Annotated in this window: 44 protein-coding genes, 1 tRNA gene and 1 pseudogene (1 of these 46 running past the window's edge); 24 read left to right on the forward strand and 22 right to left on the reverse strand. The window is 68.9% G+C overall.

What is annotated here, in order from left to right:
• Nucleotides 1-235 precede the first annotated feature (235 nt).
• The 4 genes and pseudogenes from O9255_RS12155 to O9255_RS12170 all read right to left on the reverse strand — a co-directional run bounded on the left by O9255_RS12155 (nucleotide 236) and on the right by O9255_RS12170 (nucleotide 5968).
• Nucleotides 236-376 carry a hypothetical protein gene (locus O9255_RS12155; protein WP_297867133.1) on the reverse strand — a complete coding sequence of 47 codons (141 nt, stop codon included), beginning with the start codon at nucleotides 374-376 and terminating at the stop codon, nucleotides 236-238.
• 11 nt (nucleotides 377-387) lie between these two features.
• Entirely contained in the window at nucleotides 388-1275 is an 888-nt protein-coding gene (locus O9255_RS12160; RefSeq protein ID WP_297867134.1) for a ribonuclease H-like domain-containing protein, read from the reverse strand.
• Nucleotides 1272-3524, reverse strand: a pseudogene (locus O9255_RS12165) (DEAD/DEAH box helicase); the annotation flags it as partial. The gene O9255_RS12160 and the pseudogene O9255_RS12165, both read right to left, overlap by 4 nt.
• Before the next feature lie 359 nt (nucleotides 3525-3883).
• Complete coding sequence (locus O9255_RS12170; protein WP_297867135.1) at nucleotides 3884-5968, reverse strand: M3 family metallopeptidase; 2085 nt, start codon at nucleotides 5966-5968, stop codon at nucleotides 3884-3886.
• Nucleotides 5969-6219: 251 nt separating this feature from the next.
• On the opposite strand from O9255_RS12170, the gene O9255_RS12175 reads away from it, so the two are divergent.
• Complete coding sequence (locus O9255_RS12175; protein WP_297867136.1) at nucleotides 6220-8496, forward strand: PAS domain-containing methyl-accepting chemotaxis protein; 2277 nt, start codon at nucleotides 6220-6222, stop codon at nucleotides 8494-8496.
• A gap of 15 nt (nucleotides 8497-8511) precedes the next feature.
• On the opposite strand, the gene metH is transcribed toward O9255_RS12175, so the two are convergent.
• Both metH and O9255_RS12185 read right to left on the reverse strand, forming a co-directional pair.
• Nucleotides 8512-12324 carry a methionine synthase gene (gene metH / locus O9255_RS12180; RefSeq protein WP_297867137.1) on the reverse strand — a complete coding sequence of 1271 codons (3813 nt, stop codon included), beginning with the start codon at nucleotides 12322-12324 and terminating at the stop codon, nucleotides 8512-8514.
• A complete protein-coding gene (locus O9255_RS12185) occupies nucleotides 12321-13274 on the reverse strand; it encodes a metalloregulator ArsR/SmtB family transcription factor (protein WP_297867138.1) in 954 nt (317 codons plus the stop codon). Before O9255_RS12185 ends, metH begins: the two co-directional genes overlap by 4 nt.
• Nucleotides 13275-13370: 96 nt before the next feature.
• On the opposite strand from O9255_RS12185, the gene O9255_RS12190 reads away from it, so the two are divergent.
• Nucleotides 13371-14582, forward strand: coding sequence for an acyl-CoA dehydrogenase family protein (locus O9255_RS12190; protein ID WP_343228678.1), 1212 nt, complete (start codon nucleotides 13371-13373; stop codon nucleotides 14580-14582).
• A 26-nt stretch (nucleotides 14583-14608) separates the two neighbouring features.
• Complete coding sequence (locus O9255_RS12195) at nucleotides 14609-15580, forward strand: NAD(P)-binding protein (RefSeq protein ID WP_297867140.1); 972 nt, start codon at nucleotides 14609-14611, stop codon at nucleotides 15578-15580.
• On the opposite strand, the gene O9255_RS12200 is transcribed toward O9255_RS12195, so the two are convergent.
• Together O9255_RS12200 and epmB are read right to left on the reverse strand one after the other, a co-directional pair.
• Nucleotides 15565-17643, reverse strand: a complete 2079-nt coding sequence (locus O9255_RS12200) for an EAL domain-containing protein (protein ID WP_297867141.1) — start codon at nucleotides 17641-17643, stop codon at nucleotides 15565-15567. The two genes, O9255_RS12195 and O9255_RS12200, sit on opposite strands and share 16 nt — an antisense overlap.
• A gap of 76 nt (nucleotides 17644-17719) precedes the next feature.
• Complete coding sequence (epmB, locus tag O9255_RS12205) at nucleotides 17720-18736, reverse strand: EF-P beta-lysylation protein EpmB (protein ID WP_297867142.1); 1017 nt, start codon at nucleotides 18734-18736, stop codon at nucleotides 17720-17722.
• Nucleotides 18737-18759: 23 nt separating this feature from the next.
• Between epmB and efp the strand changes: the two genes are divergently transcribed.
• The 6 genes from efp to folE2 all read left to right on the forward strand — a co-directional run bounded on the left by efp (nucleotide 18760) and on the right by folE2 (nucleotide 23980).
• Complete coding sequence (gene efp, locus O9255_RS12210; protein ID WP_297867143.1) at nucleotides 18760-19326, forward strand: elongation factor P; 567 nt, start codon at nucleotides 18760-18762, stop codon at nucleotides 19324-19326.
• Between the two features lie 96 nt (nucleotides 19327-19422).
• Entirely contained in the window at nucleotides 19423-20769 is a 1347-nt protein-coding gene (locus O9255_RS12215) for a TRZ/ATZ family hydrolase (RefSeq protein WP_297867144.1), read from the forward strand.
• Entirely contained in the window at nucleotides 20766-21497 is a 732-nt protein-coding gene (gene ubiG / locus O9255_RS12220) for a bifunctional 2-polyprenyl-6-hydroxyphenol methylase/3-demethylubiquinol 3-O-methyltransferase UbiG (RefSeq protein WP_297867145.1), read from the forward strand. The genes O9255_RS12215 and ubiG overlap by 4 nt, the downstream gene beginning before the upstream one ends.
• Entirely contained in the window at nucleotides 21494-22156 is a 663-nt protein-coding gene (gene gph / locus O9255_RS12225) for a phosphoglycolate phosphatase (protein ID WP_297867146.1), read from the forward strand. Before ubiG ends, gph begins: the two co-directional genes overlap by 4 nt.
• Nucleotides 22153-22971, forward strand: coding sequence for a hypothetical protein (locus tag O9255_RS12230; protein ID WP_297867147.1), 819 nt, complete (start codon nucleotides 22153-22155; stop codon nucleotides 22969-22971). Before gph ends, O9255_RS12230 begins: the two co-directional genes overlap by 4 nt.
• A gap of 88 nt (nucleotides 22972-23059) precedes the next feature.
• Complete coding sequence (gene folE2, locus O9255_RS12235) at nucleotides 23060-23980, forward strand: GTP cyclohydrolase FolE2 (RefSeq protein WP_297867220.1); 921 nt, start codon at nucleotides 23060-23062, stop codon at nucleotides 23978-23980.
• A gap of 30 nt (nucleotides 23981-24010) precedes the next feature.
• Here folE2 and yidD read toward each other — a convergent pair whose 3' ends face one another.
• Nucleotides 24011-24223 carry a membrane protein insertion efficiency factor YidD gene (gene yidD, locus O9255_RS12240; RefSeq protein ID WP_297867221.1) on the reverse strand — a complete coding sequence of 71 codons (213 nt, stop codon included), beginning with the start codon at nucleotides 24221-24223 and terminating at the stop codon, nucleotides 24011-24013.
• Nucleotides 24224-24311: 88 nt separating this feature from the next.
• On the opposite strand from yidD, the gene dksA reads away from it, so the two are divergent.
• A complete protein-coding gene (gene dksA / locus O9255_RS12245; RefSeq protein WP_297867148.1) occupies nucleotides 24312-25358 on the forward strand; it encodes an RNA polymerase-binding protein DksA in 1047 nt (348 codons plus the stop codon).
• Nucleotides 25359-25507: 149 nt separating this feature from the next.
• Here the strand turns inward: dksA and O9255_RS12250 are convergent, their stop codons facing one another.
• From O9255_RS12250 to cysS, 3 genes are read right to left on the reverse strand one after another with little or no spacing between them, the layout of a single operon-like run.
• A complete protein-coding gene (locus O9255_RS12250) occupies nucleotides 25508-27352 on the reverse strand; it encodes a DUF885 family protein (protein WP_297867149.1) in 1845 nt (614 codons plus the stop codon).
• Complete coding sequence (locus O9255_RS12255) at nucleotides 27349-27774, reverse strand: SufE family protein (RefSeq protein ID WP_297867222.1); 426 nt, start codon at nucleotides 27772-27774, stop codon at nucleotides 27349-27351. The genes O9255_RS12250 and O9255_RS12255 overlap by 4 nt, the downstream gene beginning before the upstream one ends.
• A 38-nt stretch (nucleotides 27775-27812) precedes the next feature.
• Nucleotides 27813-29225, reverse strand: coding sequence for a cysteine--tRNA ligase (cysS, locus tag O9255_RS12260; RefSeq protein WP_297867150.1), 1413 nt, complete (start codon nucleotides 29223-29225; stop codon nucleotides 27813-27815).
• A 131-nt stretch (nucleotides 29226-29356) separates the two neighbouring features.
• Here cysS and O9255_RS12265 point away from each other — a divergent pair, with 131 nt between their 5' ends.
• The 8 genes from O9255_RS12265 to argH all read left to right on the forward strand — a co-directional run bounded on the left by O9255_RS12265 (nucleotide 29357) and on the right by argH (nucleotide 37717).
• Nucleotides 29357-29917, forward strand: a complete 561-nt coding sequence (locus tag O9255_RS12265; protein WP_297867151.1) for a glycine zipper 2TM domain-containing protein — start codon at nucleotides 29357-29359, stop codon at nucleotides 29915-29917.
• Nucleotides 29918-30220: 303 nt separating this feature from the next.
• Nucleotides 30221-31231 carry an N-acetylornithine carbamoyltransferase gene (locus O9255_RS12270; protein ID WP_297867152.1) on the forward strand — a complete coding sequence of 337 codons (1011 nt, stop codon included), beginning with the start codon at nucleotides 30221-30223 and terminating at the stop codon, nucleotides 31229-31231.
• A 47-nt stretch (nucleotides 31232-31278) separates the two neighbouring features.
• On the forward strand, nucleotides 31279-32469 hold the full coding sequence (locus tag O9255_RS12275; protein ID WP_297867153.1) for an argininosuccinate synthase: 1191 nt from the start codon (nucleotides 31279-31281) through the stop codon (nucleotides 32467-32469).
• Entirely contained in the window at nucleotides 32466-33563 is a 1098-nt protein-coding gene (locus tag O9255_RS12280; protein ID WP_297867154.1) for an acetylornithine deacetylase, read from the forward strand. Before O9255_RS12275 ends, O9255_RS12280 begins: the two co-directional genes overlap by 4 nt.
• Entirely contained in the window at nucleotides 33560-34879 is a 1320-nt protein-coding gene (locus O9255_RS12285; protein ID WP_297867155.1) for an acetylglutamate kinase, read from the forward strand. The genes O9255_RS12280 and O9255_RS12285 overlap by 4 nt, the downstream gene beginning before the upstream one ends.
• Nucleotides 34876-35478 carry a GNAT family N-acetyltransferase gene (locus O9255_RS12290; RefSeq protein WP_297867156.1) on the forward strand — a complete coding sequence of 201 codons (603 nt, stop codon included), beginning with the start codon at nucleotides 34876-34878 and terminating at the stop codon, nucleotides 35476-35478. Before O9255_RS12285 ends, O9255_RS12290 begins: the two co-directional genes overlap by 4 nt.
• Entirely contained in the window at nucleotides 35475-36428 is a 954-nt protein-coding gene (argC, locus tag O9255_RS12295; RefSeq protein WP_297867157.1) for an N-acetyl-gamma-glutamyl-phosphate reductase, read from the forward strand. Before O9255_RS12290 ends, argC begins: the two co-directional genes overlap by 4 nt.
• Entirely contained in the window at nucleotides 36425-37717 is a 1293-nt protein-coding gene (gene argH, locus O9255_RS12300; RefSeq protein ID WP_297867158.1) for an argininosuccinate lyase, read from the forward strand. The genes argC and argH overlap by 4 nt, the downstream gene beginning before the upstream one ends.
• 22 nt (nucleotides 37718-37739) lie before the next feature.
• Here argH and O9255_RS12305 read toward each other — a convergent pair whose 3' ends face one another.
• From O9255_RS12305 to O9255_RS12320, 4 genes are all read right to left on the reverse strand, one after another.
• Nucleotides 37740-38165: a hypothetical protein gene (locus O9255_RS12305; RefSeq protein ID WP_297867159.1), complete on the reverse strand. Its 426-nt coding sequence runs from the start codon at nucleotides 38163-38165 to the stop codon at nucleotides 37740-37742.
• Between the two features lie 82 nt (nucleotides 38166-38247).
• Nucleotides 38248-39609: a DUF3999 family protein gene (locus O9255_RS12310; protein ID WP_297867160.1), complete on the reverse strand. Its 1362-nt coding sequence runs from the start codon at nucleotides 39607-39609 to the stop codon at nucleotides 38248-38250.
• Nucleotides 39606-42362, reverse strand: coding sequence for a DUF2339 domain-containing protein (locus O9255_RS12315; RefSeq protein WP_297867161.1), 2757 nt, complete (start codon nucleotides 42360-42362; stop codon nucleotides 39606-39608). Before O9255_RS12315 ends, O9255_RS12310 begins: the two co-directional genes overlap by 4 nt.
• Nucleotides 42363-42580: 218 nt before the next feature.
• A tRNA-Pro gene (locus O9255_RS12320) sits at nucleotides 42581-42657 on the reverse strand.
• Nucleotides 42658-42833: 176 nt separating this feature from the next.
• On the opposite strand from O9255_RS12320, the gene hisS reads away from it, so the two are divergent.
• The gene (gene hisS / locus O9255_RS12325; RefSeq protein ID WP_297867162.1) at nucleotides 42834-44213 is read left to right on the forward strand and encodes a histidine--tRNA ligase; all 1380 of its coding nucleotides are present in this window, start codon (nucleotides 42834-42836) and stop codon (nucleotides 44211-44213) included.
• Nucleotide 44214: 1 nt separating this feature from the next.
• Nucleotides 44215-46089, forward strand: coding sequence for an aromatic amino acid ammonia-lyase (locus O9255_RS12330; RefSeq protein ID WP_297867163.1), 1875 nt, complete (start codon nucleotides 44215-44217; stop codon nucleotides 46087-46089).
• A gap of 1 nt (nucleotide 46090) precedes the next feature.
• Here the strand turns inward: O9255_RS12330 and O9255_RS12335 are convergent, their stop codons facing one another.
• Genes O9255_RS12335 through O9255_RS12355 form a run of 5 tightly spaced genes read right to left on the reverse strand, consistent with a single transcriptional unit; the run spans nucleotide 46091 to nucleotide 51147 of the window.
• A complete protein-coding gene (locus tag O9255_RS12335) occupies nucleotides 46091-47227 on the reverse strand; it encodes a PQQ-dependent sugar dehydrogenase (RefSeq protein WP_297867164.1) in 1137 nt (378 codons plus the stop codon).
• A 56-nt stretch (nucleotides 47228-47283) separates the two neighbouring features.
• A complete protein-coding gene (locus O9255_RS12340) occupies nucleotides 47284-48534 on the reverse strand; it encodes a PQQ-dependent sugar dehydrogenase (RefSeq protein WP_297867165.1) in 1251 nt (416 codons plus the stop codon).
• Between the two features lie 57 nt (nucleotides 48535-48591).
• Nucleotides 48592-49857: a TIGR03862 family flavoprotein gene (locus O9255_RS12345; protein ID WP_297867166.1), complete on the reverse strand. Its 1266-nt coding sequence runs from the start codon at nucleotides 49855-49857 to the stop codon at nucleotides 48592-48594.
• Between the two features lie 10 nt (nucleotides 49858-49867).
• Nucleotides 49868-50317: an FKBP-type peptidyl-prolyl cis-trans isomerase gene (locus O9255_RS12350; protein WP_297867167.1), complete on the reverse strand. Its 450-nt coding sequence runs from the start codon at nucleotides 50315-50317 to the stop codon at nucleotides 49868-49870.
• Complete coding sequence (locus tag O9255_RS12355; RefSeq protein WP_297867168.1) at nucleotides 50314-51147, reverse strand: hypothetical protein; 834 nt, start codon at nucleotides 51145-51147, stop codon at nucleotides 50314-50316. Before O9255_RS12355 ends, O9255_RS12350 begins: the two co-directional genes overlap by 4 nt.
• 130 nt (nucleotides 51148-51277) lie before the next feature.
• On the opposite strand from O9255_RS12355, the gene O9255_RS12360 reads away from it, so the two are divergent.
• From O9255_RS12360 to O9255_RS12370, 3 genes are all read left to right on the forward strand, one after another.
• Nucleotides 51278-52030: a sulfurtransferase gene (locus O9255_RS12360; RefSeq protein ID WP_297867169.1), complete on the forward strand. Its 753-nt coding sequence runs from the start codon at nucleotides 51278-51280 to the stop codon at nucleotides 52028-52030.
• An 83-nt stretch (nucleotides 52031-52113) separates the two neighbouring features.
• The gene (gene putP / locus O9255_RS12365) at nucleotides 52114-53619 is read left to right on the forward strand and encodes a sodium/proline symporter PutP (protein ID WP_297867170.1); all 1506 of its coding nucleotides are present in this window, start codon (nucleotides 52114-52116) and stop codon (nucleotides 53617-53619) included.
• A gap of 11 nt (nucleotides 53620-53630) precedes the next feature.
• On the forward strand, nucleotides 53631-54047 hold the full coding sequence (locus tag O9255_RS12370; protein WP_297867171.1) for a DUF1801 domain-containing protein: 417 nt from the start codon (nucleotides 53631-53633) through the stop codon (nucleotides 54045-54047).
• Nucleotides 54048-54086: 39 nt separating this feature from the next.
• Here O9255_RS12370 and O9255_RS12375 read toward each other — a convergent pair whose 3' ends face one another.
• The gene (locus O9255_RS12375; RefSeq protein WP_297867172.1) at nucleotides 54087-55991 is read right to left on the reverse strand and encodes a DEAD/DEAH box helicase; all 1905 of its coding nucleotides are present in this window, start codon (nucleotides 55989-55991) and stop codon (nucleotides 54087-54089) included.
• 143 nt (nucleotides 55992-56134) lie between these two features.
• Between O9255_RS12375 and O9255_RS12380 the strand changes: the two genes are divergently transcribed.
• Nucleotides 56135-57671: the 5' portion of an ATP-binding cassette domain-containing protein gene (locus O9255_RS12380; RefSeq protein ID WP_297867173.1), read on the forward strand. It continues 365 nt past the right edge of the window; the window shows 1537 of its 1902 coding nt (coding positions 1-1537); it begins with the start codon at nucleotides 56135-56137; its stop codon lies off the right edge, out of view.

The following is a 57671-nucleotide window of genomic DNA, read 5'->3' on the forward strand; positions in this document are numbered from 1 at the left end:
TCGAGGTTGAAGGCGTAGAAGAGAGGCGCTTGTCCGGCGTCCTGACGTCCCATCATCGCTGCGGATTCCGCTGGATCGATGGGAGGTCAGTGAAGCAGCTTCAACAGTCCGCTTCAACCGAGTTTTTCAACGGAATAGGCCGATCTGAGCCAGTCGGTTGGCTAGCGAGGCTGGTCAATCAAGGTGGCGGGCTGGTCTGGTTCGCTGGCGGGCATGGGCAAGTGGCTGGCGGTTTTCACTGGGCGCGGCGGATCGCCATGGTCACGGCATCGGAGCCGCCGCACAGCCCGATTCGTCCCGGGGCGGCGTAGCGGGAAAGGAATTCGGCATTGCCGAGGCCGTCTAGACGGATGACGTGGGGGGCGCTGTCGTGCATGGGGCGCCAGCTTAGCCGCGGGGGGCATCGACCGCAGCCGCGTCCTCGAGGTGGTGGAGCAACAGGGCGGCGAGGCTCGCGAGGTCCTGTGCGTTGTGCTCGCCGACACGCCGCAGCAGGGCGGCGCTGCCGCCGCGCAAGTACGCCAGCCAGGCCGCAGGCGCTTCGCTGCCGGGCAGGTCGTCTTCGCGGAGCACGCCCAGCCAGTGCCGTTCCACCGTGGCGAGGCGGCAGTCGGGCAGGGCGTGCCGTAGCCGGCGGCGCGTGGGGTGCAGCAAGTCGAGGTGAGGAAAGCGCGAGAGCGGGTCGGGGATGCGCGACAGACGCAATCGCGTGCCCAACAGCGGGCGGTCGTAACTCTTGCCGTTGTAGCTGACGAGCACAGCGTCGTCGCCAAGCGCATCGATCACGGCCCGAAGCATCGCAGCCTCGGCGGCCATCGTGGCCGTGGTGAACTGCGTGATCGCGAGTCCCGCAGGGGTGAAGCGTGCGATGCCGACCATGAAGGCGCGCGTGCCGGTGCCTCCAGCGAGGCCGGTGGTTTCGGTATCGAAGAACGCCAAGCGCGATGCTTCCACAGATTCGGGCAACGGTACGGTGCCCCGCCGACGCGTTGCTGGCGACGCCACGGCGAGATCGCCGAGTTCGATCACCGTCGGTGCCAGCGGCCGCGCGCGCAGCGTGACGTGCCGCCACAGGCCGGGCGCGATCTCGTCGCCCGGGAGCGTGCGATCGACGGGCAGGGCGGTGAGCGGCGTGGCCGCTGCGAGCTTGCGCGGCCCGCGTTCTCGCAGGCGGCGCAGCGCGTCGAAGACGTCCTGCCATTCGTCGGTGCGTGGTGATGTGGGCGCAGCGGGAACTTGCCGCTGCTGCCTCAACCAATCGAGCGCCGCGCTCATGCGGCCTCGAATAGCGTCAACAAGCGCTGGGCCGCGCGTTTGGGTGTTTCCGCCTCGTCCTTCACCGGGGCGGCGACGGGCCCGACGCAGGCCGGGCAACCGCGCGTACACGGGCAGGCCGCCACGAGGCCGCGGGCGCGCTTCACCAATTCCGTGCGGCGTTCGTAAAGCGGCTGCGACAGGCCGATGCCACCCGGATAGGCGTCGTAGAGGTAGAGCGCTGGATGGAAGCGGCCGTCGGGATGCGCATCATCAACGCACTTCTGCAGGTCGCGCCCCTCGGCCATGACGGCCAGTTGCGCCACGCAGTGCAGGGCGCTGCCCGCACCGTGGAAGGCGGCGAGGGCCTGCTCGCGCGTGGGCCATGCGGCTTCGAGGACGCCCGGCGGCAACTGCCACCAGGTCGCGGTGGTCTGCAGTTCCTGGTCCGGCAACTGCACCGGGCCATAGCCGATGTTCTCGTGCGTGTGGAAGCGGATCTTCTTGTAGCCGGACACGCGGCGCACCACGTGGACCTCGCCCGTCTCGCACTGGCCGGCGCCCAGCGGGGAGGCGTCGAAGCGGTCCAGCACCTTGAGCTTGGTGTGGTCGATGGCGTCGGTGTAGTAGTCGACGAAGGTGCGCCGCACATAGGCCTTGCGACCGGGCCAGTCGAGGCGCTCCACCTGGTAGGGCACCGACTGCACCATGTGGATTGCGCCTTCGTACAAGGTGAGCGCCGCGGCGGTGTAGTCGACCTCGGCGATGATCGTCTGGCGGCCGTCCGTGCGGTCAACGACGACGAAGTTGCCGTCGGCGACCGCGCGCAGGTTCACCGCATTGGCCGGGTAGCTGTCGGCGATCCACTCCCAGCGTTCGCCCTCACGGTGCACCACGGCGTCCTCGGCAAGCAGGTCGAGGAAGCCATCGACCTCCACGGGCCCGAAACGCTCGCCAGCGCTGAAGGGCAATTCGAAGGCCGCGCAGCGCACGTGGTCGAGTAGCACCAAGGGCTGGTCGGCGTGAAGGCGCGCGTGCTCGGGGTTGGCGCCGAAGAAGTACTCCGGATGCTGCACGACGTACTGGTCGATCGCCTCGCTGCTGGCCACCAGCACGCCGACCGAGGCCTGCTGGCGGCGCCCGGCGCGACCGAAACGCTGCCACGTCGCCGCCACCGAGCCGGGCCAGCCGTTCAACACCACCACGTCGAGCGCGCCGATGTCGACGCCGAGCTCCAGCGCCGAGGTGCTGACGATGCCGTCGACCTTCCCGGCGCGCATCGCCACTTCGGTCTCGCGACGCTCGTTCGGCAGGTAGCCGCCTCGGTAGGCGCGGATGCGGGCCGGGCCGCGTGGCTCGCGGTCGAAGACCTCCTTGAGGTACTTGGTGATGACTTCGACCTGGGTGCGCGAGCCGCAAAAGACCAGCGTCTTCAGCGCGGCGCGGATGGCGATGCGGGCGATGCGCACCGACTGCGAGCGCGCGGAGGCGCGCAGGCCGAGGTCCGGGTTCACGACGGGCGGGTTCCAGAGCAGCAGGAACTTCTCGCCGCTGGGTGCGCCGCTGCGGGTGATGGCGTGCACTGGGGCTTCGATGAGGGCCTCGGCGTGCTCCACGGCGTTGCCGATCGTCGCCGAGCACAGGATGAACTGCGGATCGCTGCCGTAGAACGCGCACAACCGCTTCAGCCGGCGGATCACGTTGGCGACATTGCTGCCGAAGACGCCGCGGTAGCCATGGATCTCGTCGATGACGACGTAGCGCAGGTTCTCGAACAGCGCGGCCCACTTGGTGTGGTGCGGCAGGATGCCCTGGTGGAGCATGTCGGGGTTGGTCACCACCACGTCGCCGCCGGCGCGGATGGCCTGCCGCGCATCGCCGGGGGTGTCGCCGTCGAAGGTGGCGGCGCGGACACCGAGCTGCCCGGCCGTCGAGAGTTCGATCAGCTCCGCCACCTGGTCCTGCGCCAAGGCTTTCGTGGGGAACAGGAACAGCGACTTGCCGCCGTGGCGCGCCGCGGCTAGGGCGGGCAGCAGGTAGCACAGCGATTTTCCCGAGGCGGTCGGTGTCGCGAGCAAAAGATTCTCCCCGTCCTGTGCGGCCCGCCAGGCCTCGGCCTGATGGCGGTAAAGGCGGGTGACGCCCCGAGCGCGCAGCGCGTCGGCCAGTCCGGTGGGCAAGTCCGACGGAAACTCGACGTAGTCGCCTTCTCGGGCGGGCAAGCGGCGCAGCGCGGTGATGCGGTCGGCGTACTTGCGGCCGAGGCGTTGCACCCACTGGCCGCCGTCCACGCGCGCTGCAGGCAGGGCAGGGGATCGGGGCTCCAGCGAACGCGCGCCTTCGTCAGCGTGGCCGGTCGGGGGTTCGGGGCGGACGACAGCGTTCATGCGGGCACCGGAAGGAAGGGCCCTGTTGTCGCCCGGGACCGTCTCACGGTTTGCGACGCCTCGAAATGCGACGGGGCCCGAAGGCCCCGTCGTGTGTGGCATGCGCCGGTGACTGGCGACCAACGGCTCGATCAGCCTTCGTTATCGCCTTCGGCTGCAGTGCCGCGCTTGTCACCATCGGCGAGGAACCCGCGGTTGCGCAGCAACGGCTCGACCACCGGCTCGCGGCCGCGGAACGCCACCTAGGCCGCCATCGGATCGCGCAGGTTGCCGGCCGAGAACACGTACTGCTTCAGGCGCGCGGCGACCTCGGGGTTGAACAGGTCACCCGTTTCCGAGAAGGCATCGAAGCCGTCCGAGTCCAGCACTTCCGACCACAGGTAGCTGTAGTACCCGGCCGAATAGCCGCCCGCGAAGATGTGGGCGAAATGCGGGCTGCGGTGACGCATCGGGATCTCGGGGATGGCCCCGATGCGCTCCAACGCCTGCGCCTCGAAGGCGGCGACGTCGATGCCCTTGGCCTGCTCGGCGGTGAGCGCATGGAAGTCCATGTCGACGAAGCCCGAGGACAGGAATTCGACCGTGCCGAAGCCCTGGTTGAACTGCCGCGACGCGATCAGCCGCTGCTGCAGTTCCACCGGCATCGACGCACCGGTGGTCTTGTGGGTCGCGAACTTGTTGAGGAAGTGCGGCGTGAGCACGTAGTGCTCGAGGATCTGCGCCGGGAACTCCACGAAGTCGCGCGACACCGCCGTTCCGGCGAGGCTCGGGTAGTTCACGTCGGACATCAGGCCGTGCAGGCCGTGGCCCATCTCGTGGAACAGCGTGATGGCGTCGTCCAGTGAAATGGTGGCGATTTCGCCTTCCGGGGCGGCCGGGATGTTCATCACGTTGACGATGTGTGGCGTGACCGCGCCGTCGAACTTCTCCTGCGCGCGATAGCTGCTCATCCAAGCGCCACCCGACTTGCCCTGCCGGGCGAAGTAGTCGCCGTAGAACAGGCCGACGTGCTGGCCCGCGGCGTCCTTCACTTCCCACACCCGCACGCTGGGGTGATAGACCGGGAGGTCCTTCCGCTCGGTGAATTCGAGTCCGAACAGGCGCTTGGCGAGGTAGAACTGCGCGGCGATGAACTGCTCGAGCTGGAAGTAGGGGCGGATCTCGTCCTGCGAGATGTCGAAGCGCTCCTTGCGGACTTGCTCGGCGTAGTAGCGCCAGTCCCAGCCCTGCAAAGCGTAGTCGCCGCCCTCGCGGGTGATCAGGGCCTGCATGTCGGCGCGCTCTTCCTTGGCGCGGGCCAGTGCCGGCTCCCAGACGCGGCGCATCAGCTCCAGCGCTGCCTCGGGGGTCTTGGCCATGGTGTCGTCGAGGGTGAACTCGGCATGCGAGTCGTAGCCCATGATCTGCGCCCGTTCGGCGCGCAGCGCGACGATCTCGGCGATCAAGCCCTTGTTGTCCTCGCCATCGTTGTTGTCACCACGGAGGGTCCAGGCGCGCCACGCCTGCTCGCGCAGGGCGCGGTCCTCGGCGAAGGTCAGGAAAGGCTCGACGCTGGGACGCTGCAGCGTGATCGCGAACTTCCCTTCCTGCCCGCGCGTCTTGGCCTCGGCGGCGGCAGCGGCCTTGAGCGGGGCCGGGACGCCGGCCATCTGCGCTTCGTCGAGGAACAGCGCCCACTCGTCGGTGTCCTTCATGAGGTTCTGCTGGAACGACGACGAGAGCGACGCCATGCGTTCGCCGATCGCCGCAACGCGCTCGCGCTGCGCTTCGGTCAGCGCGGCGCCAGCGCGTTGGAATTGCAGATGATGGCGCTCGACCAGGCGGATCTGTTCGGCATCTAGGCCCGCGTTGGCGCGGTTGGCGTGCACCGCCTCGACTCGGGCGAAAAGCGCCGGATTGAGCAGGATGGCGTTCTGGTGCGCGGCGATCCGCGGCGCCATCTGGGTCTGGATGGCGCGGATGGCATCGCTGCTGTTGGCCGAGGTCATATTGAAGAACACCGCGCCCACGCGATCGAGGTCACGGCCGGCCCGCTCCATCGCGACGATGGTGTTGGCGAAGTCGGGGGCGGCAGGGTTCTTCGCGATGGCGTCGATCTCCCGAAGGTGCGCGGCCATGCCGGCGTCGAACGCGGGGACGAAATGCTCCGGGCGGATGCGGTCGAACGGCACCGCGCCGAAGGGCGTCGCCCATTCGGCCTGCAGGAAGGGGTTGGCCTGCAGATCGGCGGCCGCGGGTGCAGTGTCGCTGGCCTCCACCGGCGCGCTGGCCGGCAGGGAAAACAGCAGGGCGGCCGCGAGTGCGGCGGCGAGGGTCGTCTTGGTCATGGACGGCATCAAGGTTGGTGTAGGGCCGCAAAAGTGCGACTGCGAATTCGTAGCACTTGCATCGCTTTCAGGGCGTGAGCGTCCCGTGGAACCAACCCCGTGCAGCCCCCATTGAGCCGACGGCTGGGCGTGCGTCCGGTCGAGATTCCCGCGCCGGACGGTTGAGCCCGCCCTTCATTTGACGTGGATCAGGTGGGCCCGCCGCCGTGCGGGCTGTACTGGGCCCACAGACTCTGGGCGGGAGAGTGGGCATGGGCGCAGTGGGGACGGTGGGCGCGGCGAAGGTGCCAGTGACGCGGGAGGCCCTCAAGGACCGACCGGTCACGGGGGTGGAGGCCGAGTTCCGCGACGGCGAGACCATCGTCTCGTCCACGGATCCGCAAGGCCGCATCACCTACGTCAACGGGTATTTCATGGAGATCAGCGGCTATGCGGAGGCCGAGTTGCTCGGCCAGCCGCACCGCATCATCCGCCACCCGGACATGCCCGCTGCTGCGTTCGCCGACATGTGGGCCACCCTGAAGAAGGGCCGGCCTTGGATCGGCCTTGTGAAGAACCGCTGCAAGAACGGCGACCACTATTGGGTGGAGGCGAACGTCGCGCCGATCTACGCCGCAAGCGGCGAGCTCGAGGGCTACGTGTCGGTCCGCCGCAAGCCCAGCCGCGCGAGGGTCGACGAAGCGGAGCGCCTTTACCGCGAGATCCGCGAAGGCCGCCTGGCCCGCTTCGAGATCGAGAACGGCGTGGTCCACCCGCCCAGCCCCGCGCGTGCGCTCAACCCGCTGTGGCGGCTCACGCTGACCTTCCGGCTGTTCCTGCTGTCGCTGTTCGGCATCGGCCTCGCGGCTGGCCTCCTCTGGCTGCAGGCCCGTGGCGTCGGACGCGGCGTCCTCGTGGGCGGCCTCGCCGCAGGCGCGGCCTTCGCGACGTACTCGGCCTGGTGGCTGGCCCGCGACGTGGTGGGACGCCTCGACCGCGCCAAGGCCCTGTTCCGGGAGATCGCGGCCGAGAAGCACGACGGCCACGTCGACATCTCGCGGGCGGACGAGGTCGGTGCCGTGCTGCTCGGCTTGAAGTCGCTGCAGGTGCGGTTGGAGTTCAGCACGCAGCGCCTGCGTCGCGAGGCTGCCGCTTCGGCCCGAATCAACCAGGCCTTGGACATGGCCGAGACCAACATCATGGTCGCGGACCGGCGCTTCGACATCGTGTTCGCCAACCGAGCCGTGCTCGAGACCTTCCGACGCCACGAAGCGCGGATCGCCACGGCGATCCCCGGGTTCCGGGTGGACGGCATCGTCGGCTCGTCCATCGACCGCTTCCATCGGGATCCCAGCCGGCAGCGCGCCATGCTCGCGGGCATGAAGGCGCCCCACCATGGCCGGGTCGTGGTCGCCGGCCTGAGTTTCGACCTCGTGGTGACGCCGGCCTTCGGCTATGCCGGGATGCTCATCGGCTACGTCGTGGAGTGGAAGGACCGCACCCTCGAGCTCGAGATCGAACGCGAAGTGCAGGAGGTCGTCGATGCCGCCAGCCGTGGCGAGCTCGGCCGTCGCATCGATGTCGAGAGCAAGACCGGCTATGTGCGGCAGCTGGGCGAGGGCATCAACCGGGTGCTGGACGTCTTCGAGGACATCACCGCGAACCTCCAGGGCTTCATGGCCTCGCTGGCGCAGGGCGACCTGCGCGTGCGCATGGAACAGCGCTATGCCGGGGCCTTCGGCCAGATGGCGGATGACGCCAATCGCACCGTCGAGGAGCTCGCGGACATCGTCGGCCGCATCCAGCAAGCGGTCGCGGTGTTCCGCACAGTGTCGTCCGAACTCGCGGCGGGGAACGCCGACCTCCAAGAGCGCACCGAGCAGCAGGCGGCCAGCTTGGAGGAGACGGCGTCCTCGATGGAGGAACTGACCGCCACCGTGCAGCAGAACGCGCAGAACGCACGCACCGCGCGCACGCTGTCTGAAGGCGTCGGACGCATTGCCAACGAGGGTGGCCTGGTCGCCGACGACGCGGTCCGGGCCATGGGCGAAGTGGCCGAGGCCTCGGCCAAGATCGAGGACATCATCACCGTCATCGATGGCATTGCCTTCCAGACCAACATCCTCGCGCTGAACGCCGCCGTCGAGGCGGCGAGGGCCGGCGAGCAGGGGCGCGGCTTCGCCGTGGTTGCCGCGGAGGTGCGCGCGCTGGCGCAGCGGAGTGCCGCGTCGGCCAAGGAGATCAAGGCCCTGATCGGCGACTCGGCGGAGGCGGTGCGTGCCGGCTCCGGCAAGGTGCGCGAAGCCGGCGAGTCGATCCGTTCGCTGGTCGCCGAAGTGGAAAAGATGGGGCAGCTCGTCGCCGAGATCAGCGCCGCCAGCGAGGAGCAGGCCCAGGGCATCGGCACCGTCAACCAGACGATCAGCCAGCTCGACACGGCCACCCAGCAGAACGCGGCACTGGTCGAGGAGGCCAGCGCCTCGGCACGCGCCCTCGAAGAGCAGAGCACCCAGCTGGCCGGCGCGGCGGGAAGCTTCCGCCTGCCGTGATTCGACGGCCCGGGCTTACTCCGGGTCGTAGTCGAGGTTCGGTGCCAGCCAGCGTTCCGCCTGCTCGAGGGGGATGCCCTTGCGCTTCGCGTAGTCGGCGACCTGCTCGCGCGAGAGGCGACCGACGACGAAGTACTGGCTGTCCGGGTGGCTGAAGTAGAAGCCGCTCACGGCCGAGGCCGGGTACATGGCGAAGTTCTCGGTCAGCGAGAGGCCAATCCGCTCTTCCGCCTGCAGCAGGTCGAAGATTGTCCGCTTCTCGCTGTGCTCTGGGCAGGCGGGGTAGCCCGGTGCCGGGCGGATGCCGCGGTAGTCCTCGCGGATGAAGGCCTCGTTGTCGAACGGTTCGTCTTTCGCGTAGCCCCACAGCCGCGTCCGCACCTCACGATGCAGCCATTCGGCGCAGGCTTCGGCGAAACGGTCAGCCAGTGCCTTCAGCAGGATCGCGTTGTAGTCGTCGTTCGCGGTCTCGAAGCGAGCCACATGCGGTTCGATGCCAATGCCGGCGTTGACGGCGAACGCGCCGACCCAGTCCTGGTGACCCGCCGGCGCGACGAAGTCGGCGAGGGCCAGGTTCGGGCGCGTATCGGGCTTGTCGGCCTGCTGCCGCAGGGTGTGCAGGGTGGCGAGGCGCTGCGCGGGCTGCCCCGGGTCGAATACCGCGATGTCGTCGCCGTGTTGGGCGGCGGGCCACAGCCCGGCGACGGCCTTGGCGGTCAGCCATTTTTCCGCGATGAGCTGGTCGAGCATGGCCTGCGCATCGCGCCACAGTTCGCGGGCCTGGGCGCCGACGACGGCGTCGTCGAGGATCTGGGGATAGCGGCCCGCCAACTCCCAGGTCTGGAAGAAGGGCGTCCAGTCGATCACCGCGCGAAGGGCATCGAGGGGGACATCATCGAACACCGTCACACCGGGTGCCTGCGGCTGCGGCGGCGCGTAGGCCGACCAGTCCGGCGCGAAGCGCTTGGCGCGGGCACGTTCCAGTGGCATCAGCGGCTTGGCGTCGCCGCGATTGGCGTGACGGCGACGCACCTCGTCGTAGTCGGCCACGATGCCCGCCATGAAGGGCTCGCGCAGATCCTTCGACAGCAGGCTCTGCGCCACGCCGACGGCGCGTGAGGCGTCCTTCACCCACACCACCGGTTCGGCGTAGTGCGGGTCGATCTTCAGCGCGGTATGGGCGCGGCTGGTGGTGGCGCCACCGATCATCAGCGGCACGCTGAAGCCCTGCCGCTTCATCTCCTTGGCGACGTGGCTCATCTCCTCCAGCGAGGGCGTGATCAGGCCGGAGAGGCCGATCAGGTCGACGTTCTCCTCTTTCGCGCGATCGAGGATCGTCTGCGCCGGCACCATCACGCCGAGGTCGATCACGTCGAAGTTGTTGCAGCCGAGCACCACGCCCACGATGTTCTTGCCGATGTCGTGCACGTCGCCCTTCACCGTGGCCATCAGGATCTTGCCGCGCTGCTTGGCGTCGCCGCCCGCCGCGGCCTTCTCGGCTTCGAGGTAGGGCAGCAGCACGGCCACGGCCTTCTTCATCACGCGGGCCGACTTCACCACCTGCGGCAGGAACATCTTGCCGACGCCGAACAGGTCGCCCACCACGTTCATTCCCGCCATCAGCGGGCCTTCGATCACGTCGAGCGGACGGCCCATTGCCTGCCGTGCCTCCTCGGTGTCGCCCTCGATGAAGGCATCGATACCGTGGACGAGCGCGTGCTTGAGGCGCTCCACCACCGGCAATTCGCGCCACGCGGCGTCCTCGACTTTCACCTCGCCCTTCTTGCCCTTGTAGCGGTCGGCGATCGCGAGCAGGCGCTCGGTGGCATCCCGTCGGCGGTTCAGCACGACATCCTCGACGCGCTCCCGCAGCTCGGCGTCGAGGTCGTCGACCAGCGCCAGCGCGCCGGCATTGACGATGCCGAAGTCCATGCCGGCCTGGATGGCGTGGTAGAGGAACACGGCGTGGATCGCTTCGCGCACGGCGTTGTTGCCGCGGAAGGCGAAGCTGACGTTGGAGACACCGCCCGACACGTGAGCAAGCGGAAAGCGCGCCTTGATCTCTCGCGCCGCGTCGATGAAGGCCACGGCGTAGCCGTCGTGCTCCTCGATGCCGGTGGCGATGGCGAAGATGTTGGGGTCGAAGACGATGTCTTCGGGCGCGATGCCGGCGCGTTCGGTCAGCAGGGCATAGGCCCGCGAGCAGATTTCAACCTTGCGCTCGAAGCTGTCGGCCTGGCCCTGCTCGTCGAAGGCCATCACCACGAGGGCGGCGCCATAGCGGCGCAGCAACTCGGCCTGGCGAAGGAATTCGGCTTCGCCTTCCTTCAGCGAGATGGAGTTGACGATGGGCTTGCCCTGGACGTTCTTCAGCCCTTCTTCGATGACGCTCCACTTCGAGGAGTCGATCATCACCGGCACCTTGGCGATGTCCGGCTCGCCGGCGATCAGGCGGAGGAAGCGGCCCATCGCGGCTTCGGCATCGAGCATGCCTTCGTCCATGTTGATGTCGATGACCTGGGCGCCGTTGTCCACCTGCTGGCGGGCGACCACCAGCGCCTCGTCGAAACGGCCTTCGAGGATCAGCTTCTTGAACTGCGCCGAGCCGGTGACGTTGGTGCGTTCGCCGACGTTGACGAAGTTGCTTTCCGGCGTGATGACCGAAGGCTCCAGCCCCGACAGCCGCATGTGCGGCGCGGGAGCGGGCAGGGCACGCGGCGGCAGGCCAGCGACGGCCCGTGCGATGGCAGCGATGTGCTCGGGCGTGGTGCCGCAGCAGCCGCCGACGATGTTCAACAAGCCGCCTTCCGCGAACTCGCGCAGCACGCCGGAGGTCTCTCCCGGCTGCTCGTCGTAGCCGCCGAAGGGGTTCGGCAGGCCGGCGTTCGGGTGGCAGCTGATGGCGCACTCGGCGACGGACGAGAGCACGTCGATGTGGGCGCGCAGGTCCCGCGCACCAAGCGCGCAGTTGAGGCCGATCGACAGCGGCTTGGCATGCCGCAGCGAGTACCAGAAGGCCTCGGCCGTTTGGCCCGAGAGCGTGCGGCCGGAGCGGTCGGTGATCGTGCCGGAGATCATCACCGGCCAGCGGGCGCCATGCTCCGCGAACATCGTCTCCAGCGCGAACAGCGCGGCCTTCGCGTTCAACGTGTCGAAGATGGTTTCCACCATCAGCACGTCGGCGCCGCCTTCGGCCAACGACTCCGCCGCCTCGCGGTACTGCGCGACCAGGGTGTCGAAGTCGATGTTGCGGAAGGCGGGATCGTTGACGTCCGGCGAGATCGAGGCGGTGCGCGGCGTCGGGCCGAGCACGCCGACCACGAAACGCGGCTTCGACGGGTCGCGGGCTTCGAACTCGGCACAGACGGACTTAGCGAGCTTGGCCGCCTCGCGATTGAGTTCCGGGACAAGGTGCTCGAGCTGGTAGTCGCCCTGCGCGACCCGCGTGCCGTTGAAGGTGTTGGTCTCGATCAGGTCGGCGCCAGCCTCGAGGTAGGCGCGGTGGATGCCGGCGATGATCTCGGGCTTCGTCAGCACCAACAGATCGTTGTTGCCCTTGAGGTCGCTGCCGCAGCCGCAGCCCTCGCCGTGGACGTGGTCGGCCGCCAGCGGCGCGCGCTCGTGGCCGGACGGGATGTCGTTCGTCTTCGGCGAGAACTGCAGGCCATCGAAGCCCTGCTTGAAGCGTTCGCCGCGGTAATCGGCCTCGGTGAGCTGGTGCTTCTGCACCATGGTGCCCATTGCGCCGTCGAGCACGAGGATCCGGATGGCCATCGCGTCGAGCAGCTGCTGCACGCGGGCCGGGTGTTTCCAGGGGAGCCGGTTCATCCGCGCTTGCGCTCCGTCGACGAGCCTGGCTTGTGTGCGATCAGACTGATGACCTCGAAGTGCGGCGGGCGTTTCTCCTTCGCCACCACCTCGCAGACGCGGACCTCGAGTCCCGCCTTCTCCGCCAGCTTGCGCAGCTCTTTCTCCGTGAAGCCGAGATTGAGGTGCCCGTAGGGCTCGACCACGGCTTTGTGCTCGTGCTTCGCCAGGCAGGTGGCGAGCAGACGACCGCCCGGGCGCAGCGCACGCGAGGCTTCGGCAAGTGCTTTCGCGGGCTTCTCGGCGTAGGTGAGGGCGTGCATCAGCAGAACGAGGTCGAAGGCCGAGTCCGGGCAATCGATGGCGTGCATGTCGCCTTCGCGCAGTTCGACATGGGCGTATCGCGACAGGCGCTCACGAGCGGCGGCGATCACCTTGGGGCTGGCGTCGATGCAGAGGTACCGGCGTGAATGCGGCGCCAGCATTTCGGCCATCAGCCCATCGCCCGACGCGATGTCCAGCACGTCGACGGGTTCGAGCAAGGGCAGGGCGCTGCGGGCCAGCGCCTCCCAAGTGCGGCCCGGCGAGTAGTGGCGCTCCATGTCGCCGGCCACCGAATCCGCCCAGTTCTGGTCGGAAGCGCGGGCAGCGAGGACGGTGGGAAGCCGTTCGGCGTCCTGCCGCAGCAGCGGATCGCTGGCGCCGTCACGCAGGGTGCGCCAGAGCGCCGCTTCGGCCGGCTCGATGGCGTCGTTGAATCGGTAGTAGGCCGAAACGCCGGAGCGCCGGTCGACGACCAGGGCGGCTTCGCGCAGCTTGGCGAGGTGGGTCGAAACACGGGGCTGGGCGAGGTGGGTGATGGTCGCCAGTTCGGCGACAGTCAGCTCTTCACGCTCGACGAGGGCCAGCAGGCGGACGCGGGTGGGGTCGGCCAGCACCTTGAGGCAGTCCGACCAGGCTTGCAGGTCCATATCTATCTTTGTATCCGAATCCAGCGATGAACTAGTCTGGAGGCCGCTCCCGGCCCGGTCAAGGCGCGTCTTCACCCCGGCACCATGCCGTGGGGTATGGATGAACGGTTACACTCGCGACTTTCCGTTTGCCGATCGGGGTGTGCTGTGGATTTCGGATTCACTGAAGAGCAGTTGATGATCCAGGACGTGGCCCGTCGCATCGCGCAGGAGAAGATCGCGCCGAGCGCCGAGCACCACGACCAGACCGGCGAATTCCCGCTGGAGAACATCCGCATCCTTGGCGAGAACGGCCTGATGGGCATCGAAGTGCCGACCGAATACGGTGGCGCCGGGATGGACCCGATCAGCTACGTGCTGGCGATGATCGAGATCGCCGCCGCCGACTGTGCGCACAGCACCATCGTGTCGGTGAACAACTCGCTGTTTTGCAACGGCATCCTGAAGTTCGGTACCGAAGCGCAGAAGCAGCTGTACGTCCGCGCAATCGCCGAAGGGCGCGAAATCGGCGCCTTCGCCCTGACCGAGCCGCAGTCGGGTTCGGACGCCACGGCCATGCGCTGCCGCGCGGTCAAGCAGGCCGACGGCACCTACGTCATCAATGGCAAGAAGAGCTGGATCACCTCCGGTCCGGTTGCGAAGTACATCATCCTGTTCGCGATGACCGACCCGTCGAAGGGTGCCAAGGGCATCACCGCCTTCATGGTCGACACGGCCAAGCCGGGCTTCTTCCGCGGCAAGACCGAGCCGAAGCTGGGCATCCGCGCCTCGGCCACCTGCGAGATCGAGTTCCAGGATTACGTCGCCAGCGCCGATGAAGTCGTCGGCGTGGAAGGCGAGGGCTTCAAGATCGCGATGGGCGTGCTGGATGCGGGTCGCATCGGCATCGCCTCGCAGGCCGTGGGCCTCGCCCGCGCCGCCTACGAGGCCAGCGTGGCCTACGTGAAGGAGCGCAAGAGCTTCGGCCAGGCCATCGGCAGCTTCCAGATGATCCAGGCCAAGATCGCCGACATGAAGTGCAAGCTCGATGCCGCGCAGATCCTGACGCTGCGCGCGGCGTGGGCCAAGGCGCAGACCGACAAGAACGGCGGCCGCTTCAGCACCGAGGCCTCGGTGGCCAAGCTCACGGCCTCCGAAGCGGCGATGTGGATCACCCACGCCGCGGTCCAGATCCATGGCGGCATGGGCTACTCGAAGGAAATGCCGCTGGAGCGCTATTTCCGCGACGCCAAGATCACCGAGATCTACGAGGGCACCAGCGAGATCCAGCGCCTCGTTATTGCGCGAAACGAAACCGGCCTGCGCTGAGCCCTCACGGCAACGGCCCTGCGCGGATGGACGCCGACGTTCTCGTCGTCGGCACCGGCCTTGCCGGGGCCGCGGCAGCCCGTGCCTTGGCCGAGGCCGGTTGGCGAGTTCGCGCGCTGGACAAAGGGCGCGGTCCCGGCGGTCGCCTGAGCACTCGACGCAAGCAAGCCGGCGGCTTCGACCACGGCGCGGCGACACTGCAGGCGAACACGCCGGCGTTCGCCGGATGGCTCGCGGAGGAAGTGGCTGCCGGACGCGCGGCCCCTTGGGGCGAGGCCTACGTGGGCCTTCCGGGCATGAGCGCCCTCGTGGCGGGCCTGCTCGATGGGCTGGACGTGCACTGGTCGGTCGCGGTGGCCGCCCTGCAATTCGAAGCCGGGCAATGGCGGGCCGTCGACGCCGAGGGGCGCGTGGTCGGCGCGGCACCGGCGTTCCTTCTCGCTGTTCCCGCGCCGCAGGCCTTGGCCCTGCTCAGGGCCAGCGCGTTAGCCGACGACGTTGTGCCGCCTCGGATGCTCGATGCTCTTGCCGGCATCCGCTACATGCCTTGCTGTGCCGCTTTGCTTGAGACCGAGCCTTCCGCGATACGGCGGTTGCCGGACCCCGGTCACGGCGATGTCCTCGGAGCCATCTACCGCGAAGCCGAAAAGCCCGGCCGCTCGAACACGGGCCATTGGGTGCTGCATGCGACCCCCGCTTGGAGCGAGGCGAACCTCGAGCTCGATGCCGGGACCGCTGCGCAGCATCTGCTGGACGCCTTCATCGCCATGACGGGCATTGGCCCCGAGGCCATTCGCGAAATCTCGGCCCATCGCTGGCGCTACGCACGACCGCTCGACGTCCTCGATCCGCTACCGCTGGAGGGCCACGACCTCGTGCTCGCCGGAGACGCGTTCGGCGCGCCGGTGTCGGCCGATCTTCCGCCCGCGGAGCGGGCGTGGTTGTCCGGTCGCGCGGCAGCGGGCCGGCTGATCGCCGCGCGTCAGCCGAAGTCGTAATTCATCGTCGGACCCGCGGCAGCAAGGAAGTCGCCTTCGACGTAGTCGACGCCGATGCCGAACAGCACGGTCATGCTGGCGGCATCCTGCACGTAGTGCACCACACAGGTTTTGCCGAGGCCACGGGCTTTCTCGGCGAACTCGCGGACCTTCGCCTGGTTGTCGCTGTTCTTCGCCAGCTCGGTGATGTAGCTGCGGTCGATCTTCACCACATCGGCGTCGATGTGCTGGAGCAGCTGGAACGAGTTCAGGCCGGTGCCGAAGTGTTCCAGCGCCAGGCGGACGCCGGCGGCGTGGAGGGTCTGGGCGAAGGCCTGGATCGCCTTCAGATGGGTGAAGACCGCGGGTTCGTGCAGCTGCAGCACCAGCAGCTCACCAGGGATGCCGGCCGCCTTCACTGCTTCGACGATCTCCTCGCCCAGCCGATCATTCGCCGAGATGCTCTCCGGGCCGAGCTTCACGTAGAGCGTGGTGTCCTTCCGAGCCGCCTTGCGTTCCGCGATGACCGCGATGGCACGGTGGATCACCCAGCGGTCGATTTCGGGGCCGAGGCCCTGTTCAAGGGCGAGTGGCAGGAAGGTGGTCGGGCCGATGATCTCGCCGCCATTGCCCTTGAGGCGCAGGTAGGCCTCGTAGGTCTCGCCGGGCTCGCCGTTGAGGCTGATGATCGGCTGGTAGTGCAGGGTGAAACCGTCGCTGTCGAGGGCGTCACGGAGACGCTGCACCCAAGCCTGGATGCGCTCTTCCTCGGCGCGGTCGCGAGCCGCCGGATCGTGGATCTCGACGCGATCGCCGCCCACGCCCATCGCCGATTGCAGGCTGGTTTCCGCGCGGCTGAGGACGGGACCGATCTGCGCGTTGCGCTCGCCGATCTGCACGCCGCCCACGCTCACTGTCAGGGTCAGCGAACGGTCGCCGACTTCGAGGATCTTCCCCTGGAACGCCGCGCGGATCTTCTCGGCGCGAACCAGGCTGGCCTTGTGGTCGTGGAGGCGGCAGATCACCGCGAAACGGTGGTCGGAAAGGCGTCCGGCCAGCGTGGTGTCATCGAGCGCCGTGCCGAGGCGGGCGCAGAACGCCTTCAGCAGTTCGTCGGCCTGGGCCATGCCGATCGTGCCGACGAGCGTTTCGTAGTTGTCCGGTTCCACCAGCAGCAGGGCTTGGTGGTGCCGCCCACCGGCCGCCGCGGCGACGGTGCTCTCCAGCTCGCCCATGAAGTGCGCGCGATTGGCGAGCCCGGTGAGGGAATCGCGCAGGCGCAGGGCTTCGAGTTCGGCCGCCATCGAGGCATCGACGAGTTGCGGACGGAAGACGATCTGCAGGCAGGGCTCGCCCTCGTAGCTTGCCGGCGTGAACTCCATCAGGGCGTCGAACTCGTCGCCGTTCGCGTCGATGGCCTGCAGTTGCAGCTGCTTCGGCGGGGCCTCGCCCTTCGAGATACGCTTCAGCAGGTCCTTGAACCCACCCGCATTCGAGGGCGCGATCAGATCGAGGACGGACAGGCCCTCGATGTCTTCGTAGGTCTCGTAGCCGAACATCTCGAGGTAGGCCTCGTTGGCCCGGATGTGCATGCCTTCGTGGATGTAGGCGATCGGGTCGCGCGAGGAGTTGATCAGGGCGTCGCAGCGGCGCTCCGTCTCGCGCAGCTGGGCCTCGAGGACGCGGACGGCGCGGCGGGTCTTCACGAATTCCGCCTCGGCGCGGACGATGGTCTGCGCTTGCGCCGGCTGGTGGCGATAGACGACGTCGCGCGCCCCGAGCTTCAGGGCTTCGAGCACGTTGGACTCGTTCAGCGCTTCGAGCACCGCGAGCACCGGCAGGTCCTTGCCGCTCGCTTCCACTTCCCGGACGACGGTCTCGAAGGGGATGGAGGTCGCCGTGAGGGTGGCCACGACCAGGTCGACGCTCTGGCTCGACAGGAGCTTGCGCAGTTCCTCGAGGTTGTCAGGGCGCTGCGGACGAACGGCCATGCCGCCATTGCGGAGCATGCTGGTGAGCTGCTCGGCATCCTCCAGCCGGTCATCGACCAGGAGAAGGCGCAGGACGGCGTCGTTCGTGGGCATTCGGGCTCCGGGGGTCGCAGCGGTTTCGCGTCGCAGTATACGGACAGCGCCGAGCTTGGTAGCCCCTCGGAGGGCGTCAGGCCGCCGTCTTGCCGGGTTCGCCCGGGATCTCGCGGACGAGGCGCGGCAAGAGGTAGCCGGGCAGGCGTGCATGGATGGCGTCGCGCAAGGCCAGCGCCTCGGCCTCAGGGACCTCGAAGTGCGCCGTGCCCTGCACGCGGTCGAGCAGATGCAGGTAGTAGGGCAGCACGCCGGATGCGAACAGCGCTTCGGAGAGGGCCACCAACGCATCGGCGTCGTCGTTGACCCCACGCATGAGCACGGCCTGGTTCAACAGATGGACGCCGCGCTGGCGGAGGTCCCCGAAGGCTTCGCGAACGGTGGCGTCGATCTCGTGGGCATGGTTCGCGTGCACCACCATGACGGTCGGCCAGGCCAGGCCGCCGATCCAGTCGAGGAACTCGGCGTCTATGCGCTCGGGAAGCACGATCGGCAGGCGGGTGTGGAGGCGCAGCCGCGTGATCTGGGGAAGGTCGCGCAGCGCGCCGGTGAGTTCGGCCAGCTTCGAGGTCGACAGGCTCAGCGGGTCGCCGCCCGAGAGGATGACCTCGTGGATCGATGGATCCGCGCGCAGGTAATCCAAGGCCGAGCCCCAGCCGCCAGACGCGGCCGTCTCCTCGGCGTAGGGGAAGTGCCGGCGGAAGCAGTAGCGGCAGTGGATCGCGCAACTGCCGGTGGCGATCAGCAGCGCCCGACCGTCGTACTTGTGGATCACCCCCGTCCCGCCCTTCGCGGCGCCGTCGCCGACGGCATCGAGGCTGAAACCGGGGACGAGGCGGTCCTCGTCGTCCAGCGGCAGGACCTGGCGGAGCAGGGGGTCCTTCGCATCGCCATGGCGCATCCGGGCCGCGTAGCCGCGCGGGACCCGCAGCGGGAACTGGGCCTGCGCCGAGGCCGAGACGCGCGCCACCAGGCCCGGCAGGCCGAGGCCTTCCAGCAGTTCCACGGGGTCGCGAAGGGCGTCACGCCACAGGGCCTGCCAACGGGCCGGCTGCCGGGCGGCGGCGGGAACGGGTATCATCACCGGCTGCATTCTAAAGGTTCAGGAGCACCCGCATGGCCAGCTACGGCATGAATGATGTCAAGAACGGCATGAAGATCATCGTGAACAACGAGCCGTGCGTCATCCAGGACACCGAGTACGTGAAGCCGGGCAAGGGACAGGCCTTCACCCGCGTCAAGTACCGCTTCATCAAGTCCGGCCGCGTGGTGGAAATGACCATGAAGGCCACCGACAACGTCGAGGCCGCGGACGTCGTCGATACGGACATGCAGTACCTCTACAACGACGGCGAGTTCTGGCACTTCATGCAGCAGGAAACCTTCGAGCAGGTGCAGGCCGACGCCGCCGGCGTGGGCGAGACCGCGAAGTGGATCAAGGGCGAGGAGCCCTGCGTCGTCACGCTGTGGAACGGCTCCCCGATTGCTGTGCAGGCGCCGAACTTCGTCGAGCTCAAGATCGTCGAGACCGACCCGGGCGTCCGCGGCGACACCTCGGGCGGCGGCGGCAAGCCCGCCAAGCTGGAGACCGGCGCCGTCGTGCGCGTGCCGCTGTTCGTCGGCCAGGACGAAGTGATCAAGGTCGACACCCGCACCGGTGAGTACGTCAGCCGCGTCAAGTAATCGCGCACGCCAGACTCTGGCGTCATCGCTCCGCCACGGCGGGGCCGTCATCCTTGCGGCGCGCCCTCACCGGCGCGCCGCAGCCTTATCCGGGGAGTGAATGTGCTCGAACCCTGCGACCTGTTGATCGAAGCCGGCCACGTCGTGCCGGTGGTGCCGAAAGGCGCCGTGTTCACCGATCATGCCGTGGCGGTGAAGGATGGCCGCATCCTCGCCGTGCTGCCACGTGCCGAGGCGCGCGCCCGCTTCCTCCCCGCGGAGATCGTGTCGCGGCCCGAAGCCGCGCTGATCCCGGGCCTGGTCAACATCCACACTCACAACCCGATGACCCTGCTGCGCGGCGTGGCGGACGACCTGCCGCTCATGCCGTGGTTGCAGGAACACATCTGGCCGATCGAAGGCGCCGTCATGGGGCCGGACTACATCGCCGACGGCATCGAGCTGGCCGTGGCCGAGATGCTCCGCGGCGGCACCACCACCTGCAACGAGAACTACTTCTTCCCCGACGTGCAGGCGCAGACCTACAAGCGCCTCGGTTTCCGCGCCACCGTGGGCCTGCCGGTCATCGAGTTCCCTTCGCCCTGGGCCCGGACCACGGCCGAGTACTTCGACAAGGCGCTCGAGGTCTTTGATGCCTGGCGCGGCGACCCGCTGATCCGTTTCGCCTTCGCGCCGCATGCCCCGTACACCGTCTCGGACGCCAGCTTCGAACGCATCGGCATGCTCTCGGCGCAGCTCGACATCCCGATCCACTGCCATGTCCACGAGACCGCGCAGGAGATCACCGATTCGCAGGCGCAGCACGGCCAGCGCCCGCTGGCGCGGCTGGATCGGTTGGGCATCGTCGACGCTCGCTTGATCGCCGTGCACATGACCCAGCTCACCGACGGCGAAATCAAGCTCTGCGCTGAGCGCGGCGTGCACATTGCGCATTGCCCGCAGTCGAACCTGAAGCTGGCCTCGGGCTTCTGCCCGGTCGAGGCCCTGCGCACCGCCGGCGTCAACGTGGCCATCGGGACCGACGGCTGCGCCAGCAACAACGACCTCGACATGTTCGAGGAAACCCGCCATGCCGCCCTGCTGGCCAAGGCCGTGGCCGGCGACGCGCGGGCGCTCGACGCGGCCTCGGCGCTCGAGGCCGCGACGCTGGCCGGTGCCAAGGCCCTCGGCCGCGACGACGAGATCGGCTCGATCGAACCCGGCAAGCAGGCCGATCTGGCGCTCGTGGATCTCAGCGAACTCGAGCTTCAGCCCTGCTACCACGTGATCTCGCACCTGATCTACGTGGCCACGCGTCATCAGGTCAGCGATGTCTGGATCGCGGGGCGGCCCAAGCTCCGTGATCGCCGACTGATCGACATCGACGCGGAGGCGCTGAAAGCCAAGGCCAAGCAGTGGTCGCGCCGCATCGCCGACATCCCGCGCCCCGGAGCCCAGCCATGAGCGGCTCGTCGGCAACAGCGAACGTCAATCCCGCGGAGGTGGCGAAGTTCTCCGCGCTCGCCAACCGCTGGTGGGACCCGGACGGCCCGCAGGCGCCGCTGCACGTGCTGAATCCAGCGCGTCTCGGCTATGTGTTGGCACGCCAGCCGCTGCGCGGCGCACGCGTGCTCGACGTCGGCTGTGGCGGCGGCCTGCTCAGCGAGGCCATGGCCCGCGAGGGCGCCCGCGTCCTCGGGCTCGACCTTTCGCCCGAACTGATCGACATCGCCAAGCTGCACCGGCTGGAATCGACGCAGGGCGGGGCGATCCTCGATCTCGACTATCGCGTGCAGGCGGTCGAATCGCTCGCCGATGCGGAACCGGGAACCTTCGACGCGATCACCTGCATGGAGATGCTCGAGCACGTGCCGGAACCGGGCAGCATCCTCGAGGCCTGCGCGCGGCTGCTGAAGCCCGGTGGGCGCCTGTTCGTCTCCACCATCAACCGCACGCCGGCGGCCTTCGCGCTCGCCATCGTCGGGGCGGAGTACATCGCCGGCCTGCTGGCGAAGGGCACCCACGACTACCGCAGCTTCATCAAGCCTTCCGAAATCACGCGCGTTCTCCGCGCCGTGGGTCTCGACGTCGAGGACGCGAGCGGGCTGCACTACGACCCGCTTCGGAAGACCGCCAAGGTCGCGCCGGGGACGCGAGTGAACTACCTCCTGTCCGCACGGAAGCCCGGATGACGTTCCGCGCCGTGTTGTTCGACCTCGACGGGACGCTGGCCGATACCGCGCCCGACCTCATCGCCGCGGTGAACCGCATCCTCACCGAGGAATCGCGGCCGCCGCTGCCGGACTTGGCGCTGCGACCGCTGGTCTCGAAGGGCGGCCGGGCCCTGTTGGCCCGCGCCTTCGATGATCTCGCCGAGGAAGCGCGCGAGCCGCTGCTGCCGCGTTTCCTTGCCGCCTATGCCAACGCCCTCGCGGTCCATACCCGGCCCTTCGACGGCATCGAGGCCCTGCTGGAGGCGATCGAAGCCCGGGGCTGGCCCTGGGGCATCGTCACCAACAAGCCGGAAGGCCTGGCGATCGGCGTGGTCGAGGGGTTGGGCTGGTCGACGCGTTCGAAGGCCCTCGTGGGCGGCGACACGTTGCCTGTCCGCAAGCCCGCGCCCGAGCCGCTCTGGCTGGCCGCCTCGCAGCTCGGTGTCCCTCCCGACGCCTGCCTATACGTCGGCGACGATGCGCGCGACGTCGAAGCCGCGAAGGCGGCGGGCATGCCCAGCGTCGCTGCGCTGTGGGGCTATCGCGAAGCGCACGAGGACCCGCGCAGTTGGGGCGCGACCGTCGATTGTCGCGATGCCGAAGCGCTCCGCCTCTGGTTGGCCGGGCAGGGCACATGAGTCCCGCGTCGTTGGACGAGGGGTTGCGTGCCGCCTTCGCCAAGGCCGAGGCACGCGAGCCGATCCACCGCGCCGCCGCCGGCTTCGTGCCGATGGAATCGCCCGCCGTGTTCATGGCTTGGGTGGCCCTGCTCGAGGAACTGCGGGAGTGCGTGTTCGAGCTCTCGGACCCTCGCGTCACGGCGGTGAAGTCGGGATGGTGGGCCGAGGAACTCGATGGGGTCGCCCGTGGAGCGGCGCGGCACCCGCTCACCCGCGCGCTCGTGCGCAGCGGCGGCCCCTGGGGCGGCGTCGGCGGTGCGGTGCTCGCCGTGGCGAGCGACGATGCGCCAGCGGCTGATCTCGAGGGCGCCATCACTGTCCTTCGCCCGCTCGCCGAGGCACTGGTCCGCGTCGAAGCCCACCTGTTCGGCGCCGAAGCCAACATCGGGGCTCCGGCCCGCAGCCTCGCCGTGCACTGGTTGCGGCTTCGGCTCGAACGCGGCCTCGAGGCGAGCGACCGCGGCCGCGTGCCGCTCATGTTGTTCGCCCGTCATGGCCTCCGCCGTGACCAACTGGTCGGCACGGAGGCCGACGCCCTTCGTCGTGACTGGGCGATGCAGTTGCACGATGCCTTGCCCGCCACGCCGCCGCAGGGTTGGGCGTATCCCCGCCTGATCGGGTTGCACGCCGATCGCCGCGCGCTCCGGTGCGCTGCCGAAGGTCGGGGCGCGTCGCGCGGCATCACCACGGGCTTCTTCGAGGTCTGGCAGGCGTGGCGTTGCGCCCGCAACGCTGCATTGCGGGTCCACCCTCCGGCCAACCACGCGACTTGACGTACGCTGCACCCGCACCCACTTAGGGTGCCAGCCTTTACCGACCGGACCCCCCATGTCCCCGACCCGCGAAAACGTCGTCCGCATCATGCCGGACATCGCCAACGACGCCCGACCCGCAACGGCGGGCCAACTCGCTTGGGTGGGCATGGGCGAAATCGAAGCCCCCGTCCGCGTCGCTACCGCTGGCGCCGAGTCGGTCGCCGTACCGGCCCGCATCAAGGCCTTCGTCAACCTGCATCGCGCCGACGTGCGCGGCATCCACATGTCGCGCCTGTACCTGCACCTCGACCGCCATCTGGCCGCCGAACCCCTGAGTGCGAACAGCCTGCGCCGCCTGCTGCGCGATTTTCTCGATTCGCATGCCGACTTGTCGGATCGCGCGATGGTCGAGATCCGTTTCGACCACCTGCTGCGCCGCAAGGCATTGGTGAGCGACAACACCGGCTGGAAGGCCTACCCGGTGACCCTCGTCGCCACCCTTGACCGGGCGGGTTTCGAGCTCGAACTCGGGGTGCAGGTGGCCTATTCCAGCACCTGCCCGTGCTCGGCGGCCTTGGCGCGCCAGCTCATCCAGGAGCAGTTCCGCAACGACTTCGCCGCCGGTGGACCGGTCGATGCCGATGCGGTGCTGCGTTGGTTGGGTTCGGAACAGGGCATCGTTGCGACGCCACACAGCCAGCGCAGCCACGCCGACGTCAAGGTGCGGCTGGCGTCGAACGTGAGCGAGCTGCCGATCGTCGACCTCGTCGACCGCATCGAAGGGTCCCTCAAGACGCCCGTGCAGACCGCCGTGAAGCGCGAGGACGAGCAGGCCTTCGCCCGACTCAACGGCCAGAACCTGATGTTCTGCGAAGACGCCGCTCGCCGGATGCAGTCGGCCCTCCAGACTGACGAGCGCATCGCCGACTTCTGGCTGCGCGCCTCGCATTTCGAAAGCCTGCACGCCCACGATGCCGTTGCGGTGGCCGTGAAGGGCGTCGAAGGCGGCTACGGTCCCCGAGGCTGAGGTTCGCGCGGGAAAACGACCCGGGGCGCCTCAGGGCACCGGGTCGATGCCCCCCGGATGCAGCGGGTGGCAGCGGCAGACGCGCTTCGTGCCCAACCACACCCCCTTGGCCGTGCCGTGCTTCTGCACGGCCTCGTACATGTACATGGAACACGTGGGGTGGAAGCGGCAGTGCTGGCCCAGCAAGGGGCTGATGAAGCGCTTGTAGCCGCGCAGGCTGGCGAGGACGAGGCGCTTCAATATCGGACTTCCGCGAGTCGGCGGGTTGCCCCGCTGGGGCCGAAAGGCTATAACACGCCGCCGCAACGGCTCAACGACCCAGAGGAACCTCGTGGCTGCCAAGAAACCCGCGAAAAGAGTTGCCAAGGCCCCGGCCAAGAAGAGCAGTGCGGTCGGAAAAGTGGCGAAGGCGGTCGGCAAAGTCGCCAGCGCGGTTAAGAAGGCGGTTTCGACCCCGGCGAAGAAGGCGCCCGCGAGCAAGGCCAAGCCGGCTGCAAAGCCCGCTGCCAAGCCGGCCAAGGCCGCCGTGAAGGCCCCGGCCAAGAAGGCCGCCAAGCCCGCGCCGAAGCCCGCTGCCAGCCCCGCACCGAAAACGATCGCCAAGTCGAAGCCCGCGCCCGCCAAGGCGCCGGTGAAGGCCCCGGCCAAGGCCGCCGCGAAGCCTGTGGCCAAGCCGGCGTCCAAGGCTCCGGTGAAGGCTCCCGCGAAGCCCGCCGCCGCCCCGGTGAAAGCCACGGCTCCGGCCAAGGCGCCCGCCGCCGTCGTGAAGGCCGAGACGCCTGCGAAGGCGGCCGCCGCAACGCCCAAGGCGAACCCGGCCCCCGCACCCAAACCCACCACCCCCACGGCAACCCCGGCGAAGGCCGGCGCGCGTCCTGCGGAAACGAAGCCCAGCGGCAACCGCGCCGGCTACGTGAAGCCGGAGCGCCCCCGTGAAGAACCGAAGCGACCCAACCAAGTGATTGAACGCGTCACCCTCCCGGCCGGCTACAAGCCGAACCCGAAGGAGGAGTACATGAACTCCTTCCAGCTCGAGTACTTCCGCCAGAAACTCATGGGCTGGCGCCAGGAGCTGGTCGAAGAGTCCCAGCAGACCATCGAGAACCTCAAGGAAGAAGTGCGCGATGTCGGCGACGAGGCCGAGCGGGCGACCCGCGAAACCGAGAACGCCCTCGAGCTGCGTACTCGCGACCGCTACCGCAAGCTGATCAACAAGATCGACAGCACCATCCGTCGCCTTGACGAGGGCGACTATGGCTTCTGCGTCGACACCGGCGAGCCGATCGGCCTTGATCGCCTCGAAGCACGCCCGACCGCCGAGCGTACGCTCGACGCGCAAGAGCGCTGGGAGCACCTGCAGAAGCAGATGGGCGACTAGCCTGGAGCGGTCACCGTCCTCGTCTCCGGGCGGACAAGGCGAAACAGCAAGCCCCGCGAACGCGGGGCTTGCTGTTTCTGGCGTCGCGAACTCGAAGATCGCGCTTCGTTGGGAGTTATGCGTTACGGAGCCTGCGCGCCGCCCGTCGCTCAGCGCGCGCTGGCGTTGGCCGGGTTGTCGAGGAAGCGCCAGGATTCGCCCGGCGCTTCGCCGCCCACGCGTTCGAACAGGCGCTCGCGCAGGAAACGGATCGGCATCGAGCCCTCGCGCATCACGCGGTCGTGGAATTCGCGCTCGCTCCAGCCGCCGCGGGTGACGCGCTCTTCGTGCAGGGCGCGGAACTGCCATCCGCCCACGAGGTAGGCCACTTGGTAGAGCGGGCCGTAGTCGCCGGCGATCGAGCGTCGCACCTCGGCCTTGGCATTTTCCGGCTCGTGGCCCACGCGATCGACGAGCAGCGCCACGGCCTCGTCGGGCGTCATGCGGCCCGACTGCACGCCCAGCGAGAAGAGGATCCGCGCGGCGCGATGGCTGCGCCAGAACAGCATGCCGACACGGTCCTCGGGCGTCGCCGCGAAGCCCATGTCGTAGAGGCGTAGCTCCCAGTAGAGCGCCCAGCCTTCGGTCCAGAACGGGCTGTCGAAGCTCGACCGGTGGGTGCTGTGGCGCTGGGCGTACCAGTGCTGCAGGTGGTGGCCGGGGATCAGCTCGTGGTGGACCACGGCGCGGGAGAAATGCCGGTTGTTGCCGCGCAGCGCGTTGAGCTTGCGCTCGTGCGGCATGCCATCGGTGGGAAACGCCACCCAGACGTCCTGGCCGCCGAGGAAGAACGGCGCCTGCAGCTGGTACTCCGGCGTGAGCATCGTCATGCGCCAGTCGCGCTTCGCACCGTCCGGAACGGTCAGCAGGTCGCGGGCTTCAAGAAAGTGCACCGCCTCGTCCGCCAGTTCGACCACGAGGCGGGGTTGTTCTCCCGGGGCGACGTGGTGCTGCTTGACGCGTTCCAGCGCCTCCCGCCAGTCGCGCGCCCCCATCTCACGGGCGGCCTTGTCCATCTCGGCCTGGCACCAGGCCAGCTCCTTCTCAGCCGCCGCCATCAGCTCCGCCGGGCTGTAGTCGACACCTTCGGCGGCCAGCGCCTCGGCGATCGCCGCGTCGCCGATCGGATCCGCACGCAGCGTTTCCGGATCAGCGGCACCGCCCAGCGTGTCGCGCAGCAGCTTGCCGTGCGCTTCGAGCTGTTTGTCGAGCGCGGCGTAGGGCGCATCGACCCACCAGCTGAACTGCGGGTCGTAGCCGGACTGGTAGGTGTGCCAATCCTCCAGCCCACGACGCAGGGCGGAGGCATGTTGCGCCGCGCGCAGCGCGAGGGTGGGCGAGACCTCGGGCGCACCGCTGGCCGCGGTGAGGCGGCTGGCGCGAGCCTCGAGGTCGCGACGCACGCGCTCAAGGACATCGGCCGTGCGGCGCGGGTCGGCCTGGCGCAGGTCGCGGCGAGCCTCCAGCAGGGCGACGAGGTCGTCGTAGCCGGGAAGCAGTCCGCGCAGGGCCTCGTAGCGCTCCTTGCCGAAGGTTTGTGCCGTCGCGTCCAAGGCGAGCTCACGCTGCAGCAACAGGCGGTCCAGGCGGTCGTCCTGGTTCAGCGTGTTCGTGTCGAGTTCGGCGAGCCGCGCCTGCCAATTGGCGACGAGCCCGGCCCGCAGCTGTGCCCGACTCGGGGCGTAGAGCGGCTCGCGTCCGTCATCGACCAGGGACCGTACGTGCTCCAAGGCCTCGCGGTCGGCCCGGTAACGGGTAATCAGCGGTCGAAGCCGCGACGCCGGCTCTTCCGGCATGGCCGAGATCGGCGGAGGCGCGAAGCGGGCCGGCTCGATGGTGATCTCAGCCGGCGTGGAAGAAGCGGGCGCCGCTTCGGCACTGCGAGCCACCACGTCGTCCAGCGGCGCCGCGCACAGCACTGCCATCACGGCGAGGGTCAAGGGGCGAAGCGTCATGCGGGCTCTCCAGCGCGGCGCGCGGTGTCCTGGATGAAGGCGAGCAGGGCGGCCAACCCGTTGCTGCGGGTCGGCGACAGGTGCTTTGCGAGCCCGATCGTCGCGATGTAGTCGGGCGTCGTGGCGAGGATCTCGGCCGCGCTGCGCCCTGAGTAGACGCGCAGCGCGAGGTGGATCAGCCCGGAGACGATCGAGGAATCGCTGATCGCGTGGAAGTCGAGCTTGGCGGCATTGCCTTGTGCCACGATCCAGACCTTCGACTGGCAGCCGAGCAGCCGGTGTTCCTCGGTCTTCCATGCCTCGGGCAGTTCAGGCAGCTTGCGACCGAGGTCGATCAGGTACTGGTAGCGCTCGGTCCAGTCGCCGAAGAAGCCGAACTCTTCGGCAATCGCCGCTTGGGCCTCGGCCGCGGTCGCCTCCATGGGGAAGGGCGAGATGGGTGGCGTCACGACCGGGGTGTTCACGCGCGCTTCCTCGACCAGCGCACGCCCTGCGGCGTGTCCTCGAGCACGATGCCGGCAGCGGCGAGTTCATCGCGGATGGCATCGGCGCGAGCGAAATCGCGGGCCTTCTTGGCGGCCGTCCGCTCGGCGACCAGGGCGTCGATGCGCGCGTCGTCATCGTTGGCCGAACCCTTGCCGAACCAGGCCTCCGGATGCTGCTGGAGCAGGCCCAGCGCGGCACCGGCGCCGAGCAGTTCGGCCTTGGCATCGCGAGCTTTCACGATGGCCTGCGCCACGGCGGCGTCGCCCGAGGCCTGCAGGAACTCGCGCTGCGCGGCGCGCACTTCGCCCGCGATCCGCGACAGCTCCGCCAGCGCGGCGGGCGTGTTCAGATCATCGGCGAGCGCGAACTCGACCGCCTCCGGCAACACCGGGGCCGCCTCGACGTCAGCGAGGTCGCGCAGCGTCCCGTACAGACGATCAAGGGTGTTGATGCTCTGTTCGATCAGGGCCGGAGACCAGTCCAGCGGCTGCCGGTAATGGGCGGAGAGCAGGGCGTAGCGCAGGGCCTCGGCCGGGTAGTCCTTCAGCAGCTCATGCACGGTGCGGATATTGCCGACCGACTTCGACATCTTGCTGCCGTCAAAGGTGAGCATGCCGTTGTGCAGCCACCAACGGGCGAAGGTCGTGCCGCTGGCGCACTGGCTCTGGGCGATCTCGTTCTCGTGGTGAGGGAACTGCAGGTCCACGCCGCCAGCGTGGATGTCGATGGTGTCGCCGAAGTGCGCGTGGCACATGGCCGAGCACTCGATATGCCAGCCCGGGCGGCCGCGGCCCCAGGGCGAATCCCAGCCCGGGAGTTCCGGGGTGCTGGGCTTCCAGAGGACGAAATCACCGCCATCGCGCTTGTAGGGGGCCACCTCGACGCGGGCGCCGGCCAGCATTTCATCCGTGCTGCGGCGGGAGAGGGCGCCGTATTGGGCGTAGGTCGAGACCTGGAAGAGCACGTGGCCGTCGGCGGCGTAGGCGTGCCCCTTCGCGATCAAGCGCTCGATCATCGCGATGATGTCGGCGATGTGGTGGGTGGCATGCGGCTCGATATCCGGCAGCTTCACGCCGATCGCGCCCATGTCCTCGCGATAGATCGCGGTGAACTTCTCGGTGATGGCCGTGATCGGCACCTTCTGCTCGATGGCCGACTGGTTGATCTTGTCGTCCACGTCGGTGATGTTCCGGGCGTAGACGACCTTCGGGAAATGGCGCCGCAGCAGATCGGCGAGCACGCCGAACACGACCGGTCCCCGGGCGTTCCCGATGTGGGCGTAGTTGTAGACCGTGGGGCCGCAGACGTACATCGTGACGCGGTCCGGATGGGCGGGCTGGAAGTCCTCGACCTGTCGGGAAAGGCTGTTGAAGAGACGGATCGCCACGGGGCCTCGGGGCTGACTGAACACGGCCTTGGAGTGTAGCAACCGGCCCCTTCGGCTTAACGGAAATCTTAGGCCTCGGTTCAGCCGCTCGGTGCTGGAATTCGGACTGTCCGACACACCCGGAGCCCTTGATGATCCTCACCCCGCGCCACGCCTTGGTTGTTGCCGTCGCTGTCGCCTCGGGCGCTGCTTCGGCCCAGTACCGCGATGACTACGCGCCGGCCTACGCCTCGGGCCAGGAGAACGTGTCGTACGCGTATGCGCAGGTCACCCGCGTCGACCCGATCTACGAAACCGTTCGCACCCGCACGCCGGAAGAGGTCTGTGGCGGCGAGGAAATCCGCGAGGTGCGCCGCTCGAACGGCGGAACCGTGGTGGGCGCGCTTGTCGGCGCCGCCCTCGGCAATACGGTGGGCAGTGGCGATGGCCGCCAGGCGGCGACCGTGGCCGGTGCCGTGATCGGTGGCGCGATCGGCCGCAATTCCGACAAGAACAACGAACGGGTCGTCGTCCGTGACGCCGGTTGCCGCGTGGTCGACGTGGAGCGTGAGCAGCGCCGCGTCGCCTCCTACGACGTCGAGTACGTCCATCAGGGTCAGACCTACATGTCGCGCCTGCCCTACGATCCGGGTGATCGCCTGCGCGTGCGCGTGGCCGTGACGCCCGTGGACGAGGGCACGGCCTACCGCTGAGGCCAGCCTATGCGGTCCATCGGAGCGCCCTTCGGGGCGCTTCGTCGTTTCAGGGCTTGCGCCCGCACGCCGGCTCTGCGACCCTTCGCCCCCTATGTCCACCTTCCTGCCCGCTTTCGGCGTCCTGACCTCGGCCTACATGGCCGCCGGGATGACGTCTCGTGCGCGCCGACCGGAATCCCGCCAAGCCGCTGGGTAACCGGTTCGTTTCGTCGTTTTGAAACCACCAACGCCCAGCCTCGAGCTGGGCGTTGGCGTTTTGCGTCCCGTCTTTTCCCAATTGCCGCCTTTGGAGCACCACCGATGAAGCACTTCCTGAACACCCAGGACTGGTCCCGCGCCGAGCTCGACGCCGTGCTCGACGAGGCCGCGGCCTTCAAAGCCTCGAAGTTCGGCCAGCAGATGGCCGGCAAGAGCATCGCCCTGGTGTTCTTCAACCCCTCGCTGCGCACGCGGACCAGCTTCGAGATCGGCGCGACGCAGATGGGCGGCCATGCCGTGGTGCTGGCCCCGGGCAAGGACGCGTGGCCGATCGAGTTCGACCTCGGCACGGTGATGGATGGCGACACCGAGGAGCACATCGCCGAAGTAGCGAAGGTGCTGTCGCGCTACGTCGACCTGATCGGCGTGCGCGCCTTCCCGAAGTTCGTCGACTGGTCGGTGGACCGGCAGGACAAGGTGCTGGCGGGTTTCGCGAAGTCCGCGACGGTGCCGGTGATCAACCTCGAGACCATCACCCATCCCTGCCAGGAACTGGCCCATGCGCTTGCCCTGCGCGAGCGCTTCGGCAAGGACCTCCGCGGCCGCAAGTACGTGCTGACTTGGACCTACCACCCGAAGGCGCTCAACACGGCCGTCGCGAACTCGGCGCTCACGATCGCCACGCGCCTCGGCATGGACGTGACCCTGCTGTGCCCGAACGAGCAGTACCTGCTGGACGAGCGCTACATGGGCTGGGCTCAGCAGAACGTTGCCGAGAGCGGCGGTTCGCTGCAGGTGTCGCATGACATCGATGCGGCCTACCGCGACGCCGACGTCGTCTACGCGAAGAGCTGGGGCGCACTGCCCTTCTTCGGTAACTGGGCCGACGAGAAGCCCATGCGCGACGAGTACAAGCACTTCATCGTCGACGAACGGAAGATGGCGCTGACCCGCGACGGTGGCAAGGGCCTGTTCTCGCACTGCCTGCCGCTGCGCCGCAACGTCAAGGCCACCGACGGCGTGATGGACTCGCCGAACTGCATCGCCATCGACGAGGCCGAGAACCGCCTGCACGTGCAGAAGGCCGTGATGGCCCGCCTGCTGCGCGGTTGAGCCGCCGACCGACACGAACCCCCGTTTTCCTTTCGAGCATCCGAACCATGTCCAAGAAAATCGTCCTCGCCTTCTCCGGCGGCCTCGACACCAGCTTCTGCGTGCCTTACCTGCAGGAACGCGGCTGGGAAGTGCACACCGTGTTCGCCGACACCGGCGGCGTCGACGCCGAGGAAAAGGCGTGGATCGAAGCCCGCGCCCATGAGCTCAAGGTGGCCAGCCACGTCACCGTGGACGGTGGCCCGGCCATCTGGGCCGGCTTCGTGAAGCCCTTCGTCTGGGCCGGCGAGCCCTACCAGGGCCAGTACCCGCTGCTGGTCTCCGACCGTTACCTGATCGTCGAGGCCGCGCTGAAGCGCTGCGCCGAGCTGGGCACGAAGGCCATCGCGCATGGCTGCACCGGCATGGGCAATGACCAGGTGCGTTTCGACCTCGCCATCAAGGCGCTGGGCGACTACGAGATCGTGGCGCCGATCCGCGAAATCCAGAAGGAGCACAAGGAGGTTCGCGCCTACGAGCAGGCCTATCTCGAGGCGCGTGGCTTCGCGGTGCGCGCCAAGCAGAAGAGCTACACGATCAACGAGAACCTGCTCGGCGTGACTATGAGCGGCGGCGAAATCGACCGCTGGGAAGCGCCGGGCCCCGGTGCGAAGGGCTGGTGCGCGCCGCGCAGCGAGTGGCCTACCGCGCCGCTGGAGCTGACGCTGGGCTTCCAGAGCGGCGAGGCCATCACGCTCAATGGCGAGGCCCTGCCGGGCCACGTGATCCTCGCCAGGCTCAATGCGGCGCTGGCGCCCTACGGCGTGGGCCGAGGCCTGTACACCGGCGACACGACCATCGGCCTCAAGGGCCGGATCATTTACGAAGCGCCGGGCCTGGCCGCACTGCTCACGGCGCATCGCGCGCTGGAGGAGGCCGTGCTGACGAAGAACCAGAACCGCTTCAAGCCCGAGATCGGCCGCAAGTGGACGGAACTGGTCTACGAGGGCTTCTTCCACGACCCGCTGAAGACCGACGTCGAGGCCTTCCTCGCGTCCTCGCAGCGAACCGTCAATGGCACCGTCACTCTTCGCACCGAAGGCGGCCGCGTGGACGCGGTGGCCATCCAGTCGCCGCACATCCTCAACGCCAAGGGTGCCACCTACGCGCAGGCCGCGGACTGGGGCGTGGCCGAGGCCGAGGGCTTCATTCGCCTGTATGGCATGAGCAGCACGCTGTGGGCCGAGGTGAACCGGTGAGCGAGGCCCTCGCCAGCACGCTGAAGCACCTCGAGGCCCTCGTCGGCTTCGACACGCGCAACCCGCCGCGGGCCATCGGCACCGGCGGGATGTTCGACTACCTGCAGGCGAACCTGCCGGGCTTCCGCTTCCAGCTGACCGATTTTGGCGCCGGCGCGGTGGCCCTGCTGGCCGTGCGCGGTAACCCGACGCGCGTGTTCAACGTGCACATGGACACCGTGCCGGACTCCCCGGCGTGGACGGCCAGCCCGCATGTCCTTCGGGTCACGTCGGATCGCGCCATCGGCCTCGGCGCCTGCGACATCAAGGGCGCCGCGGCCGCCATGCTGACGGCGGCGGCACGGACGACCGGCGACGCGGCCTTCCTGTTCACCACGGACGAGGAGGCGAATGACGCCCGCTGCATCGCGGGATTCCTCGCGCAGGGCCACGGCTTCACCGAAGCCGTTGTGGCCGAGCCCACGCAGTGCGAGGCCGTGCTCGCGCATCGCGGCATCGCCTCGGTGCTGATGAAGTTCCAAGGCCAGGCCGGGCACGCTTCGGCGGCGAACGCGCTGAAGCTCTCGGCGCTGCACCAGGCCATCCACTGGGGCGAGTCGGCGCTGGCCTTCGTCGAGTCGCAGTCGCACCAGCGATTCGGCGGGCTGACCGGGCTGCGCTTCAACATCGGGCGCGTCGAGGGCGGCATCAAGGCCAACATGATCGCGCCCAGCGCCGAGGTGCGCTTCGGCTTCCGGCCGCTGCCCTCGATGGACACCTCCCAGCTGCACGCGCACTTCAAGGGCTTGGCGGATCCGGCCGCGCTGGCGCACTACGAGGCGACGTTCTTCGGACCATCGCTACCGGCGGGCGACGTCGCGCAAGCGGAAGCCAAACGGCTCGCCGCGCGCGATCTCGCCGACGAACTGGGCCTGCCGATCGGCAACGCCGTCGACTTCTGGACCGAGGCCAGCCTGTTCTCGCAGGCCGGCATGACCGCTTTCGTCTTCGGCCCTGGCGACATCGCCCAGGCCCACACCGCCGACGAGTGGGTCGCGCTCGACCAACTCGCCTCCTACACCGACCACCTGATCCGACTGTTCTCGCGGCCATGACCGACCTCCGCACAACGATTGTTCGCCTCCTGTCGAATATGGCGAGCGCCAAGGAAATCCAGCAGTACCTGAAGCGCTTCAGCTCAGTGGACGCCGCGCGCTTCGCTGTCGTCAAGGTTGGCGGCGCCATCCTGCGCGACGACATGGAATCGCTGATTTCCTCGCTGTCCTTCCTGCAGCAGGTAGGCCTGACGCCGGTGGTCATCCACGGCGCCGGCCCACAGCTGGACGAGGAGATGGCGGCGGCTGGCATCACCAAACTGACCGTCGACGGCTTGCGCGTTACTCCGCCCGAGGTGCTGGCTGTGGTGCGCCGCGTGCTGGTGCGGGAGAACCTGCGCCTCGTCGACGCCTTGCAGGAAGCCGGCGTCCGCGCGACATCGATCCAGACCGGCGTGTTCGAGGCCGAGATCGTCGACCGCGAGCGCCTCGGCCTCGTCGGCGACGTGAAGCGCGTCGAGCGCGAGGGCGTCGAGGCGGCGATCCGCGCGAACTCGATCCCGGTGATCTGTTCCCTGGGTGAGACGAAGGACGGCCAGATCGTCAACGTCAATGCCGACTGGGCGGCGAACGAGCTGGTGAAGTCGCTACAGCCCTACAAGATCATCTTCCTCACCGGCACCGGCGGCCTGCTGGACGGGGAGGGCAAGTTGATCGACTCGATCAACCTCAGCACCGACCGCGAACGCCTGATGGCGGCGCCGTGGCTGACCGGCGGCATGCGGGTGAAGATCGAGCAGATCGCCGACCTGCTGGACGCGTTGCCGCCCTCGTCGTCGGTGTCGATCACCAAGCCCGACGAACTCGCCAAGGAGCTGTTCACGCATCGCGGCTCGGGCACGCTCGTGCGTCGTGGTGAAGCCATCCATGTGTTCGAGCGCTGGGACCAGGTGGACCTGCCGCGCTTGAAACACCTGATCGAGTCCGGCTTCGGCCGCGCGCTCACGCTGGACTACTTCGAAACGACGACGCCGTGGCGCATCTACGTCTCCGCCAACTACCGCGCCGCGCTGGTGCTCACGGAAGAAAACGGCATCCCGCACCTCGACAAGTTCGCCGTCGCCGACGACGCCAAGGGCGAGGGCCTCGGTCGTGCCGCGTGGGACGTGATGCGCGCGGAGACGCCGCGACTGTTCTGGCGTTCGCGCACCAGCAATCCCGTCAACGACTTCTACTTCGACCAGTCGGAGGGCGCGCTCAAGGGCGACCCTTGGACGGTGTTCTGGTACGGGCTCGAGGGCTTCGAGGACATCCGCTTCGCCGTCGAGCACTGCCGCACCCGCCCGGCCACGCTGAAGCTGGGGGCCGCGGCATGAGCACGTGGAATGCGATACCAACGCTGAAGGGTCAGCACGTGACGCTGGAGCCGCTGTCCCGCGATCACGTGCCGGCGCTGCAGGCGGCGGTGAAGGATGGCGAACTGTGGACGCTGTGGTACACGGCGATTCCGGACCCCGAGGGCATGCTCGCCTACGTCGACAAAGCCTTGGCACTGCTCGAGACCGGAAAGGCCATTCCGTTCGTCGTGCGCGATGCGTCCGGCGCCATCGTCGGCAGCACCCGTTTCGGCGACATCGAAGCAGCGCACCGGCGCGTGCAGATCGGCTGGACCTGGTACGCGAAGCGCGCCCAGCGCACCGGCCTCAACACGGAAGCCAAGGCCCTGCTGCTGGCCCATGCGTTCGAGGTGATGGGCTGCGGCCGCGTCGAGTTCTTCACGCACTTCATGAACCATGCCTCCCGGTCGGCGATTGCGCGGCTCGGCGCGAAGGAAGAGGGCGTCCTGCGCAACCACATGCGCATGCCGGACGGCAGCTGGCGCGACACCGTCGTGTTCTCGATCATCGACGGCGAATGGCCGGCCGTGCGGGCCCATTTGCGCCACCTGATGGCGCGTCGGGGAGACGCCGCATGATCCGCTTGGGTCTTGTCGGTGCCCGCGGCCATGTCGGCACCGAGCTGATCAAGCTGCTGGCCTCGCATCCCGGATTCGATATCGCCTTCGTGTCCTCGCGCGAGCGCGACGGGCAGCGCCTCGCCGACCACGAACCCGCGTACCAGGGCGAGCTGCGCTACACGGCGCTCGACGCGGCGGGCGTGGCGGCGAGCGGCGTGGATGCCGTGGTGCTCGGCCTGCCGAATGGGTTGGCCGCGCCCTACGTCGCCGCCATCGATTCGATCGCCCCCGGCATGGCCATCGTCGACCTGTCGGCGGATTTCCGCTTCGACGCGACGTGGACCTACGGCCTGCCCGAGCGGAACCGCGCAGCGCTCGCTGGTGCGACGCGCATCAGCAATCCCGGTTGCTACGCGACGGCGATGCAACTGGCCCTGGCGCCGGTTCTCGATCTCGTCGACGGCCCCGCGCAGTGCTTCGGTGTGTCTGGCTACAGCGGTGCCGGCACGACGCCGAGCGACAAGAACGATCCCGCGAAGCTGCATGACAACCTGATGCCGTACTCGCTGGTGAACCATGTGCACGAGCGCGAGGTGACTCGCCACCTCGGCCATCCCGTCGAGTTCATGCCGCATGTGGCGCCGCACTTCCGCGGCATCACCATGACCGTGAACGTGCACCTCAACGACCCGGCGACGCTCGGCGCGCTCCGCGCCCGCTACGCGACGGCCTACGCCAGCGAGCCGCTGGTCCGGGTGGTCGATGGCGCCCCGTGGGTTTCGCGCATCGCGAATCGCCACGGCGTCGAAATCGGTGGCTTCGCGCTGTCGGACGACGGTCGGCGCTTGGTCGTGGTCAGCACCCTCGACAACCTGCTGAAGGGCGCCGCCACGCAGGCCCTGCAGAACCTCAACCTCGCGTTCGGCCAGGCCGAGACGACGGGCCTCACCGTGGAGTGGGCGGCATGAGCAACGTCTTGTGGGCGAAGCCCGGCATGGACATCGACGCAGACATCCAGCGTTTCCTCGCTGGCGACGACGTCATCCTCGATCGCGAGTTCATCCGCTACGACATCCGCGCGAGCGCCGCGCACGCGGAAGGGCTCGAGCGCATCGGCATCCTTACCGCTGACGAACGGGTCGCGATCGCCCGCGAGCTGGAGGAGCTCGATGCCGATGTCGCCGCCGGCCGGTTCGTGCTCGATGATCGCTTCGAGGACATGCACTCCGCCATCGAAGCCCGACTGATCGAGCGCCTCGGCGACGTGGGCAAGAAGATCCACACCGGCCGCAGCCGCAACGACCAGGTGCTGGTGGCGACGCGCCTGTGGCTGAAGGACCGTCTCTCACATGCCGCGGCGCTCTGCCATACCGCCGCCGGCGTCGCGCTAGAGCGCGCCGCGAGGGAGGGCGAACTGCCGCTGCCGGGCTACACCCACTTGCAGCGCGCGATGGTGTCGAGCGCGGCGATGTGGTGGGCCGGTTGGGCCGAAGCCTTCATCGACGACGCCGACCGCCTGCGTGGCACGGCACGCTGGATCGATGCGAACCCGCTCGGTTCAGCGGCCGGCTATGGCGTGAACCTCGCGCTCGACCGCGACCACACCACGGCCGCGCTCGGCTTCGGCCGCCTGCAGGTCGCCGCCACGTACGCACAGCTCTCGCGCGGCAAGTTCGAACTCGCCGCCTTGGAAGCGCTGGGCTCCGCGCTGCTCGACCTTCGCCGGCTCGCGTGGGATCTATCGCTGTTCGCCAGCGCGGAATACACGTTCGTGCGCCTTCCGGCGAAGTACACGACGGGCAGCTCGCTGATGCCAAACAAGCGCAACCCCGATGTCATCGAGCTGATGCGTGGCGTGTATGCCTCCGTCGCCGCGGCCAAGATCGAAGTGGAGCAGCTGCTGTCGCTGCCTTCCGGCTACCACCGCGACCTGCAGTACTCGAAGGGCGCGATCGTGCATGGCTTCGGCCGTGGCCTCGCGGCACTGGGATTGCTGCCGGACCTGCTGCGGGCGCTGGAATGGCAGCCGGAGCGAATGCGTGCCGCCATCGAGTCTTCGATGTACGCCACCGATCTTGCCGTTGAACTTTCCGCCGGGGGCATGCCGTTCCGCGACGCCTACCAGCAGGCCGCGGATCCGAAGCAATGGGCCGAGCGTGATCCGCAGGGCAGCCTCGAGGCGCGGGTGTCGCCGGGTGCTGCGGGCGATCTCAGGCTGTCCGTTCTCGCCGCCCGCTGGTCGTCGTTGAACCGCTGAGGCGAAGGCGGAGACGCCTCCCTCAGCGCAGCATCGTGCGGTTGGCGTCCGCCCGGCGCGATTCGAGGGCGCGGAGGACGCGATTCATCGCGTCGCCGATGCGGTCATGCGAATCGCGGGGTTCGCGCAGGCCGAGCGCACGCTCGAGGTCGGCGAAGTTGGCATCGTCCGGAAGGGCGTTGAGTGCGTCGATGATCCGGTTCACCGCGTTAAGCGTCGGCTTCAGCTCGACCGCCTTCAGGTTCGCGAGGACGAGGCTTCCTCCGAGGGCGAGGACGAGGGGGGACCAAGCCGGCTGGGCCGGGACCGCGCCGCCACCCGGATCCGACCGCAGGGCGAGGGTGTTGACGCGTTTCTCCGCGGCGTGCCAGCCGCTGTGCGGGGCGATGCGGCCGCGCGCCGAGATGTCGAAGGCGTCAACGTGGGGAATCGGGGCGATCGCATCCATGGCTCGTCCGGGTGTCAATAACTGTCAATACGCGCAGTCTGTCACGCATTGACGCCCGTGTGTATGAGCGTTTCGTCAGAAATCAGTCGGCCGGCGGGGCCGATCTCAGCAAGCGCACAGCCAACCCACCCACGATCAGGGCCCCGAGCCCCAGGACGGCCCAGAGGCCCCACCGGCCCACGTCGGTCGGTGGCACCAGGGCCTCGGCTCCCGCCAAGGTCCGGGCGGCGCCGACGCCGGCCAGCGGTGGCTGCCACTCCGCGCCCTGCCGTCGACGGATGGCCGCGAGGGCGTCGTCCATGCCCACCGTCGGCTGGCGGCGGTGGGCGCTGCCGGCCAGCAAGCGGAAGGGCGGCGTGCCATTCGCCATCACGATGACGCGGTCTGGCGCATAGCCGAGCGCGAGGCTCGGGGGCGGTGCGGGCGTCGCCAGCTGGATCCGCAGCGGGCCCATGCCGCTGCGCCAAAGCGGCGTCGGGGCGGCTTCGAGCGTTTCGCCGCCAATGGAAAGCCGCCACGCCGTGCCGCTGGCCACCGTCTGCCAACGTTCGCCCACCTGTTCCTCGATGCGGTACTCGAGGATCCCATCCCCGTTCCCGAGGCGGACCTCGACCTGCTGGACGGGCAGTGGGCCAAAGGGAGCGAAATCGACGCTCAGACCATCCTCAGACACGGCGACGGCTTCGAGGACGCGCGAGGCCAGCGGGGCCGGCTCGGCCTCGCGCCGACGCAAGCCGTCAAGCGCGACCACGGCGGGCAGGGCCGATTCCCCGGCGACCGGGCGCAGCGCGAGGTAGCGATGCGTGGTGCGGGCGAAGCGAAGATCGAGCCGCTCGATGCGGCGTCCGTCGCTGGACGCACGGAGCACGGGGAGGGCGGATTGCAGGTCCTCCCAATGCACCAGGTCATCGGAGCCGCGGATGTCGACCAGTGTCCGGAAATCGGTGTCGCCCTGTGGCCGCAGGCGGAGGCCGTCGAGACCTTGTCGCGCCGCGGCGCCGACGTCGATCAGCCATTCGTCGGGGGCGGAGCCGCTCGCGACGCCGTCCGCGCTTCGCAGGTCCAAGGCTGACAGCGTGCCTTCGGCATCGCGGCGCACATGCAGCTCCAAGGCACCCGGCATCGACGCGGCGTCACCCGGCACCGCGATCGGCAGCGGGAGCGCGAAGGCTTCCGGCGCCTGCGGCGGGGCGGGCGGCGGTGGCCGATGCAGGCTGATCGGCTGCTCGCGCCCTTGGGCGTCCACCACCACGAGGTCGGCCAGCTCTGGGGTCGTCAGCGTCGCGTAGGCCTCGGCAGGGAGTTCGATCGCGAACACCGGCGCGTCCGCGGGCGCGTCGATGGGGAAGGCGAGCGCGAAGTCCTCTTCGCTAGCGAGCACCGGCGCGGCGGACACCGCCGCCGCCATCGCGAAAACCAAAGAGCGAACGGCATGACGCGTCATTCGGAAGCCTCCAGACGGCTCGGGGGACGGGGCGCGAGGCGGCCGACGATCACCAGCAGGCCGCCGACGGTGAGGAAGGACACGATGCCGAGCAAGTCGCCGAGGTTCTCGCGGTCGACCAGCAGCAGCTTCAGGAGCACGGCCACCAGCAGCAGCGCGCCGAAGGTCCACAGCGGGCGGCTGCCGCGGCGCGAGCCGAGGACCCAGCACACCACGCCGGCGAGCGACCACACCACGCTCAGCGCAGCTTGCGAGACGGTCCACGATGCGACATCCCACCAATCCACCGAGGTCATCCACGGCGTGCCTGCCAAGCCCTCGGCGCCCCAATGCCAGGACGCCCGCAGGGTCGCCATGGTCATCAACGTGAACACTGCGGCTCCCAATGCCACGGCCGCGATGGGCCGGGTCGGGGCCTGGGCGGGCAGGCCCTTCAGCCAGGCCGCCAGACCCAGCACGCCGATCAGCTGGAACAGCTCGACCGGGTTGAGCAGCGGCACCCAAGGCAGCGGCGCCGCGGTGCCGGCCACCACCTGGGTCACGACCCAGACCGAACCAAGCACAAGCAACGCAAGGCCAAGCGCGATGCGGCGGTAGGCCTGGGCATCCGTGCCCACCGGCCATGCCGCGAGCGTCGGGCGACGCAGCAGCAACGCCGTGAGCGCGGCGAGGGGTAGCCACGGCAGGATCCAGCGCCAGCCGTCCCCGAGGGCCTCGGCGTTGATCGCCTCCAGCCCTTCGCGGATCCCGAGGCCCAGGGCCAAGGTGAGGGCCGCCAAGGCACTGATGTGGGTTGTGGCTTGTCGGCCGGTGAGGCCGCGCATCGTGGGAAGCACCGCGACCATGGCCACGGCCAGCGCGAGCTGGGTGAAACCCCGGGGCTGCGACAACCAGGACGACGATTCGAGGTAGGCCACGACGACGGCGAAAACGGCGGTCGGCATGGCCAGCGCCGGCAGCCATGCGGGTTTGCGCCAATCGGAGAGGCGACGAAGCCCGGCGGCCAGCAGTGCACTGAGTGCAACGAACAACAGCCAACCCGCGCCGAGCTCGAGATCCGCCCCGCCAGTAGAGGCGTAGACATTGTCGAGGCGCTCCACTTCCCGCACGCCCGCCCAGAACCACCAGCCGAGGGCCGCGGCCGCGAGCAGCGCGCCACCGGCCGAGCGCTGGTTCTCGTGCGCCCGGTCGAGCAGCCACGCGCAGGCCCCTGCACCGGCGACGAGCAGCAGCAGGTTCAGCGTGTGCGCGTTGAGCACGGCCGTGGCGTCATGACCATGCTCGAACGAGGCGACGTAGGCCAAGCCCGCCAGCACCTGCAGGCCGACACCTGCGGCCTGCGGCCAGCGCCGCTGCTGCGTCTGCCCGAGCCACAGCAGGGCCACGCCCTGCAGCGCCCAGGTGGCCGACGTCCAACGTGCGGAAAGCGCCAGCGGCACGGCGAGGGTGGCGAAGGCGAGGCCGAGGGCCGCTGCGCTCTGGCCAAGCACGCGCAGTTTTTCCTCGCGCCGCGACCACAGGGCCAGCAGGAGGTACACCGCGGCAACCGCGAGGGCCGAGAACGCCAGGGGCATCGTTTCGCCATCGAGCAGCGCCACCTGCATCGGGAAGGCGACCAGTGGCGTACCGAACAAAAGGGTCGCGTCGACTTTGCCGGGTTCACGGCCCTTCAAGGCGTAGGCCACCGGGATGGTGACGTACATCAGGAAGAAGGCGACGAGGAACGGCTCGGTCGTGCTGAACAGTTCGGGGCGGAAGTACTTCGCGCCCCACAGCGCACCGACGCCGAAGGTGAACACGAAGCCCATCAGGTTCAGCGCACGCCACGGGCGCACCCAAGCCATGGCGAAGACGGCGCCATTGAGCAGCCCGTAGTAGCTGAAGAGCGCGACGTGGTTGCCACTGCCGGTCGAGAGCAGGATCGGCGCGAGGTAGCCGCCGAGGAATCCGATGACCGCGAGCCACACCGCGTTCTGGCGGATGGCGAGAACGGCTGCACTGGCGACCAGCACCAGCACGAGGCCGAACGCGAGGGCGGCAGGCAGCAAGTCCGGAACGCGGAAGCTGCCGAACACCGTCAGCAGCAGGATGCCGATCGCGCCGCCCTGCAAGCTGAGCCCGAAGGCCGGGCGCTCGCGCGCCTGCTTCAATCCGTAGACGAGCATCGCGATGGCCGCCAGCGCGATGCCCGCGTAGCGCATCGACACGGGCACGGTGAGCCAGCCCGCGCTCGCGGCATAGCGGATCAGCGCGGCGACACCGAACAGCGACACGAGGAGGCCGAGCTTGACCGGCACGTTGCCTTCGAAAAGGAAGGCCCGCAGGCGCGCCGCGAAACGCTCGATCGCATCGGGCTCGACCGGCGGCGCGCGCGAGGCGGCAGGACGCGGGGCAGCGCGCTCGAAAGCGGGCGAGGGGCTCGGGGTGGCCGCTGGCTTCGCGTCGACCATCGAAGGAATCGGCGGCGGGTCCTCGGGCGTCGGCGCCGGCGCCGGCGCGGGCGACGACGATTCCGCCACCGTTCGCGAGGGCTCCGGTGTCGGGGCTTCTGCCGGACGGGCCCGCGATTCAGGCTGCGGGCCACGCCGCGCTTCAAGGTCGCGAAGTCGCGCCGTCAGCGCATCGATGCGGCTGGACTGGCGATGCAGCAAGCCGAGCGCGGCAACGATGAGGAAGCCCGCGCCGAAGCCAAACAAGGCCTCCGCCTCGGACGCCAGCAAGGCGCCCATCAGGGCCGCGGCGAATGCGAGCACCCAAATCATTGAACGCGTCTCCCCGCGCGTGAAGTCCGCCGCAGTTCATCCGGATTGGGGCGGGACGTCAACGACGCGTCGACGAGGTACGCATGCGTCTCGGGTGGCAGCACGCGGAAGCGCGGATTCCGCTACCTGTGGTCCGCCGCCGATCACCGCGGCGCTGCCAGGGACGAAAACGCAAAACCCGCCTTTCGGCGGGTTCGGCTTGGAACTTTTGGTCGGGGAGACAGGATTCGAACCTGCGACTTCTACGTCCCGAACGTAGCGCTCTACCAGGCTGAGCTACACCCCGACGGGAGCCGCAAAGAATAGAGGGATTCGCCCCTTATCGCAAGTCCCCCGAGATGGTGACGCGGTGGCACGGCAGCCGACTCGGCCGCGGACCGTCGCGCCCCTCGGGGCCACTGCGCCGCCTTGCGGTCGATTTGCGACAATCGGCGGTCTTTCGATATCCCCCGGAGAGTCCGCGTGATCAAGCCCCGCACCCCGCCCGGCGTCCTGGAGCTGCTGCCTCGCGACCAGATCGCCTTCCAGCGCGTGCTCGACGTGATCCGTCGCAACTACGAGCGCTTCGGTTTCCTGCCGGTCGAGACGCCGGTATTCGAACTCACCGATGTGCTGCTGACGAAGAGCGGCGGCGAAACCGAGCGCCAGGTGTACTTCGCCCAATCCACCGGCGCGCTGGAGAAGAAGGAGGAGGGCCTGCCGGAACTCGCCCTGCGCTTCGACCTCACGGTGCCGCTGGCGCGATACGTCGCCGAGCACGAACACGACCTCGCGTTCCCGTTCCGCCGCTATCAGATGCAGCGCGTCTACCGCGGCGAGCGCCAGCAGCGCGGGCGCTTCCGCGAGTTCTACCAGTGCGATATCGACGTGATCGGCAAGGACGCGCTCTCGGTGCGCCATGACGCCGAAATGCCGGCAGTGATCCACGCGATCTTCGCCGAACTCGGCATCGGCAAGTTCACCATCCAGATGAACAACCGCAAGCTGATGCGCGGCTTCTTCGAGCGCCTCGGCGTGGCGGATGGCGCCCTGCAGATGTCGGTGCTGCGCGAGGTCGACAAGATCGACAAGCGTGGCGCCGACTACGTGCGCGACACGCTGACCGGCGAGGGCTTCGGCCTCTCTGCCGAGGCGGTGGCGCAGATCCTCGCCTTCGTCTCGGTCCGCTCGAACGGCCACGACGACGCGCTCGCGAAACTTGACGCCCTCGGCGGCGGCAACGCCACGCTGGAGCAGGGCGTCGCCGAGCTGCGCGAAGTCCTGTCGCTGGTGAAGGCGCTGGGCGTTCCTGAAGCCGACTACGCGATCAACTTCTCGATCGCGCGCGGCCTCGACTACTACACCGGCACCGTCTACGAGACGACGCTCGACGCCCACCCGCAGATCGGCTCGATCTGTTCGGGTGGCCGCTACGACAACCTCGCCAGCCACTACACGAAGTCGCACCTGCCGGGCGTCGGCATTTCCATCGGCGTCACCCGGCTGTTCTGGCAGCTGCGCGAAGCCGGGCTTGTCGCCACCGCTGAGAGCAGCGTGGAGTGCCTCGTCGCCCTGATGGACGATGCCGGCCTCGCCGATGCCCTGGCGCTCGGCAGCCGCCTGCGCACTGGCGGCATCAATGCCGAAGTTCAGCTCGAGCCGAAGAAGCTCGCCAAGCAGTTCCAGTACGCCGACCGCGCCGGCATCCGCTTCGTGCTGCTGCGTGGCGAGGACGAGCTGGCCAAGGGCACCGTCGCGGTGAAGGACCTGCGCCGCAACGAGCAGTTCGAAGTCGCGGAATCCGAGCTGGTGGCCGCGCTGAAGGTCGAACTGGCGCAGCAACGTGCGCTCGCGGGGCGCTGACGTGGCCGCCGCTCCCCAAGCCATCCGCCTCGACGGCGCGTCCCTCACCCGCGAACAGGTCGTGGCTGTCGCGCGCGGCGCATCGGTCGTGCTCGATGCGACGCAGCTCCGCGCCGTGCAGCGCACCGCGGATTTCCTCGCCGAGCAGGTCCGCCGGCAGGAGCCGCTCTATGGCGTTTCGACCGGTTTCGGCAGCAATGCCGATCGGCTGCTGGGCGCGCACCGCCTTCGCGGCGACGGCGATGCCGGCACCACGCTGCACGAGGAGCTGCAGGAAAACCTGATCACCACGCATGCGGTCTGCATCGGCGAACCCTTTCCCGAGGACGTCGTGCGCGCGATGCTTGTCATCCGCATCAACACGCTGATGAAGGGCCATTCCGGCGTGCGTTCCAGCACGCTCGAGGCCTATGCCGCCATGCTCAACGCCGGCATCGTGCCGGTGGTGCCGAAGTTGGGTTCGGTGGGCGCGAGCGGCGACCTCGCCCCGCTGTCGCACCTCGCGATCGTGTTGCTGGGGCAGGGCGAAGCCTTCTTCCGTGGCGAACGGCTGCCGGGCGGCGAGGCGCTGAAGCGCGCTGGGCTCTCCCCGATCCGCCTCTCGTACAAGGAAGGCCTCGCGCTCAACAACGGTACGGCGCAGATGCTGGCTACGGCCGTGCTCTGCGCGGCGCGCCTCGAGACGCTCGTGGACCTCGCCGACCGCTGCGCGGCCATGACGATCGACGCCTTCGCCGGTCGCCGACGGGCGTTCGATGCCCACGTGCACGCATTGCGCCCGCATCCCGGGCAGGTGGCCAGTGCGGCGAACCTGCGGACGTTGCTCGACAGCTCGACCCTCTCCGACATCGCCTACCACCTCGTGCCACGCGCGAAGCCTTGGCTACCGTCGAGCTGGCCGAATGCCTCGCTCGCCGCGCTGAGCTTCGATATCGGCTGGGACTGGGTGCCCGCCGACCAACGCCATGGCCGCGAGCGCTTCTACCAGCGCTTCAAACCCTTCCGTGGCGGCAAGAAGCACCAGCCGCAGGACAGCTACAGCCTGCGTTGCGCCCCGCAGGTGCACGGTGCGGTACGCGATGCGCTGGCCCAGTTGCAGCGGGTCGTCGATGTCGAGCTCAACGCCGTGACCGACAACCCGCTGATCTTCCCGGACCTCGAAGGCGCGAAGCACATCGAGGACCAGGTGGTCTCTGCCGGTCACTTCCATGGCATGCCGATCGCGTTGGCGATGAGTTACGTCAAGGCGGCGATCCCCGTGCTGGCGTCGATCTCGGAGCGCCGCCTCAACAAGCTGGTCGACCCGGCCACCAACGACGGGCTGCCGGCCTTCCTGAGCGGCAACGAGGACGGCACGGATTCGGGCTACATGATCGTGCAGTACACGGCGGCGGCCATCGTCAACGACCTCGCCTCGCGCGCGCATCCGGCCACGGTGTATTCCATACCCACCAGTGCCAACGCCGAGGACCACGTCTCCATGGGCGCGAACGAAGGCCGCCACGTGCTGGACATGAGCGCGGACCTCGCCAAAGTGCTCGCACTGGAGCTGATGACCGCGGCGCAGGCGCTGGATTTCCGCCGCGACATGATCGAAGCCGCGCGGCGCTTGGCCCGCGAAGCCGACCTGGCGACGTTCGCGTCGAAGGTCGGCAACGCTCCGCCCGATCCGCATCCGCAGCGGGCGCAGTTCCTGGCCGAGTGCGATGCCCTCCGTGCCGAACTCGCCTCGTCGCCGGGCTTTGCGCCGGGCCGAGAGGTGGCCGACCTGCACGCGGCCTTCCGAGCGAAAGTGGCCTTCCTCGGCAAGGACCGTGCCCTCGACGGCGACGTCGCCGCCGCCGTGGACTTCGTCGAGGCCTTGCTGGCGCGCTGAATCAGCGGGCCAGCAGTTCCACCTTCGCGACCTGCCCGTTGCGGGCGTCGGTCAGGACATACAGCGCGCCGTCCGGGCCCTGGCGAACGTCACGGATGCGCTCGTTCCAGTCGTCGAGCAGCACCTCGGTGTCCGCCACGCGCTCGCCATCCAGCACCAACCGCTGGAGGTGCGTCAGCGCCAGCGAACCGACGAAGGCGTTGCCCTTCCACGCCGGGAAGCGGTCGGCCGTGTAGAACGCGAAGCCCGAGGCGCCGATCGACGGCGTCCACTGATGCAGCGGCTGCTCCATGCCGTCCTTTTCCTTGAGGCCGTCGCCGATCGTGGTGCCGTTGTAGTTGATGCCGTAGGTGATCACTGGCCAGCCGTAGTTGCGGCCGGCGCGCGGAACGTTGATCTCGTCGCCGCCGCGCGGGCCGTGCTCGTGCGTCCAGACGAGGCCGGTCTGCGGGTGCAGGGCCATGCCCTGGATGTTGCGATGGCCATAGCTGAACACGCCCGGATGCGTGCCGGCCCGTGCAGCCAGCGGTAGCGCCGTCGCGGGCGTGCCATCGTCGTTGAGCTTGAACAGCTTGCCCTGGCCGCGGGTGAGGTCCTGGGCGCTGTCCTGCATGCCGCGGTCGCCGGTGCTTACCCAGAGCTGGCCGCTGCGGTCGAACACCAGGCGCGAGCCATAGTGGAAGCCGGTGTCGACTTTCGGCGACTGCCGGAAGATCACCTGGACGTCCCGCAGGGTCTCGCCGTCGAGCCGGCCGCGCGCCACCGAGGTGCCGGCGCCGCCGCTGCCGGGCTCCGAGAAGCTCAGGTACACCAGACCGTTCTCGGCGAACTTCGGATGCAGCACGACATCGAGCAGGCCGCCCTGGCCGCGGGCCTGTACGCGCGGAACGCCCGCAATGGGGCGGGAGAGCGTGCCGTCGGCATTGACGATCCGGAGGCGGCCCGGCCGCTCCGTCACCAGCATCCGGCCATCGGGCAGGAAAGCGAGACCCCAGGGGTGCTCGAGGCCTTCGGCTACGGTCGTCACCCTGACGGGGCCGTTCTCGCTCGCGAAGTCGCGGGACTCCGCGGCGAGCGTCGACGCGGCGGGAAGGGCCAAGGCAAGGGCGAGGAAGGCTGCGAGCGGGCGTCGGGTCATGGGTGGCGGATTCAGGAAGGTCAGCGGAGTGTCACGGCGTCGGCATCAAGGGCGCGTCACCGGGCCTGCCGAACGGATTTAGCCGGGATTCGGTCCTCGCCGGACGGTGCCGCCGGAGGCAGGGTCACGGGGCGCTTCGCGCGCGGCGTGACCGTCGGCGGCTCGATGCGGAGCACGCGGCCGTTGCTGTCGTCGGTCAGGGCGTAGACATTGCCGTCCGCGCCGACACGCACGTCGCGGATGCGCCAGTTCAGGCCCGAGAGCAGTTGCTCCTGCGCCACGACGCGGTTATCGGCATCGAGACGGAGCCGATGGACGCTTCGCGAGACGAGCCCGCCCACCAGCACGCTGCCCATCCACTCCGGCGATTTCGGGTGGTTGTAGAAGGCGAGGCCGCTCGTACCGATCGAGGGAACCCAGTAGTGCTGTGGTTGCTCGAGGCCGGCTGCACTGGTGCCCGTGGCTTCCGGAATCGGGCGGTCGTCGTAGCCGATGCCCCAGGTGATCGTCGGCCAGCCGTAGTTGAGGCCGCGGCCGACGCGGTTGAGTTCGTCGCCGCCCTTCGGGCCGTGCTCGTTCATCCACAGCTGTCCGGTCACAGGATGGAAGGCCATGCCCTGCGGGCTCCGGTGGCCGGTGGACCAGATCTCCGGCAGCCACGCGCTGTTGCCGACGAAGGGATTGTCGGCGGGCACGGTACCGTCGGTACGGATGCGGAGGATCTTGCCTTGGTGCTGGTTCTGCCGCTGCGCGGTCGCATTGCTGAAGTTGTCGCCCGAGCTGACGTAGAGGAATCCATCAGGGCCGAACGCGAGGCGCGAACCGAAATGCCCCTGCGTGTTGAGCTTGGGCGTCACGCGGAAGATCACGCTGCCATTCACGAGGCCGGTGCCACCCGCGTTCAACTCGGCCCGAAACACCGCGGTGCCGGCCGTACCGTTCGTCCCCGGCTCGGCGAAGCTGAGGTAAACGCGACGGTTGGTGGCGAAGGCCGGATCGAGTGCCACGTCCAGCAGGCCGCCCTGGCCCTGGGCGAACACCGCGGGCACGCCGGTGAGGGCGGTGGAGACACCGCCCTGCGGCGTGACGACCCTCAGGCGCCCCGGACGCTCGCTGACGAGGAAACTGCCGTCCGGCAGGAAGGCGAGGCCCCAGGCGTTCTGCAGACCCGTGGCGATGGTCGTGACGCGCACGGTGCCGAGTTGGCTGCTCGTGTTCTGGGTGTTGGCCTGCGCCGCGGCGGCCGAGGGCCAGAGAGCGGTGGCAACCAGGGAGCCGAGGGCGATGACGAGTGCAGTCCGGCGCATGGGGATGGCCTCCGGGGGAAGGAGGCCAGAGGCTAGCGCGCCCTCGCTGCCGCGACGTTAACGCGGCGTTGTTGCGCCGCGACACGCCGATGCGGCGGCGCGGCCGGCCACCACCCCGCTCGCGAAGCAGGCGGTGAGCAGGTAGCCGCCGGTCGGGGCGTCCCAGTCGAGCATTTCCCCGCAGGCGAACCAGCCGGGCAGGGCGCTCAGTCCGAGCTGCGCGTCGAGCGCGCCCATGGCGAGTCCACCCGCCGTGCTGATGGCCTCGGCGATGGGCCGCGGTGCACCGAGACGCAGGGGCAGACGCTTGATGGCCTGCGCCAAACGCCCGGCGTCCGCGAGGTCGGCAGGCGGCAGCCGCTCGCGCAGCAGGGCCGCTTTTGCGCCGTCGAGCTTCAGTCGGCGGCGCAGGACCTCGCTGAGCGAGCGACCCTCGCGAGGTTTGGCCAGCGCATCGCGGACACGCTCCAGCGGTAGCCCGGGGACGAGGTCCAGCCCGATGTCCACGTAGCCGTCCCGACGCAAGGCGGCCCGCAGGTCCGGGCCGATGGCGTAGATGAGGCTGCCTTCGATGCCGTGGGCCGACAGGACGCATTCGCCCTGCAATTGGCGTTCGCGTCCACTGGCGTCCCGCCAATGCGCGATGACCGGCTTCAGTGGTGCGCCGGCGAACTTCGTGGCGATGAAGGCGCTCCACGCCACGTCGAAGCCGCAGTTGGAGGCTTCCAGCGGCACCGTGGGCACCCCGCGCTCGGCCAGCCACGGCAGCCAAGCACCGTCGGAGCCGAGTTGCGGCCAGCTGCCCCCGCCGAGGGCCAGCACCACGGCCGGGGCCTGGAGACGTCTCGGCCCGTCGGGGCCTTCGAGCAGGGCATGACCGTCGCCATCGAATCCCTTCCAGCGTTGCCGCATGTGCATGCGGACGCCGTCCTGCTTCAGGCGGGCCACCCAGGCACGCAGCAGCGGCGCGGCCTTCATGTCGTGAGGAAAAACCCGGCCGGAGGTGCCGACGAAGGTCTCGACACCGAGTTCTCGCGCCCAGGCACGGAGCTGTTCACTGTCGAAGGCGTCCAGCCAGTGTGCGACCTCGCCTGCGCCCCGGCTGTAGCGCTGCTCGAACCGGGGGCGCGGATCGCCATGGGTGAGATTCAATCCCCCGCGTCCGGCGATGAGGAATTTCCGGCCCACCGACGGCTTGGCCTCGAACAGGTCGACTTCGACGCCCGCACGGCGGGCCACCTCCGCGGCCATGAGACCGGCCGGCCCGCCGCCGATGATGGCGACGCCGCGGCAAACCCATACCTCGGTGTTCGCGTCGCTCACGGAACCGCGCTCAACGCGCCGGCTCGACGGCCAGCAGTTCGACCTCGAAGATCAGGGGCTGGTGCGGCGGAATCACATCGCCCGCGCCGCGGCTGCCGTAGCCGAGGTCGGCCGGAATCGCGAGCTCGCGCACCTCGCCGACCTTCATGCCCACGACGCCCTCGTCCCAGCCGCGGATGACCACGCCACGCCCCAGGGGGAAGTCGAAGGCCTCGCCTCGAGGACGCGAGCTGTCGAACTCCGTGCCTTTCCGGCCGGCGACGCGCTCGTCGTAAAGCCAGCCGGTGTAGTGCACGCGGACGGTGTCACCGCTGCGCGCCACGGCACCATCGCCTGCGCGCAGCACGGCGATCTCGAGATCAGCCGGGCTGCCGCCCGCGGGAGGTCCCTCGGGAGCGCGGCAGCCGGCGAGCAGCGCGGCCGCGAGGGCCAGCGCCGCGAAGGGCAGGAAACGGATCATTGTTCGGTCAAGGTGATCGTGTAGTTGCCGTTCTGGTTGCCGTTCGTCCCGACGAAGATCTGGTACTGGCCCGGCGCGAACATGCCGCTGATCTCCGCGTCGAGATCACCGTGGCTGTCGTCGTCGCACCAGGTGCGGTTCGGCCCGACCACCACCATCGTGGAGTCGGTGGTGCTCTCGACGAAGATCTTCAGGTTCAACGCCGACGTCACCGTGAGGCGATGGTCGGGCGTGGTGTCGATGGTGCCCACGCAGGCCTTGCCGAAGCTGCGCGCATCGCGTGAGCCGCCGGTTTCGCCGCGGCTGCGCTGCGGGTCCGGGGTGAAGCCCGCGCCCAGCGTGAAGTCGCGGTAGGCCTCGATGCTGCCGTCGTCGCCGGCGCCGCGGCTGGTCCCGCCGACGTTCTCGGTGAGGGTGAGCGTGTACTGGCCGGTCTGGCCAAGGTGGCCGACGTAGACCTCGTAGCGGCCGGGGCGGAGCATCGCGTTGATCTCGGCGTCGAGCTCACCGCGGCTGTCGTCGTCGCAGAACGTGCCCGAAGGACCGCGCATCACGAGGGTCGAGTCGGTGGTGCTGGTGGTGTAGAGCTTCAAGTTGACCGCGCTGGTGACCGTGATGACGTGGTCGGGCGTGGTGTCGATGCTGCCACTGCACTGGCCGCCGAAGGCTTGCGCGGCGTCGCGCGCGCCACCCGTGGTGCCGGTGCCGGTCTGCGGGTCGGGCGTGAAGCCGGAGCCGATGCTGAAGTTGCGATAGTCCGAGGCCGTTGCGAGACCGGCGCCAAGGGCGATGGATTGCGCGGCGGTGCGGCGGAGGGCGATGCGGTTCATGGCGGCTCTCGTGGTGGTTGCCGGGAAGTCTGGCAACGAGAGGACCAAAGTCAAGCTGTATCGGACGCGATTGGCACGGCGATAATCCGAGGCCTCGCCAATGCCCGTTCCCGGCGACCGTCGAGCCCGCATGCCTTCGATCCTCAACATCGCCGCCTACCGGTTCGTCGCGATCGACGACGCGGCAACCCTCCGCGGGCCGATCGCCGCGCGTGCCGAAGCGGCGGGCCTCAAGGGCACCGTGCTGGTGGCGCCCGAGGGGATCAATCTCTTCCTCGCCGGCGAGCCTTCGGCGCTGCGCGGCTTCCTCGCGTGGTTCGAGGACGACGCCCGGTTTGCTGGCCTGGCCGCCAAGGAGAGCTGGAGCGAGGCCGTTCCTTTCGCAAGGCTCAAGGTGAAGCTCAAGCGCGAGATCATCGCCTTCCGTCGCGATGGTATCGAGCCGATCAGAGCGCCGGCGCCTTTCGTCGATCCGTGCACGCTGAAGCGTTGGCTCGACGCGGGGCGCGACGATACGGGCCGGCCGGTCGTCCTGCTCGACACGCGCAATCGCGAGGAAGTGGCCCACGGCACCTTCGACGGTGCGCTCACCCTGCCGATCGACGACTTCGTGCAACTGCCGGAGGCGCTCGAAGCCGAACGCCATCGGTTGGCCGGTGCCACCGTGGTGAGCTTCTGTACCGGCGGCATCCGCTGCGAGAAGGCTGCGCCCTTGCTCCGTGATCTGGGCTTTGGCGACGTGCGCCAGCTTGAAGGCGGCATCCTCGGCTACTTCGAGGCGGTCGGCGGCGCGCACTGGCAGGGCGGATGCTTCGTCTTCGACGAGCGGGTCGCCTTAGGGCCGGATCTGTCGCCGGTGGGCAAGGGCGGCGAGGCCGCCTAGACTCGGCGAGCTTCCCTGCCGCCGTGCTCCGCTCCGCTCCGGGGCGAGCCGTCACGCCCCGCCAACCCGGAACCGTCCGCCTCATGACCGCCACGCCGCTGCTCATCACCTTCGGCCTCTACCTGCTGGTGATGGTGGGCATCGGCGTCTGGGCCTGGTGGCGCACCCGCAGCTTCGACGACTACATCCTCGGCGGGCGCTCGCTCGGCAGCGTGGTCACGGCGCTTTCGGCTGGCGCCTCCGACATGAGCGGCTGGCTGCTGATGGGCCTGCCCGGCGCGCTCTACATCGGCGGCGCGTCGGAGGCGTGGATCGCGATCGGCCTCGTCATCGGCGCCTGGGCGAACTGGAAGTACGTGGCCGGCCCGCTGCGCGTCTACACTGAGCGCACGAAGAACGCGCTGACGCTGCCGGACTACTTCACCCACCGCTTCGAGGACCAGGCCAAGCTGCTCCGCGTTTTCTCGGCGACGGTCATCCTCGTTTTCTTCGCCATCTACTGCGCCAGCGGCATCGTCGCCGGCGCGCGATTGTTCGAGAGCGTGTTCGGCCTGCCGTATGCCGAGGCGATCTGGTGGGGTGCGGCGGCCACCATCCTCTACACGCTGATCGGTGGCTTCCTCGCCGTGAGCTGGACCGACACGGTGCAGGCGACGCTGATGATCTTCGCGCTGCTCCTCGTGCCGGTGATGGTGGTGCTGGGCAGCGGCGGCCTCGACGCCAGCCTCGCACTGATCGGCGAAACCGCCCCCGCCAAGCTCGATCCGTTCAACGGCGGCGCGCTCGGCCTGGTGGGCATCGTCTCGCTGCTCGCCTGGGGCCTCGGCTACGTGGGGCAGCCGCACATCCTCGCGCGATTCATGGCCGCCGATTCGCTGAAGAGCATTCCGGCGGCGCGACGCATCGGCATGACGTGGATGGTCCTCTGCCTCGGCGGCGCGATGGCCGTTGGCTTCTTCGCCAACGCCTACTTCGCCGTTCATCCCGAGCACGTCGGCGAGGTCGCGGCGAACAGCGAGCGGGTGTTCATCCAGCTCTCGACCGTGCTTTTCAATCCATGGGTGGCCGGCGTGCTGCTCTCCGCCATCCTCGCCGCGATCATGAGCACCCTGAGCTGCCAGCTGCTGGTGTGCAGCAGCGCACTCACCGAGGATTTCTACAAGGGCTTCGTGCGGCCGCAAGCCGGGCAGGGCGAGCTGGTGTGGTTCGGACGCGCGATGGTCGCCGCTGTTTCTCTGCTGGCGATCTGGATCGCCCGCGATCCGGACAGCAAGGTGCTCGGGCTGGTGGCCTACGCGTGGGCCGGCTTCGGCGCCGCGTTCGGGCCGGTGGTGATCCTGTCGCTGTTCTGGGGCCGCATGACCCGCAATGGCGCGTTGGCGGGCATGGTCGCAGGTGCCACGACGGTGATCCTCTGGAAGGAACTTGTCGTCGCGGGTGGCCACAGCAGCCTCTACGAGATCGTTCCGGGCTTCATCGCCGCCGCCATCGCCATCGTCGTGGTGAGTCGTTTCGGAGTGGGCCCCAGCGAGGCCATGCGCGAGCGCCATGACGGCGTGCGCGAGACGCTGCGGGCCGAAGGCTACTGAGGCGAGACGAGATGGCCGCGAACAAGACCCAGGCAACCGCGGCCAGCGTCGAGGCCTACTTCGATGAGCGGGCGTCCGAGGCGCAGCGTCCGGACTGCGAGGCGCTGGTCGCGTTGCTGTCTCGCCTCACTGGCGAACCGGCGGTCCTGTGGGGCCCGAGCATCGTCGGGTTCGGCCGCTACCGTTACCGCTACGAGAGCGGCCGCGAGGGCGAGATGTGCCTAGCCGGCTTTGCTGTGCGCGGCAAGGAGCTGGTGGTCTACGTCGACGCGGAAAGGGAAGCGCAGCAGGCGCGCCTCGCCACGCTGGGGAAACACCGGATCGGCAAGTCCTGCCTTTACGTCAAGCGACTCGCCGATCTGGACCTGGCCGTGCTCGAAGCGCTGGTGGCGGGATCGATCGCCGAAACGCGGCGTCGGTACGGGTGAGCCGGTGGGCCGGGCGCGATGCACCGCGCCCGTGGCGGATCACTCGCCGCGCGGCTTGCCCTTGAATCCCGGCTTGAAGTTGCCGCCCTTGTAGCCGCCGGGCTTGAAGCCGCCCTTCTTCGGGAAGCGCGGTGCCGCGCCTTCGAGCTCGCCGCTGTCGTCCTTCGACGGGTCGTAGGCCTTGAGCATCAGGGCCTGGCCGGCGACGCGCACCTTCTTCAGGTGGGCCATGATTTCCTTCGGCATGCCCTCCGGCAGATCGACCAGCGTGTCGTTGGTGCGGATGTTGATGCGGCCGATGTGCCCGGCTTCGAGGCCGGCCTCGTTGGCGATGGCACCGACGATGTTGCCCGGCTTCACCTGGTGGGCGTGGCCCACGGCGATCCAGTAGGTCGCGAAACCCGGCTCCGGCGCGCGCGGCGCGTCGAACTTGGCCGGACGCGGCTTCGGCGGGCCGTCCTCGCGCGGGGTGCGCATCTCGGGGCGCCAGCTCATCGGCTCGCCGCGCGGCTGGCGCGGCAACTTGTCGAAGTCCACGCGCTCGCGGCGCTCCGGACGCTCGCCGCGCTCTTCCCGCTCCATACGCGGCTCGCGGGCGTTCGGATCGAGCAGCAAGGACGTATCGCCCTGCACCAGCCGGGCCAGCGCCGCGGCGATCTCGATGGCCGGCACGTTGTGCTCGGTCTCGTAGCGCTCGACGAGGGCGCGGAAGGGCTCGATGCCCTCCAGCTGGCGTGCCTGGGTGATGCGGTCGAGGAAGCGGCTGATCCGCGAATCGTTGACGGCCTGCACGGAGGGCAGTGTCATCGGCTCGATCGGCTGGCGCGTGGCGCGCTCGATGGCCTTCAGCATGCCGCGCTCGCGCGGGCTGACGAACAGGATGGCTTCGCCACTGCGCCCGGCGCGGCCTGTGCGGCCGATGCGGTGGACGTAGCTCTCGGTGTCGTAGGGGATGTCGTAGTTGAGGACGTGACTGATGCGCTCCACATCGAGGCCGCGGGCCGCGACGTCGGTGGCCACCAGGATGTCGATCTTGCGGTCCTTGAGCTGCTGGATCGTGCGCTCGCGCTGCGCCTGCTGCACGTCGCCGTGGATGGCGGCGGCGGCCAAGCCGCGGGCGGCCAGCTTCTCGGCGAGCTCCTGCGTGGCCTGCTTGGTGCGCGCGAAGATGATCATCGCGTCGTAGGTCTCGGCCTCGAGGATGCGGGTGAGGGCATCGAGCTTGTGCAGGCCGCTGACCATCCACATCCGCTGGCGGATGTTGGTGGCCGTGGTGGTCTTGGCCTTGATGGCCACTTCCACCGGGTCCTTGAGGTAGGTCTGGGCGATGCGCTTGATCGGCGGCGGCATGGTCGCCGAGAAGAGGGCGACCTGGCGCTCGGGCGGGGTCTTCTTCAGCACCGCCTCGACGTCGTCGATGAAGCCCATGCGCAGCATCTCGTCGGCTTCGTCGAGGACGAGCGCCTTCAGCTTCGAGAGGTCCAGCGAGCCGCGCTCAAGGTGGTCGATCACGCGGCCGGGCGTGCCGACGACAACGTGGACACCACGCTTGAGGGCGCTCAGCTGCGGCCCATAGGCCTGGCCGCCGTAGATCGGCAGCACCTGGAAGCCGGGGATGAACGCGGCGTACTTCTGGAAGGCCTCGGCGACCTGGATCGCGAGTTCGCGGGTCGGGGCGAGCACCAGCACCTGCGGCGCGCCGGCGGCGCTGTTGCCGATGCGAGTCAGCAGGGGCAGGGCGAAGGCGGCGGTCTTGCCGGTGCCGGTCTGCGCCTGGCCGAGGACGTCGCGGCCGTCCAGCAGCGGCGGGATGGTCGCGGCCTGGATGGGGGAGGGCGACTCGTAGCCCACGGCGGCGAGTGCCTTCATCAGGGCATCGGACAGGGCAAGGTCGGCAAAGCGCAGCGAGGGCGCTTCGTTGGAAGTTTCGGTATCGGCGCTCATGGCGGCCTCGAGAGTGCCGGCTGAAGCGCCCGGCGGGAAGGGCGCGGAGTTTACCCGACCTTCGGGCCCGCCACCCCAACGGGAGCCAACCGGCGGTTTGGCCGGGCGGGGAGGCTCTGCGGCCACCGCGTAAACTGCCACCCATGCCTCTGCTCACCTTGAATCGCGTCGACTACGGCGTCGGCGGCCCGCGCCTGCTCGACGGTGTCGACCTCGCCATCGAACCCGGCGAACGCATCGCCCTGATCGGCCGTAACGGCGCCGGGAAGTCCACGCTCCTGAAACTGATCGCGGGGGAGATCGTCCCTGACGACGGTGAGCGCCGCCTCGAAGGCGGGGTGCGCGTGGCCCGACTCGAGCAGGAAGTGCCGGCGCATCTCGACGGCTCGATCTACGACGTCGTCGCCGACGGCCTCGGCTCGGTGGGCCACGACATTGCCGAATTCCACCACCTCAGCCATGCCGACGAGATCGACATGGACGCGCTCGGCCGGGTGCAGGCCCGCATCGACGCCGCCGACGGTTGGCGGCTCGAGGCCAAGGTCGATGCCACGCTCACGAAGCTCGGGCTCGACGGCGAACTGCCCTTCTCCGCGCAGTCGGGCGGCCTGAAGCGCCGCGTGCTGCTGGCTCGCGCCTTCGTGGCCGAGCCGCAGATCCTGTTGCTGGACGAGCCCACCAACCACCTCGACATCGCGGCCATCGAGGCGCTGGAAGCCGCGCTGCTCGACTACAAGGGCTCGATCGTCTTCGTCACCCACGACCGGCGTTTCCTCAAGGCGCTGGCGACGCGGATCGTGGAAATCGACCGGGGCTCGTTGTCGAGCTGGCCGGGCGACTGGGCGAACTACCTTCGTCGGCAGGAAGAGCGCGCCCATTCGGAAGCGCAGGAGAACGCCAAGTTCGACAAGCTGCTGGCGCAGGAAGAGGTCTGGATCCGCCAGGGCATCAAGGCCCGCCGCACCCGCGACGAGGGCCGCGTGCGCCGCCTCGAGGCCATGCGCCGCGAGCGCGCCGAGCGCCGCGACAAGACCGGCAACGTGAAGATGGCGCTGGCGGAAGGCCAGCAGAGCGGCCGCAAGGTCATCGAGACCCAAGGACTCACTTTCGGCCACGGCGAGCGAACGCTCGTCCGCGACCTCGATCTCACGGTGATGCGCGGCGACCGCATCGGCCTGATCGGCCCGAACGGCAGCGGCAAGACCACGCTGATCAAGCTGCTGCTGGGCGACCTCCAGGCGCAAGCCGGCGAAGTGAGGCAGGGCACCGGCCTGCAGGTGGCCTACTTCGACCAGTACCGGATGGCGCTGCGAGAAGACTGGAACGCGCTCGACAACGTTTCGCAGGGTGCGGAGTTCGTCGAGGTCGGCGGGCAGCGCAAGCACGTCATGGGCTACCTGCAGGACTTCCTGTTCACGCCCGAGCGCGCCCGCGCGCCGATCCACAAGCTCAGCGGCGGCGAGCGGAATCGCCTGCTGCTGGCTCGGCTTTTTGCGCAGCCCTCGAACCTGTTGGTGATGGACGAACCCACCAACGACCTCGACGTCGAGACGCTGGAGCTGCTGGAGGAACTGCTCGGCGAGTACCCGGGCACCCTGCTGCTGGTCAGCCATGACCGCGACTTCATCGATTCGGTGGCGACTTCGACGCTGGTGATGGAAGGGAACGGCCGCGTCGGTG

The organism is Silanimonas sp. (assembly GCF_027530345.1).
Classification (GTDB): domain Bacteria; phylum Pseudomonadota; class Gammaproteobacteria; order Xanthomonadales; family Xanthomonadaceae; genus Silanimonas.

What these genes read in the sequence shown, in the direction of transcription:
- O9255_RS12155 (WP_297867133.1), bottom strand. Translation starts at nt 376, where the DNA reads ATGCACGACAGCGCCCCCCACGTCATCCGTCTAGACGGCCTCGGCAAT.
- O9255_RS12160 (WP_297867134.1), bottom strand. Translation starts at nt 1,275, where the DNA reads ATGAGCGCGGCGCTCGATTGGTTGAGGCAGCAGCGGCAAGTTCCCGCT.
- O9255_RS12170 (WP_297867135.1), bottom strand. Translation starts at nt 5,968, where the DNA reads ATGACCAAGACGACCCTCGCCGCCGCACTCGCGGCCGCCCTGCTGTTT.
- O9255_RS12175 (WP_297867136.1), top strand. Translation starts at nt 6,220, where the DNA reads ATGGGCGCAGTGGGGACGGTGGGCGCGGCGAAGGTGCCAGTGACGCGG.
- metH (WP_297867137.1), bottom strand. Translation starts at nt 12,324, where the DNA reads ATGAACCGGCTCCCCTGGAAACACCCGGCCCGCGTGCAGCAGCTGCTC.
- O9255_RS12185 (WP_297867138.1), bottom strand. Translation starts at nt 13,274, where the DNA reads ATGGACCTGCAAGCCTGGTCGGACTGCCTCAAGGTGCTGGCCGACCCC.
- O9255_RS12190 (WP_343228678.1), top strand. Translation starts at nt 13,371, where the DNA reads ATGGATGAACGGTTACACTCGCGACTTTCCGTTTGCCGATCGGGGTGT.
- O9255_RS12195 (WP_297867140.1), top strand. Translation starts at nt 14,609, where the DNA reads ATGGACGCCGACGTTCTCGTCGTCGGCACCGGCCTTGCCGGGGCCGCG.
- O9255_RS12200 (WP_297867141.1), bottom strand. Translation starts at nt 17,643, where the DNA reads ATGCCCACGAACGACGCCGTCCTGCGCCTTCTCCTGGTCGATGACCGG.
- epmB (WP_297867142.1), bottom strand. Translation starts at nt 18,736, where the DNA reads ATGCAGCCGGTGATGATACCCGTTCCCGCCGCCGCCCGGCAGCCGGCC.
- efp (WP_297867143.1), top strand. Translation starts at nt 18,760, where the DNA reads ATGGCCAGCTACGGCATGAATGATGTCAAGAACGGCATGAAGATCATC.
- ubiG (WP_297867145.1), top strand. Translation starts at nt 20,766, where the DNA reads ATGAGCGGCTCGTCGGCAACAGCGAACGTCAATCCCGCGGAGGTGGCG.
- gph (WP_297867146.1), top strand. Translation starts at nt 21,494, where the DNA reads ATGACGTTCCGCGCCGTGTTGTTCGACCTCGACGGGACGCTGGCCGAT.
- O9255_RS12230 (WP_297867147.1), top strand. Translation starts at nt 22,153, where the DNA reads ATGAGTCCCGCGTCGTTGGACGAGGGGTTGCGTGCCGCCTTCGCCAAG.
- folE2 (WP_297867220.1), top strand. Translation starts at nt 23,060, where the DNA reads ATGCCGGACATCGCCAACGACGCCCGACCCGCAACGGCGGGCCAACTC.
- O9255_RS12250 (WP_297867149.1), bottom strand. Translation starts at nt 27,352, where the DNA reads ATGACGCTTCGCCCCTTGACCCTCGCCGTGATGGCAGTGCTGTGCGCG.
- O9255_RS12255 (WP_297867222.1), bottom strand. Translation starts at nt 27,774, where the DNA reads ATGGAGGCGACCGCGGCCGAGGCCCAAGCGGCGATTGCCGAAGAGTTC.
- O9255_RS12265 (WP_297867151.1), top strand. Translation starts at nt 29,357, where the DNA reads ATGATCCTCACCCCGCGCCACGCCTTGGTTGTTGCCGTCGCTGTCGCC.
- O9255_RS12270 (WP_297867152.1), top strand. Translation starts at nt 30,221, where the DNA reads ATGAAGCACTTCCTGAACACCCAGGACTGGTCCCGCGCCGAGCTCGAC.
- O9255_RS12275 (WP_297867153.1), top strand. Translation starts at nt 31,279, where the DNA reads ATGTCCAAGAAAATCGTCCTCGCCTTCTCCGGCGGCCTCGACACCAGC.
- O9255_RS12285 (WP_297867155.1), top strand. Translation starts at nt 33,560, where the DNA reads ATGACCGACCTCCGCACAACGATTGTTCGCCTCCTGTCGAATATGGCG.
- O9255_RS12290 (WP_297867156.1), top strand. Translation starts at nt 34,876, where the DNA reads ATGAGCACGTGGAATGCGATACCAACGCTGAAGGGTCAGCACGTGACG.
- argC (WP_297867157.1), top strand. Translation starts at nt 35,475, where the DNA reads ATGATCCGCTTGGGTCTTGTCGGTGCCCGCGGCCATGTCGGCACCGAG.
- argH (WP_297867158.1), top strand. Translation starts at nt 36,425, where the DNA reads ATGAGCAACGTCTTGTGGGCGAAGCCCGGCATGGACATCGACGCAGAC.
- O9255_RS12305 (WP_297867159.1), bottom strand. Translation starts at nt 38,165, where the DNA reads ATGGATGCGATCGCCCCGATTCCCCACGTTGACGCCTTCGACATCTCG.
- O9255_RS12310 (WP_297867160.1), bottom strand. Translation starts at nt 39,609, where the DNA reads ATGACGCGTCATGCCGTTCGCTCTTTGGTTTTCGCGATGGCGGCGGCG.
- O9255_RS12335 (WP_297867164.1), bottom strand. Translation starts at nt 47,227, where the DNA reads ATGACCCGACGCCCGCTCGCAGCCTTCCTCGCCCTTGCCTTGGCCCTT.
- O9255_RS12340 (WP_297867165.1), bottom strand. Translation starts at nt 48,534, where the DNA reads ATGCGCCGGACTGCACTCGTCATCGCCCTCGGCTCCCTGGTTGCCACC.
- O9255_RS12350 (WP_297867167.1), bottom strand. Translation starts at nt 50,317, where the DNA reads ATGATCCGTTTCCTGCCCTTCGCGGCGCTGGCCCTCGCGGCCGCGCTG.
- O9255_RS12355 (WP_297867168.1), bottom strand. Translation starts at nt 51,147, where the DNA reads ATGAACCGCATCGCCCTCCGCCGCACCGCCGCGCAATCCATCGCCCTT.
- O9255_RS12360 (WP_297867169.1), top strand. Translation starts at nt 51,278, where the DNA reads ATGCCTTCGATCCTCAACATCGCCGCCTACCGGTTCGTCGCGATCGAC.
- putP (WP_297867170.1), top strand. Translation starts at nt 52,114, where the DNA reads ATGACCGCCACGCCGCTGCTCATCACCTTCGGCCTCTACCTGCTGGTG.
- O9255_RS12370 (WP_297867171.1), top strand. Translation starts at nt 53,631, where the DNA reads ATGGCCGCGAACAAGACCCAGGCAACCGCGGCCAGCGTCGAGGCCTAC.
- O9255_RS12375 (WP_297867172.1), bottom strand. Translation starts at nt 55,991, where the DNA reads ATGAGCGCCGATACCGAAACTTCCAACGAAGCGCCCTCGCTGCGCTTT.